The organism is Halobellus sp. GM3, assembly GCF_052545375.1.
The window spans coordinates 1-57,671 of sequence record NZ_JBQWLT010000010.1; the positions used below are offsets into that span (position 1 = coordinate 1).

At 63.1% G+C, this 57,671-nt stretch carries 45 protein-coding genes and 1 tRNA gene; 17 read left to right on the forward strand and 29 right to left on the reverse strand.

Annotated elements, in window-relative coordinates:
* Positions 1-102 precede the first annotated feature (102 nt).
* Both ACT3HL_RS14395 and ACT3HL_RS14400 read right to left on the reverse strand, forming a co-directional pair.
* Complete coding sequence (locus ACT3HL_RS14395) at positions 103-681, reverse strand: DUF7090 family protein (protein WP_445087470.1); 579 nt, start codon at positions 679-681, stop codon at positions 103-105.
* A 90-nt stretch (positions 682-771) separates the two neighbouring features.
* Complete coding sequence (locus ACT3HL_RS14400) at positions 772-1,224, reverse strand: DUF2391 family protein (protein ID WP_445087471.1); 453 nt, start codon at positions 1,222-1,224, stop codon at positions 772-774.
* A 215-nt stretch (positions 1,225-1,439) separates the two neighbouring features.
* Here ACT3HL_RS14400 and ACT3HL_RS14405 point away from each other — a divergent pair, with 215 nt between their 5' ends.
* Positions 1,440-2,120, forward strand: a complete 681-nt coding sequence (locus tag ACT3HL_RS14405; protein WP_445087472.1) for a methyltransferase domain-containing protein — start codon at positions 1,440-1,442, stop codon at positions 2,118-2,120.
* A 40-nt stretch (positions 2,121-2,160) separates the two neighbouring features.
* On the opposite strand, the gene ACT3HL_RS14410 is transcribed toward ACT3HL_RS14405, so the two are convergent.
* From ACT3HL_RS14410 to ACT3HL_RS14420, 3 genes are all read right to left on the reverse strand, one after another.
* Positions 2,161-3,429: an ATP-binding cassette domain-containing protein gene (locus tag ACT3HL_RS14410; protein WP_445087582.1), complete on the reverse strand. Its 1,269-nt coding sequence runs from the start codon at positions 3,427-3,429 to the stop codon at positions 2,161-2,163.
* Positions 3,430-3,616: 187 nt separating this feature from the next.
* Entirely contained in the window at positions 3,617-5,482 is a 1,866-nt protein-coding gene (locus ACT3HL_RS14415; protein ID WP_445087473.1) for an ABC transporter permease subunit, read from the reverse strand.
* Between the two features lie 130 nt (positions 5,483-5,612).
* The gene (locus ACT3HL_RS14420) at positions 5,613-6,755 is read right to left on the reverse strand and encodes a thiamine ABC transporter substrate-binding protein (RefSeq protein WP_445087474.1); all 1,143 of its coding nucleotides are present in this window, start codon (positions 6,753-6,755) and stop codon (positions 5,613-5,615) included.
* 131 nt (positions 6,756-6,886) lie between these two features.
* Here ACT3HL_RS14420 and ACT3HL_RS14425 point away from each other — a divergent pair, with 131 nt between their 5' ends.
* Positions 6,887-7,942 (forward strand): AI-2E family transporter, encoded by a 1,056-nt coding sequence (locus ACT3HL_RS14425; RefSeq protein WP_445087475.1) that lies wholly within the window; start codon positions 6,887-6,889, stop codon positions 7,940-7,942.
* Here the strand turns inward: ACT3HL_RS14425 and ACT3HL_RS14430 are convergent.
* The 3 genes from ACT3HL_RS14430 to ACT3HL_RS14440 form a co-directional block, all read right to left on the reverse strand.
* Positions 7,933-10,587, reverse strand: a complete 2,655-nt coding sequence (locus ACT3HL_RS14430) for an ERCC4 domain-containing protein (protein WP_445087476.1) — start codon at positions 10,585-10,587, stop codon at positions 7,933-7,935. The genes ACT3HL_RS14425 and ACT3HL_RS14430 overlap by 10 nt on opposite strands.
* A 66-nt stretch (positions 10,588-10,653) precedes the next feature.
* Complete coding sequence (locus tag ACT3HL_RS14435) at positions 10,654-10,851, reverse strand: hypothetical protein (RefSeq protein ID WP_445087477.1); 198 nt, start codon at positions 10,849-10,851, stop codon at positions 10,654-10,656.
* Between the two features lie 109 nt (positions 10,852-10,960).
* Positions 10,961-11,203: a ferredoxin gene (locus ACT3HL_RS14440; protein WP_445087478.1), complete on the reverse strand. Its 243-nt coding sequence runs from the start codon at positions 11,201-11,203 to the stop codon at positions 10,961-10,963.
* Positions 11,204-11,448: 245 nt separating this feature from the next.
* On the opposite strand from ACT3HL_RS14440, the gene ACT3HL_RS14445 reads away from it, so the two are divergent.
* Positions 11,449-14,085 carry an ATP-dependent DNA helicase gene (locus tag ACT3HL_RS14445; RefSeq protein WP_445087479.1) on the forward strand — a complete coding sequence of 879 codons (2,637 nt, stop codon included), beginning with the start codon at positions 11,449-11,451 and terminating at the stop codon, positions 14,083-14,085.
* Positions 14,082-14,576, forward strand: coding sequence for a KEOPS complex subunit Cgi121 (cgi121, locus tag ACT3HL_RS14450; RefSeq protein ID WP_445087480.1), 495 nt, complete (start codon positions 14,082-14,084; stop codon positions 14,574-14,576). The genes ACT3HL_RS14445 and cgi121 overlap by 4 nt, the downstream gene beginning before the upstream one ends.
* Positions 14,577-14,659: 83 nt before the next feature.
* Here the strand turns inward: cgi121 and ACT3HL_RS14455 are convergent.
* The 7 genes from ACT3HL_RS14455 to ACT3HL_RS14485 all read right to left on the reverse strand — a co-directional run bounded on the left by ACT3HL_RS14455 (position 14,660) and on the right by ACT3HL_RS14485 (position 26,837).
* Positions 14,660-14,732, reverse strand: a tRNA-Gln gene (locus ACT3HL_RS14455).
* Between the two features lie 561 nt (positions 14,733-15,293).
* Positions 15,294-17,588 carry a hydantoinase B/oxoprolinase family protein gene (locus tag ACT3HL_RS14460; RefSeq protein ID WP_445087481.1) on the reverse strand — a complete coding sequence of 765 codons (2,295 nt, stop codon included), beginning with the start codon at positions 17,586-17,588 and terminating at the stop codon, positions 15,294-15,296.
* Positions 17,589-17,590: 2 nt separating this feature from the next.
* On the reverse strand, positions 17,591-19,714 hold the full coding sequence (locus ACT3HL_RS14465; RefSeq protein WP_445087482.1) for a hydantoinase/oxoprolinase family protein: 2,124 nt from the start codon (positions 19,712-19,714) through the stop codon (positions 17,591-17,593).
* A 114-nt stretch (positions 19,715-19,828) separates the two neighbouring features.
* Positions 19,829-21,451 carry an aromatic amino acid lyase gene (locus tag ACT3HL_RS14470; RefSeq protein WP_445087483.1) on the reverse strand — a complete coding sequence of 541 codons (1,623 nt, stop codon included), beginning with the start codon at positions 21,449-21,451 and terminating at the stop codon, positions 19,829-19,831.
* A 91-nt stretch (positions 21,452-21,542) separates the two neighbouring features.
* Positions 21,543-22,304 carry an IclR family transcriptional regulator domain-containing protein gene (locus ACT3HL_RS14475; RefSeq protein ID WP_445087484.1) on the reverse strand — a complete coding sequence of 254 codons (762 nt, stop codon included), beginning with the start codon at positions 22,302-22,304 and terminating at the stop codon, positions 21,543-21,545.
* A 905-nt stretch (positions 22,305-23,209) separates the two neighbouring features.
* Positions 23,210-24,832 (reverse strand): long-chain-fatty-acid--CoA ligase, encoded by a 1,623-nt coding sequence (locus tag ACT3HL_RS14480; RefSeq protein WP_445087485.1) that lies wholly within the window; start codon positions 24,830-24,832, stop codon positions 23,210-23,212.
* A gap of 55 nt (positions 24,833-24,887) precedes the next feature.
* Positions 24,888-26,837, reverse strand: a complete 1,950-nt coding sequence (locus tag ACT3HL_RS14485; protein ID WP_445087486.1) for a 3-hydroxyacyl-CoA dehydrogenase NAD-binding domain-containing protein — start codon at positions 26,835-26,837, stop codon at positions 24,888-24,890.
* 170 nt (positions 26,838-27,007) lie between these two features.
* On the opposite strand from ACT3HL_RS14485, the gene ACT3HL_RS14490 reads away from it, so the two are divergent.
* A complete protein-coding gene (locus ACT3HL_RS14490) occupies positions 27,008-27,886 on the forward strand; it encodes an NAD(P)-binding domain-containing protein (RefSeq protein WP_445087487.1) in 879 nt (292 codons plus the stop codon).
* Between the two features lie 79 nt (positions 27,887-27,965).
* Here ACT3HL_RS14490 and ACT3HL_RS14495 read toward each other — a convergent pair whose 3' ends face one another.
* On the reverse strand, positions 27,966-28,322 hold the full coding sequence (locus tag ACT3HL_RS14495) for an aldehyde dehydrogenase family protein (RefSeq protein WP_445087488.1): 357 nt from the start codon (positions 28,320-28,322) through the stop codon (positions 27,966-27,968).
* A gap of 34 nt (positions 28,323-28,356) precedes the next feature.
* On the opposite strand from ACT3HL_RS14495, the gene ACT3HL_RS14500 reads away from it, so the two are divergent.
* Positions 28,357-29,235 (forward strand): NAD(P)-binding domain-containing protein, encoded by an 879-nt coding sequence (locus ACT3HL_RS14500; protein ID WP_445087489.1) that lies wholly within the window; start codon positions 28,357-28,359, stop codon positions 29,233-29,235.
* A 115-nt stretch (positions 29,236-29,350) separates the two neighbouring features.
* Here the strand turns inward: ACT3HL_RS14500 and ACT3HL_RS14505 are convergent, their stop codons facing one another.
* From ACT3HL_RS14505 to ACT3HL_RS14520, 4 genes are all read right to left on the reverse strand, one after another.
* Complete coding sequence (locus ACT3HL_RS14505) at positions 29,351-30,844, reverse strand: aldehyde dehydrogenase family protein (protein WP_445087490.1); 1,494 nt, start codon at positions 30,842-30,844, stop codon at positions 29,351-29,353.
* Between the two features lie 102 nt (positions 30,845-30,946).
* On the reverse strand, positions 30,947-31,840 hold the full coding sequence (locus ACT3HL_RS14510) for an isocitrate lyase/phosphoenolpyruvate mutase family protein (protein WP_445087491.1): 894 nt from the start codon (positions 31,838-31,840) through the stop codon (positions 30,947-30,949).
* A 181-nt stretch (positions 31,841-32,021) separates the two neighbouring features.
* On the reverse strand, positions 32,022-32,330 hold the full coding sequence (locus ACT3HL_RS14515; protein ID WP_445087492.1) for a DUF4387 family protein: 309 nt from the start codon (positions 32,328-32,330) through the stop codon (positions 32,022-32,024).
* Entirely contained in the window at positions 32,327-33,679 is a 1,353-nt protein-coding gene (locus ACT3HL_RS14520; RefSeq protein ID WP_445087493.1) for an acyclic terpene utilization AtuA family protein, read from the reverse strand. Before ACT3HL_RS14520 ends, ACT3HL_RS14515 begins: the two co-directional genes overlap by 4 nt.
* 132 nt (positions 33,680-33,811) lie before the next feature.
* Here ACT3HL_RS14520 and ACT3HL_RS14525 point away from each other — a divergent pair, with 132 nt between their 5' ends.
* The gene (locus ACT3HL_RS14525; RefSeq protein ID WP_445087494.1) at positions 33,812-34,756 is read left to right on the forward strand and encodes an isocitrate lyase/phosphoenolpyruvate mutase family protein; all 945 of its coding nucleotides are present in this window, start codon (positions 33,812-33,814) and stop codon (positions 34,754-34,756) included.
* Between the two features lie 112 nt (positions 34,757-34,868).
* Entirely contained in the window at positions 34,869-35,273 is a 405-nt protein-coding gene (locus ACT3HL_RS14530) for a hypothetical protein (RefSeq protein ID WP_445087495.1), read from the forward strand.
* A 121-nt stretch (positions 35,274-35,394) separates the two neighbouring features.
* Here ACT3HL_RS14530 and ACT3HL_RS14535 read toward each other — a convergent pair whose 3' ends face one another.
* Together ACT3HL_RS14535 and ACT3HL_RS14540 are read right to left on the reverse strand one after the other, a co-directional pair.
* On the reverse strand, positions 35,395-35,754 hold the full coding sequence (locus ACT3HL_RS14535) for a Rieske 2Fe-2S domain-containing protein (RefSeq protein ID WP_445087496.1): 360 nt from the start codon (positions 35,752-35,754) through the stop codon (positions 35,395-35,397).
* A 2-nt stretch (positions 35,755-35,756) separates the two neighbouring features.
* The gene (locus ACT3HL_RS14540; RefSeq protein ID WP_445087497.1) at positions 35,757-36,887 is read right to left on the reverse strand and encodes an amidohydrolase family protein; all 1,131 of its coding nucleotides are present in this window, start codon (positions 36,885-36,887) and stop codon (positions 35,757-35,759) included.
* Positions 36,888-37,102: 215 nt separating this feature from the next.
* Here ACT3HL_RS14540 and ACT3HL_RS14545 point away from each other — a divergent pair, with 215 nt between their 5' ends.
* Positions 37,103-38,674, forward strand: coding sequence for a sulfatase-like hydrolase/transferase (locus ACT3HL_RS14545; protein WP_445087498.1), 1,572 nt, complete (start codon positions 37,103-37,105; stop codon positions 38,672-38,674).
* Positions 38,675-38,809: 135 nt separating this feature from the next.
* On the opposite strand, the gene ACT3HL_RS14550 is transcribed toward ACT3HL_RS14545, so the two are convergent.
* The 6 genes from ACT3HL_RS14550 to ACT3HL_RS14575 all read right to left on the reverse strand — a co-directional run bounded on the left by ACT3HL_RS14550 (position 38,810) and on the right by ACT3HL_RS14575 (position 45,519).
* A complete protein-coding gene (locus ACT3HL_RS14550) occupies positions 38,810-39,253 on the reverse strand; it encodes a universal stress protein (protein WP_445087499.1) in 444 nt (147 codons plus the stop codon).
* Between the two features lie 91 nt (positions 39,254-39,344).
* The gene (locus ACT3HL_RS14555) at positions 39,345-40,706 is read right to left on the reverse strand and encodes an oligopeptide/dipeptide ABC transporter ATP-binding protein (protein ID WP_445087500.1); all 1,362 of its coding nucleotides are present in this window, start codon (positions 40,704-40,706) and stop codon (positions 39,345-39,347) included.
* The gene (locus ACT3HL_RS14560; protein ID WP_445087501.1) at positions 40,699-41,826 is read right to left on the reverse strand and encodes an oligopeptide/dipeptide ABC transporter ATP-binding protein; all 1,128 of its coding nucleotides are present in this window, start codon (positions 41,824-41,826) and stop codon (positions 40,699-40,701) included. The genes ACT3HL_RS14555 and ACT3HL_RS14560 overlap by 8 nt, the downstream gene beginning before the upstream one ends.
* A gap of 1 nt (position 41,827) precedes the next feature.
* On the reverse strand, positions 41,828-42,814 hold the full coding sequence (locus ACT3HL_RS14565) for an ABC transporter permease subunit (RefSeq protein WP_445087502.1): 987 nt from the start codon (positions 42,812-42,814) through the stop codon (positions 41,828-41,830).
* Positions 42,815-42,819: 5 nt separating this feature from the next.
* Positions 42,820-43,815, reverse strand: coding sequence for an ABC transporter permease subunit (locus tag ACT3HL_RS14570; protein WP_445087503.1), 996 nt, complete (start codon positions 43,813-43,815; stop codon positions 42,820-42,822).
* A gap of 39 nt (positions 43,816-43,854) precedes the next feature.
* On the reverse strand, positions 43,855-45,519 hold the full coding sequence (locus ACT3HL_RS14575; protein WP_445087504.1) for an ABC transporter substrate-binding protein: 1,665 nt from the start codon (positions 45,517-45,519) through the stop codon (positions 43,855-43,857).
* 476 nt (positions 45,520-45,995) lie between these two features.
* Here ACT3HL_RS14575 and ACT3HL_RS14580 point away from each other — a divergent pair, with 476 nt between their 5' ends.
* Both ACT3HL_RS14580 and ACT3HL_RS14585 read left to right on the forward strand, forming a co-directional pair.
* Complete coding sequence (locus ACT3HL_RS14580) at positions 45,996-46,460, forward strand: hypothetical protein (protein WP_445087505.1); 465 nt, start codon at positions 45,996-45,998, stop codon at positions 46,458-46,460.
* Positions 46,460-47,329 (forward strand): metallophosphoesterase, encoded by an 870-nt coding sequence (locus tag ACT3HL_RS14585; RefSeq protein WP_445087506.1) that lies wholly within the window; start codon positions 46,460-46,462, stop codon positions 47,327-47,329. Before ACT3HL_RS14580 ends, ACT3HL_RS14585 begins: the two co-directional genes overlap by 1 nt.
* Here ACT3HL_RS14585 and ACT3HL_RS14590 read toward each other — a convergent pair.
* Positions 47,326-48,456, reverse strand: coding sequence for an aminotransferase class I/II-fold pyridoxal phosphate-dependent enzyme (locus ACT3HL_RS14590; RefSeq protein ID WP_445087507.1), 1,131 nt, complete (start codon positions 48,454-48,456; stop codon positions 47,326-47,328). The two genes, ACT3HL_RS14585 and ACT3HL_RS14590, sit on opposite strands and share 4 nt — an antisense overlap.
* Before the next feature lie 155 nt (positions 48,457-48,611).
* Between ACT3HL_RS14590 and ACT3HL_RS14595 the strand changes: the two genes are divergently transcribed.
* The 6 genes from ACT3HL_RS14595 to ACT3HL_RS14620 all read left to right on the forward strand — a co-directional run bounded on the left by ACT3HL_RS14595 (position 48,612) and on the right by ACT3HL_RS14620 (position 57,200).
* Entirely contained in the window at positions 48,612-49,964 is a 1,353-nt protein-coding gene (locus ACT3HL_RS14595) for an MmgE/PrpD family protein (protein WP_445087508.1), read from the forward strand.
* 667 nt (positions 49,965-50,631) lie between these two features.
* Positions 50,632-51,393 (forward strand): IclR family transcriptional regulator domain-containing protein, encoded by a 762-nt coding sequence (locus ACT3HL_RS14600; protein ID WP_445087509.1) that lies wholly within the window; start codon positions 50,632-50,634, stop codon positions 51,391-51,393.
* 102 nt (positions 51,394-51,495) lie between these two features.
* Entirely contained in the window at positions 51,496-52,770 is a 1,275-nt protein-coding gene (locus ACT3HL_RS14605; protein WP_445087510.1) for an ABC transporter substrate-binding protein, read from the forward strand.
* A 15-nt stretch (positions 52,771-52,785) separates the two neighbouring features.
* A complete protein-coding gene (locus ACT3HL_RS14610) occupies positions 52,786-54,735 on the forward strand; it encodes an ABC transporter permease subunit (protein WP_445087511.1) in 1,950 nt (649 codons plus the stop codon).
* Complete coding sequence (locus ACT3HL_RS14615; protein ID WP_445087512.1) at positions 54,732-56,273, forward strand: ATP-binding cassette domain-containing protein; 1,542 nt, start codon at positions 54,732-54,734, stop codon at positions 56,271-56,273. The genes ACT3HL_RS14610 and ACT3HL_RS14615 overlap by 4 nt, the downstream gene beginning before the upstream one ends.
* 84 nt (positions 56,274-56,357) lie before the next feature.
* Entirely contained in the window at positions 56,358-57,200 is an 843-nt protein-coding gene (locus ACT3HL_RS14620) for an amidohydrolase family protein (protein WP_445087513.1), read from the forward strand.
* Positions 57,201-57,671: the final 471 nt, after the last annotated feature.

Sequence of the window (57,671 nt, forward strand, 5' to 3'; positions counted from 1 at the left end):
CGCAAGGTCAGCGTGTTCTCTCACCCGCAAGGTCAGCGTGTTCTCTCACCCGCAAGGTCAGCGTGTTCTCTCACCCGCAAGGTCAGCGTGTTCTCTCACCCGTCAGAAATCGGCACTGACGCTTCCGTCGGCGTCCAGTTCGACGACGACGTCGAAGAGGTCGCGAAACCGCCGGATCGTCTCCTCGCCGTGGACCTCATTCGAGAGGTGGAACAGACCGACGGCGTCGTGTTCTTCGAGCAGGCCGAGAAGTCGCTCGCTCGCCTCGTACGCCCCGTCGACGTCGGCGTAGTACGCCATCTCGGTCACCGAATCGACGCTGATACGACGCTTTCCGTCGTGTGAGCCGAGGAACGCCGCGGTCTTTGAGACGATCCCGTCGAGGTCGTCGGGTGCCGAGACGTAGTGGACGTGGTCGGTCCCTCGGCGCGAGTAGCCGCGCTCGACCGACAGCGTATCGAGGATGACCGCCCTCGATTCGTCGACGTCGTAGTGCTCGAGTTTCTGTTCGACCTCGCGGGCGGTCGTTCGGGTCGAGATGACGAGGAAGTGGTCGGTGTCCGTCTTCAGGAAGTCGGTGTCGATCCGATCCGTCTCGCCGATGCTCGGGTGCAGGAGGAGAATCCCCGTACCGCCGGGGATACTGTCCGGCACGTTGTCGATGGCGAGGGCGTAATCCATACCCGTAGGTGCAACTGGGTCGACTTAACGGTGCGGGAAGCGAATCGGAGGGGTGGCTCGGTGTCGTTTCGCGCAACTCAAACATTCAACTCAGTACAGCGAGTCCGCGGTCGCCGCGCCGATGACGCTGAACACCGCACCGATGCTGGTCGCTTTGAGCGTTGTTCCGATCAGCCACAGATCGATTGTCGCACCGGCTAGGGCGACCCCTCCGCCCGGCGACTCCAGAAACGTCCCGGGAGCGTCGAACGCGAGTGCGAGGATGAACACCGAGAGATACGAGACCGAGATCAGCGAGATGAACCGCAACGGGACGCCGCCGACTTCGGACTCGCGGTCTGGATCCCGATCGTCGGCCTTGTACAGCGCCCCGTACCCGATGACGAAGACGATCACGGCCGTCAATAGTGCCTGCAGCCACGACATACTCTGTGCGAGCACCCACACCTCCTCGGTGACGACGAACGGCCCGGCGAGCAGGAATCCGCCGACGATCTGCTGTGCGGTGTCCGACAGCGCGAACCGCCGGCGACGTCCGACCATAGATCCACTCGGACGTCGCCCGGGATATATCGTGGCATTCGCGCCGACTCTTCGACGGTCACAGTCACCGACTCTTCGACGCTTACAGCCACCGGCTCTTCGGCGGTCATCCAGACGCCCACTGCTCGGCGGTGGGCCCGACTGTCCTCGCACCGCGGTCTATGCGACCCATTCGAAACCCGACGCTTCTTGTCTCGGACCCCCTATCCACGCGTATGAGCGTCAGAGCCGAGTTCGACGACTGGGCGGCGGACGGCCGCGATAAGGGAATGGAGGAGCGACACTGGCACACGGCGAAACACGCCCTCTCGCGGATGCCGATCGAAGAAGGCGATACGATTCTCGACCTCGGATGCGGTAGCGGCTACGCCGGACGGGCCCTGCGCGAGACGGCGGATGCGGGCCTCGTCTACGGCCTCGACGGCTCGCCGGCGATGGCGCGAAACGCCCGATCGTACACCGACGATCCGGCCGTCGCCTACGTCGTCGGCGACTTCGACGCACTCCCGTTCGCCGACGACAGCGTCGACCACGTCTGGAGTATGGAAGCGTTCTACTACGCCTCGAATCCGGATCACACTATCGAGGAGGTCGCGAGGATCCTTCGCCCCGGCGGAACGTTCTACTGCGCGGTGAACTACTACGAGGAGAACGTCCACTCCCACGAGTGGCAAGAGCGCATCGACGTCCAGATGACGCGGTGGTCGACCGACGAGTACCGAGCGGCGTTCCGTGAGGGTGGCCTCCACGTCGCCGCGCAGGATCTGATCCCCGATCGGGAGATCGAGATACCCCCCGCTGACGCCTTCCCTACCGACGAGTGGGACTCCCGGGAGGCGATGGCCGAGCGCTACCGCACCTACGGGACACTGCTCACGGTCGGCGTCGCGCCCTAATACCTCCTCACTCTATCTCCTCTCCCCAACCCTCCTCACTCTATCTCCCCTCGCTGACATCCCCACTGTCCCTCCGTGACGACGTTACCTCGGCTCCCGTGCGACGCTCGACGCTGACGACGTGCGCATCGTCGGCGTCGAATCCGACTCGAACGCTGTCGGAGAGCGGGTCGACGGATCGAATCCGGAGTTCGCGGTCGTTCCAGCGGAGATACGTCCGGGTCAATTCCCCGAGGAACTCCGATTTCGATACGGTCGCGTCGAACGCGTTTTCGGTTCTCTCCGCTTTTTCGGTCCCCTCTGTGGTTTCGAACCTCTCCGCCCTTTCGTTCGCGCCCGACTCTCCGCCTACCGCCGTCGGCGCCCCCGCCGTACGCCCGTCTCCTCCCCTCGTCTCGGTACTGTCGCGGCAGACTCGCATCTGCTCGGGTCGGACGCAGAAGGTCACGCGATCGCCGGCGGCGACTGACCGATCGGCGCGTATCGCGAATTCGGCGTCACCAACGTCGACTCGGACCACAGGTCCGAACTCACCTGACCCCTTCATTTCGACTGGAGATTCTCCCGGTATGGGGGCTGAATCTTCGGATTCCGCTGCGGACAGTGGGGGGCCACGCTCGGTGACTCGTCCCTCGAAGACGTTGTTATCGCCGACGAACTCTGCGACGAAGCGGGTCGCGGGGCGCCTGTACACATCCCGTGGCGTTCCCACCTGTTCAATCCGTCCGTCGTTCATGACGGCGACGCGGTCCGAGATCGCGAGCGCCTCCTCCTGATCGTGGGTGACATACAGCGTCGTGATTCCGAGCGTCGACTGTATCTCCTTGATCTGCAGCCGAAGCCGTTCTCGGAGCCGCGCGTCGAGCGCGCTCATCGGCTCGTCGAGGAGCAGCAGTTCCGGCCCGGGAGCGAGCGCGCGAGCGAGTGCGACGCGCTGTTTCTGTCCACCGGAAAGCTCGGTGGGATCGCGATCCCCCAACCCCGGCAGGTCGACGAGATCGAGCAGCGACTGTACTCGTTCCTCCCGGCTCGCCCCGTCTGGCGGGTCCGCGAACCGAAGCCCGTACGCGACGTTCTCCGACACCGAGAGGTGCGGGAAGAGCGCGTAGTTCTGGAAGACGACGCCGACCCCCCTCGCTTCGGGTGGAACCCCGCGCATCTCGCGGTCGTCGAACCGGATCTGCCCGGACGTCGGCGGCTCGAACCCGGCGACGAGCCTGAGCGTGGTCGTCTTTCCGCACCCGGAGGGGCCGACGAGTGTGAAGAACTCGCCGTCGTCGACGTCGAGATCGACCCCGCCGGTCTCCATTCGGCCGCCGGTGTCCTCCCCACCGCCGGTCTGTTTTTGCCCGCCAGTCTCGTTCCCACCGCCGGCTGCTCGGTCTTCGCCAGCGCCTCGTCCGCCGAGTGCGACCGTCGCTCCGTACTCCTTTCGGACGTTTTCGAGTGTGAGTCTCATCTGTTTTCTCCGCGGCTTTCGGAGTCTGTCGCCATCGTTAGAATCCCCCTCGTCCGCCGTACCGCCCGCCGAAGCGCTCGATCACCACGAAGCTCAGGCTCGTGACCGCCAGCAGAACACACCCCATCGCGGTCGCCGGGCCGAGCCGCCGGCCCAGATACCGCTCGACGGCGACGGGCATCGTGTAACTGGTCGACCCCTCAGCGAGGACGATCGTCGAGTCGAACTCGCCGATGCTGATTGCGAAGGCGAACGCCGCGCCCGCGATCACGCCGGCGGCGACGAGCGGCAACTCGATATCGACCAGCGCGCGCACGCGACTCGCGCCGAGGCTCCGAGCGGACTCGACCAACCGCGGGTCGAGGTTGCCGAGCAGCGGCGCGACGTTGCGCGTCACGAACGGGTACGCGCCCACTGCGTGTGCGGCGACGATCGCCAGCACGCCGGTCACCTGAACCCGCGTGCCGAACAGCTCGGTCCCGAAGACGAGGCCGCGAAGCAGTCCGAGACCGACGACGATGCCCGAGACGGCGAACGGGGCCATCGCGAGCGCGTCGATCGCGGCGCGCCCGCGGAACCGCCGCGTCGTCAGCACGGCCATCACGACGCCCATCGGCACGGCGACGGAGAGCGTTCCGGCGCCGAAGCGCAGCGAGTTCCAGATCGCGGGGAGCGGCCGCACCTGATACGATTGGCCCGTCTGCTGGCGTTCGAGCAGAAACCGGTAGTGGTCGAGCGTCAGCCCTCCCTGCGGGCCCGTCAGGCTCGTGAGCACCATCGAGGCGATCGGAACCACGAACACCGCGAGGACGACGACGGCGTACCCCGCGATTCCGGCGCGCGCGCCGACCGCCGACGCCGACCACGACGCGGGCCACAGCGACCGCCGCGGCTGTGGTCGCGCGCCCTGTCCCGACGCCCGCTTTCGACCCTCATAGCGGAGATACAGGTACGTCAGCCCCAGCGAGACGACCGTCTCTATAACGGCGAGCGCGGCCGCTTCGGCGTACGCGAGGTTCTGGATCCGCGAGTAGATGAACACCTCCACGGTGGCGAGCTGAAAGCCCCCGAGAGCGAGCACGATCGGGAAGGACGCGAACGTGAAGACGAACGTCAGCGTCGCGCCGATCGCGATCGCCGGGAGCAACTGGGGGAGAACGACGTCGCGGAACGCCCGCGTCGGCGAGGCACCGAGGCTCCGGGCCGTCTCGATCGCGGAGGCGTCGACGCTCTCCCAGGCCGCGGTCGTCACCCGTGCGACGAGCGGCGCGTTGTAGAAGGCGTGGGCGATCACGATCGCCGGGAGCGTGTAGAGTAACTCGACGGCTGGCAGTCCGAGCGCCCGCAACGTCGCATTGAGCGGCCCGTTCTGTCCGAACGTGGCGACGAACCCGATCGCGACCATAATCGACGGCATCACGAACGGCAGGATCGTCAGCGAGCGCAGCGTCTCGCGGCCGGGGAACTCGAAGCGCGCGAGCACCCACGCGCCCGGGAGCCCGAGCGCGACCGACGCGACCGTCGAGAGCAACGCCTGATACGCGGTGAATCCGAAGATATCGATGAGGTAGAACCGCGAGGAGAGCACCGCTACGAGCGGCTCTGCCGTCAGTCGCCCGTCGACGACGACGGCGTCGACGAACACCGTCGCGACCGGGTAATAGAAGACGACGAGGAGGACGAGTGCCGTTACTGCCGCGCCGAGTGCGATCGCGTGCGCCTCCACGCTCGACAGGAACCCGCGAACGCGACGTACGATCGCTGGACCCGGCTCCGAACGCACGGTTTTCAGTAGCCTCGTCGCGGTGTCATCGCCGGCTGGCGACTCGTCGTCCGGTGGACCGTCTCCGCTCGCCGATCCGCCATCGCTCGATATCGGCGGGGATTGGCCGTTTCTCGGCATCGACAGGGCTCCGCCGTTGCGCGGCCTTGACGAGGATCCGCCGTCGCTCGATGTCGACGAGGATTCACCGTCGCTCGGCGTCGACGGGGAGCCGCCGTCCGTGGATGGCGTCTCGTCCGCCGGCGCATCGTCACTTGCTGGCGAACTGCTGTTCCCACGCTCGGGTCCACTCACTCACGTTGTCTCGGAGTTCGTCGTACGTGAAAGTGACTGCTTCCGGGGGTGCTTGGGCGTACTCCGCGAACTCTTCGGGCAGGTCGGCGGTCGTCGTCGCCGGGAACGCGACGTTCCGCTGGGCGATCTCGCCTTGGACGTCGGGTCGAAGCATAAATTCGAGGAACCGGCGAGCAAGTTCTGGCTCGTCGCTCCCCTCGAAAAGCGCCATTCCCTCGGGGTAGGCGTACCCCTGATCGTTCAGGAACCGGATCTGGTGCTTCGCGAGATCCTCGTCGGACCGGTTTGCGTACACTTGATCCGTCGAGTACGAGACGACCATCGGCGCCTCCTCCTCCTCGTAGGCGGTGTACGACGACGACCAGTCCGCGAGTACGCGGACGTCGTTCTCCTGTAACGCCTCCCAGTAGTCGAGGTACTCGTCCGGACCCTTCTCTTTGATCGTGTGCAGCAGAAACGACTTCCCGGTCGCGCTGCCCGTCGGGTTCTGCGTGAGGAGGTCGCCCTCGTAGGCCGGATCGAGGAGCCCATCGAACGTCTCGGGCGCGACGAACGCCCCGTCGTCGCCCATCGTCTCGTTGTACACGATGCTGACGTAGCTCGTGTCGTACGGGACGATGCGCCCCTGCGGATCGAAGTTCAGCCCGCCTTTCACGTCGTCCCGTCCGGATACGTCCTCGACGGCGGTGAACAGTCCCTCGTCCAACTGCTCGTCGACCCGAATGAGCATATCCACGTTGAGGCCGACGTAGACGTCCGCCTCGATGTCGGCGCCCTGCATCGCGCGCTCGATGTAGTAGTTGATCTCGCTGTCGGGCGTCTCGAACCGGAGCGTCGCGTCGAACTCCGACTCGAAGGCCTCCTTGATCCACGGTCCGGGGCTCGTCGAGGGCGCGTCGACGAACGGGCCGTACGTCGAAACGACCAGTTCGGCGGGCTCGGAGCCGCTGTCGCCGGCGGTCGTGCCGGTCTCCGTCCCGCTGTCTCCCGCGCTATCGCCGCTCGTTTCCGTGTCTGTCGCTCCGTCGCCGCCGAGGCAGCCGGCGAGGCCGACGACGCCGCTTGCACCGGCCGCGCGAACGAAGGTTCGTCGTTTCATTACTAGGTGATCACACTCGGTGATATTTAGGTGTGATGGACTCGGGTCGCCGCCGTCGACGTTCGCGCCTGGGTCCGTTCGTTCGTTCGGATCGGAGAAACGCTCTTACCGTTTCGCTGTGAGATCCGGCCGTGTCGAACCATCGACGGTACGTCTTCGGCGGGCTGTTCGCGCTCGCCGGGGCGCTTTCGGCGGTCCTGCTGGCGTCGGTGCTCGGGACAGTGTTCTTCGCCGTCACGGTCGCGTACCTGCTATGGCCGGTTCGACAGACGCTCGTCGCTCGCGGCCAGTCACGACGGATCGCGAGCGCCGGCGTGACGTTCGGGGCGTTTCTGATGACGCTTCTCGTCTTCGTCCCGCTCGTCGTCGTCGTCTACCTCCGGTTCGATTCGTTCGTCGCGCTGATCGGACTGCTGCCGGACGAGATCGAACTCGGCGCGTTCGGGTTCCAGTACGCGGTGACGCTGCAATCGCTCACCGAGGCCATTATCCACCTCGTCGAGCGCACCGCCCGGCGCGCTGCCACGGCCGCGCCGGTCATCCTCGTGAAGGTAACGCTGTTCGTGTTTCTCATCTACTCGCTGTTGTTTTACGGAGAGCAAGCGCAGCGGTCGGCCATTGCACTCGTTCCCCACGGCTACCGGGACGCCGCGAGGGCGTTGAACCGGCGCGCTCGAGAGACTCTCTTCGCCATCTACGTCTTACAGGCGGCGACCGCAGTCGGGACGTTCTTCTTCGCACTTCCCGTGTTCTACGCCCTCGGCTACGACGCGGCAGTCACGCTAGCGACCGTCTCGGCCGTCCTCCAGTTCGTCCCTATCGTCGGTCCGAGCGTGCTGCTCGCCGGACTCGCGGCGTATCACGTCGCGGTCGGCGAACTGATCCGGGCCGCGCTCGTCTTCCTCCTCGGCGGGTTCGTCATCGCGCTGCTCCCGGACGTACTCATCCGACCGCGACTCGCCCGCCAGACGGCCGACATTCCGGGGAGCCTCTACTTCGTCGGGTTCTTCGGCGGCGTGCTCACGCTCGGCTCGATCGGCGTCGTCGCCGGACCGCTCGCAGTCGGGCTGTTCGTCGAGTCGGCGGCGCTGCTCTCGACGGAACTGAACGCCGTCAGCCAGGACGCCGACGCGGCCGACGGCGATGCACACACCACCGTCGAGGACGGCGACGACGGTCACTCGTAGTCGCTGCCGACGACCTCGCGGATCCGCTCGGCCGTCACCTCACCGATCCCGCTCACCTCGCGGAGGTCGTCCTCGCGCGCGGTCATCACGGCTTCGACGGTTCCGAACTCCCGAAGCAGCGACTGGGCGGTGACGGGGCCGATGTCCGCGATCGAGGAGACGACGTACTCCTGCTGTTCGGCAAGCGTCTTCGCGCTCTTCTCGCCGTGGACGCTCACGGTCCGGTCGCGCTCGGTCTGCTCGCGCTCGGCGATCGTCAGCAGCAACTCGGCGGTGTCCGACTCGTCCCGCGTCTGTAGGACGCTCACGTCGAAATCGACGGCGAGCGACGCGAGCGCGCCGCGGATCGCCCCCGGGTGGACGTTCCGCTCCTCGTAGAGGCCGTCGCCCTCGACGATCAGCACCGGCCGGGCGTACGCCCTGGCGAGGTCGCCGATCTGCTCGAATATCGAGCGGTCGCCGTCCAGCAGGGTGTCGAGAAAGTCCGGAACCGACTTCCGCTCGACGGCGACGCGATCCGAGAGCACGTAGTCGCCGACTGCCAGCGTCTCCAGCCGCGTCCGGACGCCCTCGCGCTTCGAGAGGTCCTTCGCGATGGCGGCATCGAGTTCGCGCTGGTCGACGACGATCTCGGTCTCCTCGCCGTCGTCGCCGGCGGTCGCGATGACGCCCGAACCGGGGTCGGTAGCGTCCCCATCGCCGTTTTCACCGGTTCCTTCGATTTCGCTGTTCCCGCTACTTCCGTTGGTTCCGTCGCTTCCGTTGCTTCCGTTGGTTCCGTCGCTTCCGTCGCTTCCGTCGCTTTCGCCGGTTCCCTCGTCGTCATCGCTCGCCCGCTCGAGTTCCTCGTCGGTGGGTCCGAAGTCAGCGAGTCCCGCCTGCCCGGTCGACTGCGCGGATGCCGAGGAGCCGTCGCCGGCGGACTCCCGGCACTCGTCGCCGGCGGACGTTCGGCCGCGTTCGCCTTCGGCGACGGTTTCGTCGCCGCTAGCGGCTTTCCCGGTATCGGCGCTTCCGTCCCCGGAGCCGCCGGCGACGTCGCTCTCCCCGCCCCCGTCGTACGCCCCCAGCCCGCGCTGCGGCGCGTCCAGTTCGGACTCGATGTCGCCGGCGAGGCTCTTCAGCTCCCGCAGCTCCGATTCCATCTCCTTCTCGCGGCGGCGCGAGATCCAGAAGAACGCCTCGTCGCGGGTGTCCTCGGCGAGAAGCACGACGACGCGACCGTCGGCCTGTCGGCCGGTCCGCCCCTTCCGCTGAATCGAGCGGATGGCGGTCGGCACCGGCTCGAAGAAGAGCACCAGATCGACTTCCGGCACGTCCAGTCCCTCCTCGGCGACCGACGTCGAGACGAGGACCTCGAACTCACCGGCGCGGAACGCGTCGAGCGCCTCCTGCTGTTCTTTCTGGGTCATCCCCTCGGAGCTCTCCTTGTCGCCCTGCCCGACGAACTTCCGAACCTCAAAGGAGGTCGATAGGAACTCCGTCAGCGCCTCCGCGGTGTCCCGCGACTCCGTGAAGACGATCACGCGCTCGCCGCCCTCGATGCCGAGCGTCTGCGCCAGCAGGATCCGCGCCCGGGAGAACTTCGGGTGGGTGCCGTCGAAAGACTCGGCGAGGCGCATCGCCTCTCGAACCTTGGGCTCGGCGACGAGCCGCTGGCTCGCCTTCGACGCGCCCGACGAGCGCGCGGCGTTGCGCTGCCGCTCGAAGTACCGCCGGACTGACTCCACCGACTGCGTCTCGACGAGTTCGACCGCTCGGCGGAGCTTCATCACCTCCGCGTGCGTCGACATCCCCTTGTAGCCCTCCGATTTGTCGGCGTTCATCAGCTCTTGGAGCTTCCCGCGCATCCGATTCAGCTGCTTCTGTGAGACGTCTGGCTGGGTCGTGTTCGTCACGCCCAGCGACTTCAGCTTCTGCAGGCGGTCTTTGATCACCTCGTTGAGCGAGTCGCGGATCCGCAGGATGTCCTCCGGGAGGTCGATCCGCTCCCACTCGACCGACGTGTCGTGCGTGTACTCGTCGACGTCGGCGTCCTCCTCGGTCATCACCTCGACCTCGCTGATCCCGAGGTTCTGACACACCTCGACGATCGCCTCCCGGTCGCCGCCGGGCGAGGCGCTCATCCCGGTGACGAGCGGGTTCTCGGCGTCCGCGTGGTATCGCTCGGCGATGTAGACGTACGCGTAGTCGCCGCTGGCGCGGTGGCACTCGTCGAAGGTGAGATGGGTGACGTCGGAGAGCGAGACCCGACTCCCGACGAGGTCGTTCTCGACGACTTGGGGCGTCGCGACGACGATCCGCGCGTCCTCCCACGCCTCGGCTCTGTCCTCCGGCCGTATCTCCCCGGTGAACACGACGATCTCCTCGTCGGGAATCGAGAGCGCCTCCCGATAGAAGTCGGCGTGCTGCTGGACGAGCGGCTTCGTCGGCGCGAGAAAGAGCACCTTCCCGCCCACTTCGTTGAGCCTGTCAGCGGTCACGAGCAGGCTCACGGTCGTCTTTCCGAGGCCGGTGGGGAGACACACGAGCGTGTGCGACTCCCGCGCCGATCCCGCGAGGCGGATCTGGTAGATCCGTCGCTCGATGAACGCCGGGTTCAGCAGTGGGTGATCCACGTACGCGGGGTCGTCGGTGGCCGCCATCACGTCCGATTGGGCGTCACCGCTGTTAAGCGTTCGGCGACTTCGGTGAAAGTGAAATTCGGTCGGTTACCCGTCTCGTCGGGCGTTCGACCCGAATTCGTACTGGACGTGATCGCGGGTGTCTGATCCGAATTCGGACCAGACGCGCTCGCGGGCGTCCGACCGCGACTCCCCGTTGTCGACCTCCTCGATGGACTCAGGCAGCGACGCCCCGACGAGATCTGCCCATTCCGAGAGATTTTGCCCCCGGTTTCGGTGGCTCATACACTTCCCTCGGATACAAAAATATCCTCGGACGTATATAATGATTGTGCCGACGCCTCGGGTCGCATAGCTGTGCCGCCATCTCGGAGTTCGCTGTGAGCTCGCTCCCTCAGACCACCTGCTCGCTGTCGTCGTCGTACAGTTCGATCGCGTCTACGGGGCAGCTACGGGCGGCGAACTCCGCGTCGAGCTCCTCGCCGTCCGGGACTTCGAGCTCGAATACCTCGTCTTCGACCGCTGTCGCCCCGCTGAGGTCGGCTTTTCCGTCGTCGAGGTTCTTCTCGAAGGCGTCCCACTCCTCGACGCACTGGAACATCCCGATGCAGGTGTCGCGGTCGTAACGGATCTTCATACGCGTCGTTCGATGAGGGGGGACATATTGCTGGCGACGTCCACGTCCTGCCGGCGCCCACGTACTACTGCCGGCGACGTCCACGTCCTGCCGGCGACGTCTACGCATTGTTAACGGCTCCTCTATCGCCGCCGGCGTCGCAGCGCTGTGCGGTGACACCGTTGGTGGTTCGTCGTCGCACTGGGGGCTGGCCGTCGCACCCGGACACCGACGGTTTAAACGGGAGGACGGCGTACTCCGCGTCGATGCAACCGGAGGAGGTACCCGAACTCCCGGAAGGGGTCGCCTCGCGCCTGCGCGAGGAGGGGATCGAAGCGCTGTATCCCCCGCAGGCGGCGGCAGTCGAGGCGGGCGTCACCCGCGGCCAGAGCGTTGTCGCCTCGGTCCCGACCGCCTCGGGAAAGACGCTCGTCGCGGAACTAGCGATGCTTTCGAGCGTCGCGCGCGGCGCCTCCGGGCCGCGTTCGGCTGGTGCGGAGGGCCCCCACGACGCGCCCGTCGATGCGCCACGCGGGAAGGCGCTCTACATCGTCCCGCTTCGGGCGCTCGCCTCCGAGAAGAAGGCCGAGTTCGAGCGCTGGGAGGCGTACGGCTTCGACGTCGGCGTCTCGACGGGAAACTACGACTCCGACGGCGAGTGGCTCGGCTCCCGCGACATCATCGTTGCGACCTCCGAGAAGGTCGACTCCCTGATCAGAAACGGCGCGAAGTGGATCGGTGACCTGACCTGCGTCGTCTCCGACGAGGTCCATCTCGTCGACGACGCCCACCGCGGGCCGACGCTGGAAGTCACGCTCGGGAAGCTGCGGACACTCAACCCCGAGCTACAGGTCGTCGCGCTGTCTGCGACCGTCGGCAACGCCGACGTCGTCGCCGAGTGGCTCGACGCGGAACTCGTCGAGTCCGACTGGCGACCCATCGACCTCCGGACGGGCGTCCACTACGGCAACGCGATCACGTTCGACGACGGGAGCCAGCGCGAGGTCCCGGTCGAATCCGGCGGCCGGCCGACCGCCGCGCTCGTCGACGACGCGCTCGCGGGAGAGAGTAATGGAGATTCCGGCGAAGACGTTGAGGGCGGCGCCGATCAGGGATCTTCGCTCGTCTTCGTGAACTCCCGACGGAACGCCGAGGCGTCCGCAAAGCGCCTGCGCGAGGTGACCGCTTCCCACCTCGACGACGAGGAGCGTGGGCGACTCGCCGGCCTCGCCGCGGAGATTCGGGACGTCTCCGACGCCGAAGCGAGCGACACACTGGCGGACTGCGTCGCGAAGGGCGCCGCCTTTCACCACGCCGGGCTCGCCGCTGAACACCGCTCGATGGTCGAGGAGGCGTTCCGGGACCGACTCGTCAAGTGCGTGTCCGCGACCCCGACGCTCGCCGCCGGGGTCAACACGCCGAGCCGTCGCGTGATCGTCCGCGACTGGCGGCGCTACGACGGCGAGTTCGGCGGGATGAAGCCGCTCGACGTGCTCGAAGTCCACCAGATGATGGGCCGCGCCGGCCGACCGGGGCTCGACCCGTACGGCGAAGCCGTGCTCCTGGCGAAGAACGCCGACACGCGAGATGAACTGTTCGAGCGGTACATCTGGGCGGATCCGGAGCCGGTCCACTCGAAGCTGGCCGCGGAGCCGGCGCTCCGGACCCACGTCCTCGCCACCGTCGCCTCCGGGTTCGCCCACACCCGCGGTGAGCTCCTCGACTTCCTCGATCAGACGCTGTATGCGACCCAGACCGGGGAGTCGGGGCGGCTGGCGGCGGTCACTGACGACGTCCTCGCGTACCTCGAACGCAACGGCTTCCTCGAGCGCGAGGACGACGCGCTCACCGCGACGAGCGTCGGTCACACCGTCTCGCGGCTCTACCTCGACCCGATGACGGCCGCCGAGATCATCGACGGCCTCGAGTGGGCCGCAGACAACCGCGCGGAGATGGTCCGCGCGCTCGCGGGCGGCGGCGGAGGGCAGTCGGTCGCCCGTGCTAACGCTCCCGGCGAGGCCGACGGCGACGCCGCGACGGCCGGGTTCCAGCGGGCCAGCGAGTTGGCGTCGCCGACGGGCGCCGCCGAAGGCGGATCGGCCGACATCGAGGAGGAGAACGGCTCCGATCTCCCGGACGGTCCCGACGACCCCGAAGACGCCGGTCTCCCGGACGACGTCACCTACCCCACGGCGCTCGGGCTCTTCCATCTCGTCTCGCGGACGCCGGATATGTATCAGCTCTATCTCAAATCCGGCGATCGGGAGGAGTACACAGAGCGGTGTTACGAACGCGAACCGGAACTGCTCGGACGGACGCCCTCGGAGTACGAGGACGTCCGGTTCGAGGAGTGGCTGTCGGCGCTGAAGACCGCGAGGCTGCTCGAAGACTGGGCGAACGAGGTCGACGAGAGTCGGATCACCGAGCGCTACGGCGTCGGGCCGGGGGACATCCGCGGGAAAGTCGAGACCGCCGAGTGGCTGCTCGGCGCGGCCGAACAGCTCGCGGGCGAACTCGGTCTCCCGGTCGTTCCGGTCCGCGAGGCGAAAAAGCGGATCGAGTACGGCGTCCGCGACGAACTGCTCGATCTCGCCGGCGTCCGCGGTGTCGGACGAAAGCGCGCCCGGCGGCTCTTCGAGGCCGGCATCGAGACCAGGGCCGACCTCCGCGACGCAGACAAGCCCGTGATCCTCCGCGCGCTCCGCGGCCGACGCAAGACCGCCGAGAGCATCCTCGAAAACGTCGGCCGGAGTGATCCGTCGATGGGCGGCGTCGGGGCGGCCGACGGCGACTCCGACGCCGACTCGAGCGACTGGGGCGGCTCGAACGCAGCGGACCGCTCACGCGACGACGGCTCCCGAACCGACCCCGAAGAGCAGGCCAGTCTGGGTGATTTCGGATGAGGCTCCTCGAGGGCACCGCCGAGGTAGACGACGTGGACGCGTTCGTCTCGCTCCTCGACGAGATCGCGACGTCGACCGGCGCCACGATCCAGGCGTTCGACGCGCGGTACGTCGTGAGCGAGCGCCACCTCGAACGCGCGGTCGAACTGGCCGATAGGGCCATCGAACGCGGGGACAGTATCGCCCGCGATCGTGCAGTCGAAATACTCCTCTACGCCGCCGGTCGACGGCAGATCACCGACGCGCTCGAACTCGGAGTCTCACCGGGAGAAAACCGCGTCGTCATCCTCGTCGACGGCGGCGATGAATCGGCCGCCGCCGAGGCCGTCGGTAACCGCGCCCTCAACGACGCTGAGGCGGTTCTCGGCGACTACGACCCCGAGCGGGTCCGGGAGTACTTCGGGATCTCTGAGGCCGAACTCGGCGTCGTTGACGGCGACCTCGAAACCCTCGTCCTCGAACGGGCCGCGCTGCTCGTCGTCGAGAAGTGACCCCTTCGTTTCCGGTGGAGATGGAGCGGAACGCGGTCGCTCGATCCGAAACGAGCGTCACGGGAAAATCCGGACCGCGGGAATAGTCCCACCAGGATTCGAACCTGGGTCGAAGCCCCCAGAAGGCTTCAGGATTGGCCACTACCCCATGGGACTGCACTCTCCGACGCCGCTCGTCGGCTTCGTGCCCGTTCGTAGCCCGCGACTCCATATGAGTGTTGCGAAGCTCAGCCGTCGGACTCGTTCGGCGCAGGGTCGGACTTGCTCGACACACCGTCGGCGGTAGCGTCGACGCCCGTTTCCGCGCCGCCATTCGGCGCCGCGCGATCGAGAGCTGACGAGGCTACCGCTCTTGGTGCAGCACGTAACGCTTTGACTCTACTACTATATATCCAAAATAATATATTTTATTAAGGTATATAAGTTCTGCTGATGGGGTGCCGTTCAACTATTGGATCATAGGGCAATTTAAAGCCTGAAACGGGGAACCGAATCACGTATCGAGCAGTGAGTCCAGACCTGATTAGTTGTCGCCTCGAAACCAAAGAACTCAAAAATACAACGAGTAATCCGGTAACGTCACATATTCATGCGCATTCTGTGTTCACGAACCGCAGCACGCACCGGAACCAGAAAATAGCGTCAGAAACATACTCTGGAATATAATACGGTGAAATCACCGAATTTCAAACTATTCTGGTCACCGATCTCGTAGCGTCACCGGTTCAATCGGAGGTGGGGATAATACTCCGCTCCCTCCTTGGCGATTTCCGTGGCGATCCGGGTCGCACACGTCGGACAGTAGAAGTCTCGGAACTCCATCTCGTCGTCGACGAGGACGTGTGGATCGATCCACAGCGGCCCGAGATCCTCGATGTCGCGCGTTCGGAGAGCGAGTTCGTGCTTGACGTTCTCGTCGACGAACCCGAGGTCGTGACCGCACTTCGAACACTCGAAGCGGTCGTCCTCCACTCGGAGATAATCGCCGATGTGGTACTGGTCCGACTCGCGGATCTCCTCGATCGGGGTCGATCCGGCGGCGTGGTCCGCGGTATCGACCGCGGCCGTGGACGCTTCGAGTCGGTCGTCCCGTATCTCTCTGCGGCGCGCTTCGGTCGCCGCTTCGTCGACTGAGTCACCGTCCAGTACGACCCCGTAGATGTCGTTTGCGACTTCGTCGGAGATCCGTTCGCTCCGGACGTCCTCGGCGACCTTGTCCGGATCCCTGTCGATCGGATCGCCGTATCCGGCGCGACTCTGCCAGGTGAACTCGAACAGATCGCCCTCCATCAGGGGCATCCCTTCGCCCTTCCCCTCGGGGTGCTCGGTTTCGCCCTCGACCGCGGAGAACCGATCGGGGAGTTCCTGCTGTTCGAACTGGGCGTGGACGTCCGTCCCCCGTTTCACGCGGGTCTGTAGGCGGGCCGGCGGCCCGCCGCCCATCAGTCCGTGTGTGCTGGGGATCGCCTCGTTGTTCCAGCCCGCGATGTTGACGTCACCCTTGTGCTGGATGAGTCCGAGCTTTCCGCCGTTTCCGCCGCGCTGAGTCCCAACGCCGGCGCTGTCGGGTTGCTCTCCCCGATACATAAACAGTATTGGACGGTCGAGTTCGGTCACCTCGACGTTCGGTGCCTTGGCTTCCGGATGGGACTCGCCGCCGTTTGCGAACTTCCCGTCTCGGTGCGGGAGCGCCGCGCCCGCACTTATCACGCCGTCGAGCAGCGGTCCCACGAAGAAGTCCTCTCGCTGGTTGACTCCAGCGAGCATCGCCATCCCGCCGCTCGACATGATCGAGGAGACCGCTTTCCGCCTGAGATCCTCGTTCTCCGAGGAAAGCAGCATTCTGGAGATGACGGCCGCCGCCATCCCGTGTGCCGGGTGCGCGGCGTACATCCCGGAGGTCGAAACCGGCTCACCGTACTCCGGCGACGTCAGCGTCCCGATCTCCGGTTCGAACTCGAGGTGGTTCGCGATGCCGCCGACCGCGCCCATCTGCTCGGGGATCATCAGATAGTTGAAGGCGCTCATAATGCTTCCGCGCCATCCGGCGAGCGGGAGATTGATCACGCCCTCGCTGGGATGGGTCCCCTCGTTGTCGAAGCGCAGGGTGTCCCCCTCCTTTGTCATCCGCAGCCGCATCTCGTAGGTACCGCGATCGCCGGTCTCCGAAACCTCCTGATAGGCGCGCTCCTCCCACGTCCCGTCGGGGATGTCCGCCAGCACGTCGCTGAAGGCCTGGTCGCTCGATTCCGTGATCCGGTGCATCACTGCTTTGACCGTCTCCGGCCCGTATTCGTCCACCAGTTCGAGGATCTGCTCTCGCGTGTGGTTGTTCCCCGCGATCTGTGCGCGGAGGTTGAGTCCGATATCGACGGGCGTCCGCGAGTGGCGCCGGTAGGACTCCTCGATGTCGCGTTGGATCTCTCCTTCGGCCACGATCTTCACCGGGGGGATCGGCACCGGGTCCTGAAAGATGTCCTCCGCGTGCTGGACGAAGCTCCCCGGTGCCGCGCCGCCGACGTCGTTCTGGTGAGCGATGTTCGAGACCCAACAGAACAGTTGCCCGTCGTAGAAGACCGGGGCGGTAACGGCGACGTCCTGTTGGTGCGGTGCGGAGATCCACGGGTCGTTCGTGAGGAACATGTCGCCCGGATTGATGCCGGGGTTCTCCGACCGGTTCTCGAGAGTCCACTTGACGTTCAGATCCATCACGCCCGAGAAGTACTGCACGTACTGGCCGAAGTACACGAAGTCGCCATCGGCGTCTTGGATGCTCGTCTGGAAGTCCCGCGTTTCCAGCGTAACCGGCGACACAGAGAGGTTCTCTATCGTTTCGCCGTGCTGCTGGTTGATGTTCCAAATCCGGTGTTGGAGCACCCGGTAGGTGACCGGATCGACCTCGTCGGCGGTTTCGGTGTGGAGGTCGATGGAGTCTGCGATGTCCAGCTCCTCGCCGGGGAGGTACGGCTTGTCGATTCCGTTGAGTTCGTCGTGGTCTGATTCTGCTGCCATAGTCAGTTGCCTCCGTTGGTGATGATGAAGTCGCCGTATTCGTTCTTCGCGATCTGCTGTTCGGCTCGGACGACCACGGATGTGTTCGGCATCTCGATGACCGTCGGGCCGACAATTTCGTTGCCCGGTAGCATCTCACGTCCGTCGTAGATCTGCGTTGCCGCCATCGCTCCGCGGTCCGGCCAGTAGATCTCTCGTGGCTCTAGACTCGCGGCCGATGGGATCGAGTCCGTCGTTCGGCTCTCGGCCTGTCGGTCGTACTTCCGCACGGTCCCGACCGGTTCGACGCGCAGCGAGACGAGTTCGATTTTCGCCTCCGGAGAGACTGCGGTTGCACTGTATCGCTGGCTGTACTGCGATTTGAACCGGTCGATGACCCCATCGGATCCCTGCCGTTCGAACAGACCGTTAGGGATGGCCACCTCCAAGTCGTGGTACTGCCCCTCGAATCGCATCAGGCCGTAGCAATCGAAGTCGATATCCTCGCTCGCGACGCCCTCGCTTTCGAGAATCTCCCGCCCGCGGCTCTTGAGCTCGGAGAGGCGCGCTTCGATGTGGTCGTCGTCGAACGGCTCGATCGCGGTGAGCTGTTCTTCGAGTTCGTATCGGAGGTCCGAGTTCAAGATCCCGTACGACGAGAGGACGGGAGAGATCTCACCGGGGACGACGATGGATTTCGTATCGAGCTGGCGAGCGTACGACGAGGCGTGGATCGGCCCGGCGCCGCCGTAGCTGATCACGTGATAGTCGCGCGGGTCGTACCCGCGGCCGATGACCTCCTGTTCGATGAGATTCGCCATCTTCGCGTTCGCGATCTGGAAGATGGCGCTCGCCATCTCCACCGGCGACTTCCCAACCTCCTCGCCCAGTTCGCCGATCGCCTCCTGTGCCCGATCGTACGCCGGTTTCATGGATTCGGTCCCGAAGGACGTCTCCGGTGAGATGTACCCCAGAAGCAGGTTGGCGTCCGTTACGGTCGCTTCCGTCCCCCCACGCCCATAGCAGACCGGTCCCGGATTCGAGCCGGCGCTTTCGGGACCGACGTTGATCTCGCCCCGAGAGACGGTCGCGATCGACCCGCCGCCCGCTCCGATGGATTTGATGTCGAGCTTCGGGATGTCGTAGAAGTGCTTGCCGAGCGTGGTTGTGTCCTGAACCAACGGGCGACCGTCGTTGATGACTCCAAGCTCGAAGCTCGTTCCCCCCATATCCGTCGCGAGAACGTTCGGAATGTCCTCGAGATCGGCCATCCGCTGGCTCGCTTTGAGACCGCCGACCGGACCCGATCCGATGAGCATAATCGGGCTGTGTACCGCCTGCGGGACGGGGAGCGACCCCCCGTTACAGCCCATCAAGAGAAACGTCCCATCGAATCCGTGCCGCTCCCGCAGCTCCGATTCGACGTCTTCGAGGTACTGATCGATGAGCGGTCCGACGATGCTGTTGATCGTCGTTGCGGTCGTCCGCTCGTATTCGCCGATCGACGGGGCGACTTCGCTCGAGAGACTCACGAAGACGTCCTCGCCCGCGACGTCTTCTATGATCTCGCGGGTTTGTACCTCGTGGCCGTCGTTTTTGAACGCCCACAGGTACGACACGGCGATTCCGTCGACGTCGTGCTCTCTCACCAGCTCGGTGACGGCGTCGCGGACAGCGTCTGTGTTCAACGAGACGACGACGTCTCCGCCGCTGTCGACTCGTTCGGGGACGCCGTATATGAGCGATTCAGGGATGAGCGGATCCGGCTTCTGGATCTCCGCGACTTTGAGGATGTTTTCCGGGGGCTCGCCGATGGTTCGACCGCGCCCGCGCATCATCCGGAGGCTGTCTTCGTGACCCTTCGTCGTCAGGAGACCCACTTTCGCTCCGGCGTCTTCGACGATCGCGTTCGTCGCGATCGTTGTCCCGTGCGTAATCCGCGTGAGTTTCTCGAATATCTCGTTCGGGTCCTCTCCCGCTCTTTCGGCGGCTGTTTGAATGCTGTTAAAGAACCCGCTCTTGAAACGGTCTTCGGGAGTACTCGGTGATTTGCCGATATACACGGACCCGTCCTCGGCGACCAGCGAGCAGTCCGTGAACGTCCCACCGATGTCTATACCTGCGGCATATCGATTATTCGCAGCCATTCTACTCTATATGATTTTTTGATAATTATAATATTTTTGGTGGAAGCGGTAGGTCAACCCCTCCACGCCAACGAAGAACGCGCCGCCCCAGCGTCGGCACCGCGACCGCGGCGGTTACTCCGACCCGGCCGCGAGTTCCGCTTCGATATCGGCCAGGAGCGTCCCGTCGCGAAGCAGTTCGACAACCGCCTCGATGTCGGCGTCTTGCGCGCGGTCTTCATCGAGCGGCGGGATCTCCTCGCGGACGCGGTCGTACACCGCTTTCGTGCGGCCAAGCTGATCGGGCCCACGCAGATCTGCGGCCTGACACAGCGCCAAGAGGTGGATGGCCGCAACCTTCTCGACGAGGTCGACGACGTCACGCGTCTGCCGAGCGGCGGTCGCACCCATCGACACTTTGTCCTGATTGTGCGCCTCAGTCGACCGGGAGAACGCTGTCATCGGCATCCCCATATTCAGCGCTTCCGCCGTCAGCGACGAGCAGACGATCTGCATTCCCTTGAACCCGTGGTTGAGTCCCTCCTCGGGATGTCCCTCGGGGAGCTCGGGAATGAGGTTGGGCGTCAGGCCGTGGTTGAACTTCTCGTCGACGACGAGCTCGAGCTGTCGATCCAAGAGGTCAGCGATGCTTGCGACGGCGTTCTTCAGGCTGTCCATCGCCAGGGCGACGTGCCCGCCGGCGAAATTCCCGCCGCTGAACACCTGTCGGGAGTCGACGTCGAAAAGCGGGTTGTCGTTCGAGGAGTTGACCTCGGTTTCCAGCCACTCCTCTGTCCACTCGAGCGTGTCCCAGAGCACCCCAGAGAAGTGCGGAGCGCATCGGAGCGAGTACTTGTCTTGGATGTTCACCGATAGCTCGCGGAAGTCCTCGTCCTCGATCGTCCCGGCCTTGTCGACGACCTCGTCGTACGAGTTCGCGAGGTCGCTCCCCTCGAGCAGCCACCGGACGTTCGCCGCCGATTGCACCTGTCCGTCGTGTGGTTTTGCCTCGTCGTGGATGAAAGAGTCAAACGGCGTGGCGATCCCGTTGAGCACTTCCGTCGCCATCGCGGTACAGACGTCGGACAACAGCGCGAGCCGGCGTGCGTCGACGGTCGCCAGCGCTCCGACACCGGTCATATACGCGGTTCCGTTGACGAGCGCGAGGCCCTCTTTCGCCTCGAAGTTGAGCGGGTCGAGGCCTTCGGCTTCGAGTGCGTCCTCCGTCGGAACGATCTCGCCGTCGTAGTAGACTTCTCGGTCGCCGAGCAGAGCCGCAGCCACATAGGAGAGCGGTGCGAGGTCGCCGCTCGCCCCGACGGACCCCTCCTGAGGAATCACGGGGACGATTCCGCAGTTGAGCATTTCGATGAGCCGTTCGACGAGCTCGACGCGGATGGCTGAGTGTCCCCGGACGAGGTTGTTCGCGCGGATCAGCGTCACCGCACGGGCGGCCTCTCGGGGGAGCGTATCACCGACCGCCGCACCGAGCATCCTGATCTGTCGTTCCTGCAACTCGGCCGCCTTGTCGGGGGAAATCTGCCGATGCACCGAATCGCCGAACCCGGTCGTGATCCCGTAGAGCGGGACGCCTTGGTCGATTAGTTCGTTACGGAGGTCGATGCTTGCTTCCATCCCGTCGTAGATACCGAGGCCATCAGGGATAGCGGTAGACTCGTTTTCTCTGGCGACAGCGGCGATCTCTTCGAGGGTGAGGCTCTCACCGTCGACCGCGATATTGTCAGTTGATGAACTCATAGTCGATGTGTTCTCTCCGGTTTGGATCACTCAATCAACAATTATAAACCCTTTGGATCTTCCGATATCGGGGAGGGAGAGTCGTCGGGCTTCACGAGCCGTATCGATACTTAATCGCTATCGTATCCGCGCTTTCACGAAGCTGTTGTAACATCTCTTGTCGGTACGCTCGATCCGTCATACGGCCGGTCGGGCTGGCAATCGAGAGGACGCCCTCCAGCCGCTTTTCGACGGTGATCGGCACGGAGATGACGCCCATTCCCTCGACTTGCTCGTCCCAGTCGTACGCGTACTCCCGCTCTCGAATTTGTGCGAGTTCCGCCTCGAGTTGTTCCTTGTCGGTGATCGTCTCGTCGGTTACGGGCTCGAGACCGTGTTCCTCGAGTATCTGATCGCGCCGTTCGGGGTCCATATACGCTAAGAAGATCTTTCCGGACGCGTGCGTGTACAGCGGTATCGGCTGGCCGGGATACGTACCCAAGTCTAGCCCCCCCTCCGCCGATGCTTGATGCAGAATGAACGACTTTCCCCCCTGTTCGGTCAGCAGGACGACGAGTTCTTCAGTCCGCTGTGACAGTTCTTTTATCTCCGGCTTCGAAACCTGAAAGAGCCGGTTCCGATGTTTTAGCTGTGACCCGATCGTGAGGAAGCGATAGCTGAGTTCGTACTGGCCGCCGTGGTTGATAACGTACCCCGACTCCTCCAGCGATCGGAGGTAGAGGTGGGCGGTACTCTTCGGCAGATCCATTCGGTCAGCGATCTCCGACGGCCCCGCTTTCTGCACCTTCTGGAGGACCTGAACCACCTCAAACATGCGTTGAACCGATTTCATCGGGGGCGTTTTGTCGGTCACGATAGAGTGATTAGTACGCCATCATAATAATCGTTTGGTTATATTGGACGGCGTATTACTCGTACTGATACCGGACGGGGGATCGAAACGCCGAACATACTCCGCGTGTCGACATAACGCGAGCCGTAGGGGTGATCCATCGTGATGAATCCCTCGATGGGATAGCTCACACGCATCTGGAGGCATTTCGGACCCGCTGAACCACCGTGAGGCGGTGACGAGCCGATCCTGCGTATTGATGCCACGTATCATCTCGCCCTGTGTAACGGGATTTTGTCCAGCATTGATAGACACAGCCTTCCTATCTGCCCTTATAAAAATTAAATAATCAACATTTCTGCGAAAGTAAATAAATTAGTGTTGATACTTTTGGCCGATCGGCCGATCACAGTATGCTCACGCACCTGTCCGTTTCTGGCGCGAGAGACGGCTAAGTCGGCGGACGTGAGTGTATTGAGTACACATACCACAGCCGACACAGGTGGTCGTCACGCTCGGGGAGGATTCAGTGTTGCATAATACACTAATGAACGGTAGCTCCCTTCCATCACAGGCGTACATATGTTATTAACCGAGTGGCAATGGTGTGTCCAGTATCACTGAACGATTTCGGGGCAGAAGTTCTGGAATAATATCCATAGATTGTGGCGAATCGGGGGGTACCGCTACTATGCCGAGTCGTTCAAACTCCACGCCAGCCGTCGAACGGACGATCGTGTCCGCATAGATTCCTGCCGCCCCGTTCGGCGGGCGACTCTGTCGCTGGCGGGATCGCCCGCCCCCTTTTCTCACCGCTTGGAATTAGCGGAGTAATTGTTACTCAACAGCACAAGGGGACGTGATCGCATACTGGTTGTTCTCATTATGTACCGACGACCGGCGGTACGAGAGGAGAACGGTCGGCCTCAGTCCTCCTCGAGGGGGAGTTCGCCGTGCGTATCGACGAATTCGGTTCTGAGGGTCTTCTTATCGTACTTTCCGGTGCTCGTCCTCGGGATCTCCTCGGAGAAAATGAACTGGTCCGGAAGCCACCACTTGGGGAACTCCTCGAGTAGGTGCTGGCGCAGATCCGCCTCGTCGACGTCGCCGGTCGTGGTAACGTATGCAACGGGGCGTTCCTGCCAGCGTTCGTGCGAGACGCTCACGACGGTCGCTTCCGTGACCGCCTCGTGCGCCACCAACTCGTTCTCGAGTTCGACCGACGAAATCCACTCGCCGCCGCTTTTGATGATGTCGTCGACGCGATCGACCACGTCTAAATAGCCGTACTCATCGATCGTCCCGATATCCCCCGTTTTGAACCACCCGTCGTCGGTGAACGACTCCTCGGTCGCCTCCGGCCGGTTGTAGTACTCGCCGATCACCCACGGTGATCGGGCTTCGATCTCCCCCGGCGTTTCTCCGTCGTGCGGCACCGACTCGCCGTTGTCGTCCCGGAGTCTGATCTCCGCGCCCGGAATGGGGATCCCCGCCTTCGTCCGCAGCTCGTACTGCGTTTCTTTCGGGAGTTCTTTGACCTCCTCCGTGACGAGCGTATTCACTAAGTGCGGTGACGCCTCGGTCATCCCGTAGCCCTGAATAATCGGCGCGTCGAACTCCGTCTCGAAGCGCTGCATAATCGCTGGTGGCGGAGAGCTCCCCCCCGTGAGGATCCGGTCTAGCGTGCTGATGTCCGCCTCGGGGTTCTCATCGATGTAATTAGCCATATCCGTCCAGATCGTCGGCACGGCCGCGGCCACTGTCACGTCGTGTTCGCGGATCATCTCCTCGATGGCTTCCAGCCCCGTGTGTTTGCCCGGCAGCACGAATCCCGATCCATAGAAGGTCCCGCTGTACGGGATACACCACCCGTTGACGTGGAACATCGGCACCACCGGCAGGATGACGTCGGATTCACAGACCCCGAAGGAGTCCTTCGCGCCGTAGTTCATGCTCAACAGGAACAGCCCCCGGTGAGAGTAGGCGGCACCCTTCGGAAGGCCGGTCGTCCCCGATGTGTAACAGATTCCACACTCGGTCTCCTCGTCGAGGTCTGGCCACGCGTACTCGGTGCTGTATCCCTCGATGAACGACTCATAGTCCGTGACCGGCTGCAGATCCACCTCGGGAACGCTGTCGTCGAGTATCACGTACTTCTCGACGGTTTGGAGGTCGGACGCGATAGACTCGATGGTCTCGACGAACGCGGGGTCGACGAACAGCAGTCGGTCTTCGGCCTCGTTGATGATCTCGATCAGGTGTGATTCGGGCAGTCGATGATTCGTCATATGAATCGAACGACCGCTGCAGGAGGGTCCGTAGTACAGTTCGTAGTGTCGATAATGGTTCCGGGCCATCACCGACACACGGTCCCCCCGTTCGAGACCGTAGTCGTCGAGCGCGTGGGCGAGTCGACAGATCCGTTCGTAGGCGTCCTCGTACGTGTAAGTGTGGTAACTCCCGTCCTCGAGTTTTGTGGTGATCGTCTTGTGAGCGAACTTTTCGACGGCGCGGTTCAGCGTTTTTGTCAGCGTGAGTTCGTAATCCATCATGGCATTACCTGCGGTATGTGGCACGTCCAAGTATAGTCTGTCGCTCGTCCGGTTACAGCTCGTCGAACTGCGCGTCGCGATCTTCTTGGAACGCTTCGATCCCCTCGGTCACCTCGTCGGTCGTCAATAGCAGGCTGAAGGCCTGCTTTTCGATCGCCAGCCCGGATTCGAGATCGACGTCCGCTCCCCGATCGATCACGGACTTCCCCACCTTGAGCGCGGTCTGCGGGCCGCTGACGAAATCAGCGACGTAGCGTTCGACCGCCTCGTCGATCTCGTCACCCGGGACACACTGGTGGACGAGATTCCACTCGTCGGCTTGGGAAGCGCTGACGCGTTTCGCTCGTAGGACGAGTTCCTTGGTGAGTGGTTCACCGATCGTCCGGCGCAGTCGCTGCGTCCCGCCCCCGCCGGGAATCAGTCCGAGGTCCATCTCGGGGAGCCCGACCGTCGAACCGTCGGTGGCGATGCGGAAGTCACACGCCAACGAGAGTTCGAGACCCGCGCCGAGACAGTGGCCGTCGATCTTGGCGATCGTCGGACGGTCGAACTCGGACACGGCAGTCATCGTTTCGTCGATATCCATCATCTCGATGGGATCGGCGGTCGTGAAGCTGTTCACGTCGGCTCCGGCGCTGAACGCGTCGCCGGCGCCTTCGAAGACGACACACCGGATCGCCGATGGGTCTGCGGTTTCGAGCAGCGTCCGGACCTCCTCGAACATATCGTCGTTGAAGGCGTTGAGACGTTCCGCGCGGTCGAGCGTCACCCTGAGGACACCGCGGTCGTCGATCTCGGAGTCCACGTAAAAGAACGGTCGGCCGTCAGTGTAGTCGTAGAACCCCCGCCCGGCGTCTTCGCCGGTGTCGCCGTCGGAGACGAGTTCGCGCAGGTACGCCGCGGGCTCGTACCGATCCGCACCCGTCCGCTCATAGAGCGACTCGACCGTCTCGAGGACGGACTCGAGACCGATCTTGTCCCCTCGCCGGCAGACGCCCTCGGGGAACCGCCCGCCGAGCCGCGCGCCGATGTCGATATCCCTCGGCGTCGCAACGCCGTCGCCGACGAGCCGCGCCGCCTCGTTGATCATCCGCGCTTCGATCCGCAGCGTGTCGACGCCCTCGGCGTCCGAGGAGTCGTATGTGACGCCCTCTCCGTCCTCGTAGTCGTAGAATCCGTGTCCGGATTTCCGCCCCAGCTGGTCGGCGTCGTACCGCTCCCTGATCGAGTTCGGGATCGGCTGATCCCACTGTTCGCGCGTGTGCACGAGAACGTCCAGTCCGCCGAAATCGTTGAGTTCGCACGGCCCCATCGGGTACCCGCGTTCGTACACCATCGCCGCGTCGACCGACTCGACCGTGGCCGAGCCATCGTCGATCATCCAACCGGCCTCCTCCATAAACGGCGTGATGACGTTGTTCACGACGAACTCCGGGACGTCCTTGCGGACGTAGATCGGCGTCTTATCGAGCGACTCGACGAACTGGTACGCTGCCTCGGCGACCGACTCCGCGGTCTCCTCGCCGTAGACGACCTCCGCGAGATCCATCTTCACCGGTGGGTTGAAAAAGTGAATCCCGCAGGCGCGACTGGGGTCGTCCAGCTCGGCGGCGATGTCCGTCACTCGCAGGCTCGAGGTGTTCGTCGCGATGATCGTTTCCGCCGGCGCGTGTCTCTCGACGCTACCGAATATGTCCTGCTTGAGGTCCAAGTTCTCCGGTGCGGCCTCGAGTACCAGATCGGCGTCCGACACCGCAGCCTCGAGGTCGGTGGTCGTTGAGATGCGATCGAGCACGGTGTCAGCGGCGTCGTCGATCTGACCTTTCTCGGCCAGTTTCTCGACGCTCCATTCGATTTGCTCGTACCCGTTTTCGACGTACTCTTCCTCGATATCGCGGAGCACGACGTCGTACCCCGCGATGGCGGAAACCTCTGCGATACCGTGGCCCATACTACCGGCTCCGAGAACAGTGACTGTGGAAATACGTGCGTCGCTATCCATCGCGGTTGGGAACGATGAGAGCATAGATAATAAAAGTACGTGTCACACCGGTTCACTGACACGTGGCGAGCGGAAACCGGCCTCCTTGGAGAACGAGACAATACAATCACAGAGACATTCCCTCACCATCAATGCGGTAATTTTAAATAAGATAGGAGACATTAGCCGATATGACATCAGTAGGATATATTGGGCTCGGAACGATGGGCAAACCGATGGCGGAGAACCTCGTTGCAGACGGGTACGAGGTCACCGTGTTCGACCTCCGCGCTGAGGCCGTGGAAGCGCTCGAATCCCAAGGGGCGGACGGGACCGCAGACGCGTCGAGCGTCGCCGAACGCGCGGAGATCATCTTCCTGTCGCTGCCGTCTCCACCCGTAATCGAGGACGTGGTTGCGGAGTTGAAGCCCGCGTTGAGTTCCGGAGACGTCATCGTCGATCTGTCGACGTCCGTCCCAGCGGTCACCGAAGAGATCGCCGACGAGCTCGCTGAACTCGGCGTCGACGTGCTGGGTGCGCCGGTGACCGGCGGCCGACCGGGGGCGACCGACGGAACGCTCACCGTGATGGTCGGCGGCGAGGAGTCCGTTCTCGACCGGTGTCAGCCGATTATGGAGTCGTTCGCCAACGACATCATACACATCGGCGAGTCGCCGGGCGACGGCGACGCCGTGAAGCTCCTTCGGAACTACATCGGGTTCGCTCAGGACGTCGCCGCGTCCGAGGCCGTGTTGCTCGGACAGAAGTCCGGCCTCGACCCGGAACCGCTGCTCGACGTGCTCGATTCGGCGGACGCCCTCGGCGAGCCCACGTCGACGTTCCTCCCGAAGAAGATCGAAGGCGAGTACGACCTCGGATTCGGCCTCGGCCTGATGGAAAAGGACCTCAAACTCCTCGCGCAGTACAGCGAGGACAACGACGCGCCGTTAATGTTGGGGAACGCCGTCAGGCAGATCGTCGGATACGGGACCTCAGACCTCGGCAAGGACGCCGACAACGGGAAACTGCACCAGTACCTCAAAGAGATGATCCACCGCGAGGACGCCTGACCGGCTTCCCTTACCGAACCGTCCGGGCGACTCCGCCCGCGGGAACGAGTGATCGCCCGAAATCCCGCCTATCTAACGTTTACACGTCTTCGCGCACTCGACCGCGCGACCGCGTGCGATCGGATGCGCAATCCGGTGCCAACGCTACGGTAGCATTCCACATTCTAGACGACTTCGTCTGTCGGTACTCGTCGGGGCCTTCTTTCGCCTGTTCGCGTCCGACGCCGCTGTCTTTGAACCCGCCGAAGGGCGTCGGCCACCCGGCGATGCGATACTCGTTCACCCAGACCGTCCCCGCCTCGATTCGCTTCGGGCACGCGGAAAATCTGTCGCATGTCCTCCGACTAACGCCGGCGGCCACGCGGAACCGCGTCTCGTTGGCCTTCCGGACGACCTCCTCCTCGTCCGAAGACGGCGTCACACACGTCACCGACACAATTTTTAAATATCATAATTACTCCTCATATGGTGTGACACGAGTAGGATATATCGGGCTCGGAACGATGGGCAGACCAATGGCAGAGAACCTCCTCGCGGACGGGTACGACCCCACCGTCTTCGATCTCCGCGACGAGGCCGTGGAAGCGCTCGAATCCCAAGGGGCGAACGGGGCTGCCGACGTTGGGGAGGTCGCCGAAAACGCTGCGATCATCTTCCTCTCGCTGCCATCCCCGCCCGTAGTCGAGGACGTGGTAGCGGAGTTGAAACCCGCGCTCACTCCCGGAAGCGTCGTCGTCGACCTCTCGACGTCGATGCCGAGCGTCACTGAAGGGATCGCCGACGAGCTCGCTGAGGGCGGCGTGGACGTGCTTGGTGCGCCGGTGACCGGCGGACGACCGGGGGCGACCGACGGAACGCTGACAGTGATGGTCGGCGGCGAGGAGTCCGCTCTCGACCAGTGCCGTCCGGTTATGGAATCGTTCGCCAACGACATCATACACATCGGCGAGTCGCCGGGCGACGGCGACGCCGTGAAGCTCCTTCGGAACTACATCGCGTTCGTTCAGTACATCGCGGCGTCCGAGGCCGTGTTGCTCGGACAGAAGTCCGGTCTCGATCCGGAACCGCTACTCGATGTGCTCGATTCGGCGGACGCCCTCGGCGAGCCCACGTCGATATTCCTCCCGAAGAAGATCGAAGGCGAGTACGACCTCGGATTCGGCCTCGGCCTGATGGAGAAAGATCTCAAACTCCTCACGCAGTACGGCGAGGACAACGACGCGCCGCTGATGTTGGGGAACGCCGTCAGGCAGATCGTCGGATACGGGACCTCAGACCTCGGCAAGGACGCCGACAACGGGAAACTGCACCAGTACCTCAAAGAGATGATCCACCGCGAGGACGCCTGATATTCCGTTCGGTGTCGTATCGCTCGCAGTTGTGCGGATTCTCGCGCGACCGGATCTGAAACCAGTTACAAACGCCCCGACGGGGAGACGCTCCGACGTCACGCGCCGGACGGATTTAGAACTCGATCTTGAACGGGTCGTCGACCTCGCCCGTCTTGTCGATCCATATCGACTTCGTCTGTCGGTACTCGTCGAGGCCTTCTTTCGCCTGTTCGCGTCCGACGCCGCTGTCTTTGAACCCGCCGAAGGGCGTCGGCCACCCGGCGATGCGATACTCGTTCACCCAGATCGTCCCCGCCTCGATCGCTTCGGTCACGCGGAAGATCTGCCGCATGTCCTCCGACCAGACGCCGGCGGCCAAGCCGAACCGCGTCTCGTTGGCTTTTTCGACGACCTCCTCCTCGTCCGAAAACGGCATCACACACGTCACCGGCCCGAAGATCTCCTCTTGGGCGACGCGCATATCGTTCTCGACGTCCGTCAGAATCGTCGGCTGCATGAAGCACTCGCCCGGCGTGTCTGCCGGGCGTTCGCCGCCGTACGCGACGGTGGCTCCGTCTTCGACGGCGGTGTCGATGTGCTCTTTGACCGACTCCCAGTGTTCTCGGTACGCCAGCGGTCCCATCTCGGTCTGGGGATCGAGGGGATCGCCCAGCGACACGTCGGACGCCCGGGAAACGAGCGTTTCGACGACCTCGTCGTACAGGCTCTCGTGCACGAAGACGCGTGAGCCGGCCACGCACGTCTGCCCCGAGGCGGCGAAGACGCCCTTCATGACCCCGTTGACGGCGTTGTCGACGTCCGCGCTCGGGAAGATGATGTTGGGGCTTTTGCCGCCGAGTTCCAGCGTCACGGAGTTGATGTTTCGACCGGCCGCCTCACCGACTCTCCGGCCGACTTCCGTTCCGCCGGTGAAAGAGAGGTGATCGACCCCCTCGTGGTCGGAGACCTCCGCGCCGGCCTTCCCCGCGCCCGTGACGACGTTGTACACTCCGTCCGGCAGGTCGCTCTCCTCGGAGAGGAGCGACGCGACGCGCAGCGCGCTGATCGGCGTCTGCTCGCTCGGCTTGTGAACGAACGTGTTTCCGGCGGCGATCGCACACACGAGCTTCGTCATCCCGAGAAGCACCGGCGAGTTCCACGGCGTGATTCCGCCAACCACTCCGTAGGGCTCGTGGACGACGTAGTTGAACACCCCGTCGTCTTTGGTGTCCAGCGGAATCACCTCGCCGCGATCCGCGTCGACGAGGCTCGCGTAGTGGCGGAGCATCTCGGCGACGGCGAACATCTGCGGTTTCATCTCGCGGATGAGCTTGCCGTTCTGTCGGGTCTCAAGCTCCGCCAGTTCGTCGGCGTGCTCTTCGAACACCGTCGCCATCGATTGCAGGACGTCGCGTCGTTCGGTCCGGTTCTGCCCCTTCCACTCCGGTAACGCCTCGCGCGCGGCGTCGACCGCCCGATCGACGTCCTCGGCCGTCCCCTCCGGTACCGACCCCCACGTCTCGCCCGTGTACGGATAGGACACCGCGATCCGCTCGTCACCGGTCGACTCGACAAACTCGCCATCGATAAAGTGACTATACTCGTGGTCTCCGCTCTCAAACGCCATACCAGAAGAGTGTTGTTAGTCTATTATAAGTGTTGTGCGCTTTCGATATCGATCGGATCGCGCCCGTCGTGCGACGGTCGGTGCGACTCCGACCGCACTCGGTCATTCCCGCTCTAATTCCTCGTCTTCGATCTCCAGAAACTCGCCCAGACCGATGAGCGTGTCGACCTGTTCGAGGAGGTCGGCGCTTTCGTCGGTGCCAAGCGTCAGTTCACCGTCCGCTCGAAGCGACCCGTAGAGGTCGGTAAGCGCGTCTGTGACAGTCAGCATCGCTGACAGCGGATAGAACACCATAGCGTACCCCATCTCCCCGAGCGTCTCGGGGCCGATGTCCTGGTTCTGCTGGTGCATCTCGACCAGCGGGTACGCGAGTGGGATCTCCGCGTGTTCGGCGGCGTACTCGATCTCCTCGGTCGTATCGGCGAATACCATCCCGACCTCCGCGCCGGCGTCGCCATACGCGTTGATTCGTTCGACGGCCTCTTCGACGGTCTGTCCGTCCTCGGTTCGGAGGTTCCCGCGTCCCGCGTCGGTGCGGGCCATCACCACGACGTCGTCCCGGCAGTCTTCGCGCGCTCGAACGGCCGCACGCAGTTTCTGTTGCATCCGTTCGACGCCGACGATCGCGTGATGGTTGTCGTGATAATGGATCCGTTTGGGGTACACCTGATCTTCGATGTGAATGCCACCGAGACCCGTTTGAGCGAACTCTTGGACCGTGCGGTAGGTGTGCGCAGCGTTTCCGAACCCCGCGCCCGCGTCCGCGATGAGGGGCGCGTCGACGTTGTGCGCGATCTCCCGTGACCGGCCACACATCTCCGTCAGCGTGACCATCGGCTCTGTCGCTCCGGTGGACGCCCCCGCGTTGTTTCCGCTGAGGTACACCGCCTCGAAGCCCTGCGACTCCGCGATACGTGCAGACAGCACATCGAACACACTCGGGACGACGAGTGGTTCGTCGGCCTTCAGTAGCTCTCTAAGTTGTTCGGCTCTCATCACTCGGTTTCGATGTTCCAATCTACTCTCTTATAAGTTTCCCTGTCGGCGGCCTCGAGACGGCCCTCGTCGACCGACAGTCGTCCGGAACTCGAAATGAGCGGCCTCGTCTTGTCGCGGCGATCGGATAGCGCAATCCGGTGCCAACCGCTACGATGGGACACCGGTACAACAGCCCGTATCAGAGACGAATAGCGAGCAGCGGAGTGTACTGCTGCATTCCGTAGACGTCCGTGTCTCTGCGGTCCCCAGCCGGGATCGACCGGGGGAGTGATATCTTGATCGCGGAGACCTCATCGACGGCGTATACGCTGACGGGCACATCCGCTTCGAGTCCGTACACGTCGGCGATCACTGCCGGCGTCAGGACGTCTCTGTCGACGACGTCACGATACGCTTCGTCCGTCTCGAAGAAGACATCCAGCGTGATCGTGAAGGGGCCGGCGTTCTTGCTCCGGACGATACTGGCGACCTCTGCGAGCGTCGTCATTCGACCACCTCGTATTCGATGTTCGCGAGCTCGCGGGAGCTCAACCCCTCGAGGAAGTTGTAGACCGAGAACTCATAGACCGGGCCGACGTCGGTGACCGCCGGCGAGTAGGGTATCGCGAGGTTTCCCGAGGTCGCTAGCTTCCCCTCGAAATTGAGGTGGCGGAGGACGTTGTTGACCGTGCCACAGACGTTGCCGGCGCGCTCGCGGGTCTCTGCGGTGACGTCGACGACGAGGCCGACTTCGGGCGGGACGGTCTCGGGTGTCGGTTCGGGGAAAAGCGGGACACCGTCGATGCCGTACCGCCTGAACGTTAGCGTCCACGACGTCCCGTCGGCGAGCGCCGTGACTTTCTTTCGGGTCCGATCGAGAATCTCATCGAGGCGGGCGAGGATCTCTGGCCCGCGAATCCCACAGAGCATAATCGAACGGTACCCGACGCGCTCGACGCCCTCGAGGAGGTGGTTCACGACCGGCGTTTCCCGGTACTCGGTGCCCTCGATTCGGACACGGCTGTCGCTGACCTGCGTGAAGTCGGCCGTCGAGACGTCAGCGGTTCCGGTGGGCGTCTGGATCGTGTACGGATCCGCCTTCTCATAGAGCGTGTGGGCGGCGACGGACTCCGTCGAGCAGCGTCCGGTCGGTTCCGGCGGTTCGACCTCGGCGTACCCGTCGCCCAGCACCCCGAGGATGCTGTCCGCCTCGCTGTCCCAGTCTGCGGCCATCGGCCCGCACTCCAAAATCTTCCCCAAGTGAACCGCCAACCCCGGGTCAAACCCGTGATACGCCCCGACGGCAGCGTACGGGGCGACATCGACCGATCGACCGCCGAGGATCAGGTCGGTACCGCGGTCGAGCGCTTCGACGTACGGCTCCGCCCCCAGCTGAGCCACGATCCGCTCCGTCCGGTCGACGTCGTCGGTCGACAGCGATTCGCCGACGGGCGCTGGATCGACTCGTCCGTCTTCTACGTACCGCTTCAACTGCTCGCCCGCGATGTCGGCGTAGATTTTTGCGATGTCGATACCGGACTCCAGTCGGCCCGCCACCTCCCTCGCGATGGTTGCGACCGGATCGAGATGCGCCCGTGACCCGGCAATTCCACACGTGCTGATGATCAACGGCACGTCGTGGCGCTCCCGAGCGGCGAGGATGACCTCGAAGTCGTGTCTGAGGAGGTTTTCCGGCCCCCACTCTCCGTCTCCCAAGTAGTTCGGACCGGGGTCGATCGACCCCCCGTCCACGATGATGTAGTCGATGTCATACCGGCTGAGCGCCCGCTCGACGCTTTCTTCCGCCATTCCGTGGCCGAACGCGCCCGCAGGCGTGTAAATGGTTAGTTCTTCCACATTGAACAGTGACACCACACGGCAAATTAATACATCGCATCTGCGGACCGCGGAGCGGTCGGAGCGGCTGATCTACTCGCCCTTGCGTGTCAGTCACAGTCTTTATTTTGCACTGTCTCGAACGGAGTGACGATGAGTGCCAGACAGCGGTTTCGCGACATTCTGACCAACGGGGAAGTAACGACGGCGCCGATCGTCCACGACGCGTTCACCGCGAAGATCGCCGAGGAGGTCGACGGCTTCGAGATGCTCGGGTTGAGCGGATACGGCATCTCGCTGAGCAGTCTGGGGCTCCCCGACGCGGGGTACATTACGATGGACGAGATGGTCGAAAACGCCCGGAACATCGCCAATTCGGTGTCGCTCCCGGTGCTTGCCGACGGCGATACCGGCTTTGGAAACGCGCTGAACGCCCGTCGAACGGCCAGAGAGCTCATACAGAACACGCCCGTCGCCGGCGTGTTCATCGAGGATCAGGTGGCGCCGAAGCGGTGCGGTCACGTCGCCGGCAAACAGATCGTCTCCGAAGAGGAGGCGGTCAAGAAGCTCCAAGCGATGATCGACGTCCGGGACGAACTGGACCCCGACTTCGTCGTGATGGCCCGCACCGACGCGCGAGGCGCTGTGAACGGCAGCCTCGAGTTGGCGATCGAACGGGCGAACGCCTACCGGGATGCCGGCGTCGACGGGATCTTCGTCGAGGGGCCGACCGACGAGGGGGAGGTCCGCGAGATCGGACGGTCGGTTGACGCGCCGCTTATGTACAATCAGATCGGCGTGTCGCCGTACATCGACGAGGAGACGCTCGGGGAGTACGGGTTCAGCATCTCGGCCGTGCTCGCGACGATGTTCCCGACCGCGGTTCACGTCTACGACCACCTCCAAGGCCTGAGCGAGGACGGTATCGCACACGAAGCGGCGTTTCAAGAGCGGATCGAAGATCACCCGGCGGCGGACTTCCACACCCTCGCGGGCTTCGATCGCGTCCGCGAACTCGAAGCGGAGTTCCTCCCCGAGACGGCGCAGGACCGGTACGCCGACTCCGTCGGTCACGTTCCGGGAGAGTCCGACGAATAGGTGCCCGCCGGTCGTTACCGTGCCCCCCGCGGGCACCGGTACGTTGGCGAGAGGACGGATCGCCTCTCAGCGGTGCAGTAGATTTAATTCGTTTTCGACCGAAGCACCGAGTATGACAGACCATATCTCTGTGCCCCGAAGTGCGGACCTCCCCGCCGGATACGACGAGGAAGACCCCTACGCGGACACGGACCTCGACGAACTGCCCGACTGGTGGCAGGAGAACGCCGAGCACTTCCGGGCGTACGGGATGCGCCCGTACCGTCCGCCCCGTTTCACCGACGGTGAGCTGACAACCGAGGTCGTCGACGAGATCGAATCGGAGACCGGAGCGACCGTCGAGTTCCGGGCGGTGAACCCGTCGCCCCAATCGGACTGGGAGATCGTCGTCGACGGCGACGTCGTCGAGCGGATCAGCCGAACCCGCACGGGCGAAGGGTACTCCCAGTACGAGCGCCCCGCCGACGAGGTTCGAAAGCTGATCCTGTCGCATCTCGATGCCGACGGCGAGTGGTAAGCGCCCGGCCGTCGTGGGAACGCTTGTGGATCGGACGGCCCGACCCGGTCGACGCGGAGGGACTCGAAGAAAGTCGTGATCGCTCTCTCGGGTAGCCGATCGAGAGGGACGCCAGTCCGTATCAGAACTCGACGTAGACCGTACCGTCCTCGACGGCGGTGTCGTATACCGGGACCTGATACTTGTCCGAGTCCACGTGATCGCCCGTCTCGATGTCGAACTTCCACGCGTGCCACGGGCACGTGACGTACTTCTGTTCGCTGTCGTACCCCCACGACCACCCGTCGTCTTTCGGGAGCGTCCGCCCGTTTATCTGCCCCTCACAGAGCGGGCCGGCCTGATGGGGACAGAAGTTCAAGACGGCGTGGTACTCCCCGTCGTGGTTGAAGACCGCGATCTCCCGTCCGGAAACCTCCTTGATCACCCGCGATCCCTCCTCTGCTACGTCTCCCACCGCACACACTTCGTGTCGCGTCGTCATTGTTAGCTAATGTCCCAGATATCCATCGCCGTCTCGCCCATCATCCCGCGGACAACCGAGTTGTCGAACTCGGAGTAGATTCGGTTGAACAGTTCCTCCGGCGGGTCGAAGTCCGGGTGCGGGAAATCAGACGCGTACAGGATGTTTTCCGGACCGGCCATTTCGATGGCCATCGCGAGGTGTTTCGGGCTTTTGACGGTGTGGCCCAGCGGCTGCGTCGTGAAGTAGAACTGGTCGTCGATATACTCGCTGGGGAGCTTTTGGACGTAGGGCAGTTCGTGATCGAGTTCCAGGTAGTGGTCGTCCATACGCCACTTCCAGTAGCCGATCCACCCGACGCCGGACTCTTGGAAGACGAACGTCAGGTCGGGATACCGCTCCGGCACTCCCTGATACATCATCGACTGAAGCTGCCACATCTGCGTGAACGGGTGGATCATCGTGTGATCCTCCGAGTACGTCTCGTGCCAGATCCGGGCGAGCGGGAAGATGTGCGACGTGTTCACGCTGGCGCCGTGGAGACAGATCGGGAGGTCGTGTTCCTGGGCGGCCTCGTAGATCGGATCGTACCGGTAGTGACCGAGCGGCGGAACCGCGCCCGTCGACGGGATCTGAACCCCCGCGATGGCGTCGTGATCGGCGACGCGGTGAATCTCCTCGGCGGCGCGCTCCGGGTGGTGGTGGGCGACGGTCATATTCGCCCGGAACCGATCGCTCGGTTCGGTCTCGAACTTGTCGATGAGCCAAGAGTTGTACGCGTTCGCGATCGCGACCGCGAAGCGGGTGTTGTTGACTGTCGGGAGCGCCGCGCCGATCCCCGGGTCCATAATCGCGTAATCGATGCCGAGTTCCTCCATCCGTTCGGCCTTCGGCGCGAGGTTGTTGAAGATCTCTTTGCCGGGTACCTCGCTCTGGAGATACGCGGGCATCGAATGCGTGACCGACAGGATGTCCTGTTCGGGGTTGTCGGTCTTCTCGATGATCTCTTTGTACGCCTCGTTCTCGTCGGAAAAGTACGGCAGGAGGTCGTCTAACGACTCCCCGAAGTGCGAATCGCAACAGACGACTGTCACGTCTTCGAGCGAGAGCGTCCCGCCGGAATCTCCTCCAGCCTGTGTCTCTAATGTCGACATAGTACGCCTTCAGTTATTTGTGCAACCTCATACCATATATACATTTTGGCAAAGATGTTCGACAGCGTCGTCGTCGGATCGTCCCGTGACCGCCGTTGCACGGGCCGGCAAATCAGAACCCCTCGCTTCCCGTCTGTTCCGCCCTCGATCGTATCGTCTCTCTGACCACGTACCCGACCCAAATTCTTTTGAGCTGATACCCTGTGGTCGTTGGTATGGCTCGTTCGCTATCGGCCGATCAACCGAACGTCCTCCTGTTGATCTCTGACCAGCACAACCCGCGGTTCCGAGGCGGCTACTCGGCGACCGACCACGGCGAACCGGTCTCGACGCCGACGCTCGATCGGCTCGCCGCCGAGTCGACGGAGTTCGAATGGGCGTACTGCGGGATGCCGCTGTGTACGCCCTCGCGACTGTGTCTGCTCACGAGTCGACACGCGGCGGACGCCGGCGCTTGGGGCAACGAGGACATGTTGCCAGCGGACGCCGAAACGCTGCCGGAGACGTTTTCCTCGGGGGGATATGAGACCTGCTTGGTCGGCAAAATGCATCTCGGCGGCACGCGCCAGTTCGGCGGATTCGACCACCGCCCGTACGGCGACCTCACGGGACGGGCAGGTCACCAGTACGAACCCCCGAATCCGCAACAGGAGATCAGCCCGCGGGCCACCGAGCTGCTGACCGAGGCGGGCGTGACGAACATCCCCGAGAGCCTCCTCCAAGAACAGAACGTCCTTCGGGAGTCGGTCTCGTTCCTCAGAGAGTACCGGAACCGTAACCCCGAGTCGCCGTGGTTCCTCTGTGCGTCGTTCAACCGCCCCCACTGGCCCCGGACCGCGCCGAAGCGGTTCGTCGACGACTACTGGCCCGACGGGGCACCGATGCCGACGGTCACCGAAGCGGACTCCGACACGTCCGATCACCCCCTCACGGTCCACCGTCGGAGCCGGTACGACACCGACAGGCTCGACGAGGAGACCGTCCGGAAAGCCAGAGCCGGGTACATGGCCTGCGTCGCGTACATCGATGAGATCCTGAACGACTTCCTCACGACGCTGGAGCGCGACGGCTTCCTCGAGGACACGATCGTGGTCTACATAAGCGACCACGGGGAGATGGCGGGGGAACACGGCCTCTGGGACAAGAACACGTGGCACGAGGGATCGATCCGCGTTCCGTTTTTCGTCTCCCTCCCCGAGCGGTACGACGCGGACCAACCCGACCGCGTGCGGACGCCAGTGAGCCTCCTTGACCTCTATCCGACGCTCGCTTCGCTGGCCGGTCTCGACCTATCGGACGAGGTGGACGGCACCGACCTCTCCCGCGCGCTCCTGTCCGGTACCGAACCGGACCGAGCGCCCGTCTACGTCGACAACTTCCACCGCTCGAACACGGACGTGCACTTCCGGGTGGTCCGAGACGGCCCCTACAAGTACGTCCGATTCCTCGACGCCGACGACCTGTTCTTCGACCTGTCCGCGTGTCCAACCGAGCGGACGAACCACTTCGACGACGCCGATGGGGCGGCGAGACAGGCGCGCGACGAGTTGCGCGCCCTCGCGGAGGAGTTCTCTTTCGAGGCCGCCGACCGGAAATATCGGCGGGACGTCAGACGGCGGGCCGAACGGCGACTCGCGATTCCCCGAGGGAGGGGGAACGCGTACCTGATGCCCTACGGGTCAGTTATCGACGCCGACGCGTTCCTGTATCATCCCCGCGCGTTCACCGACTCACCGTCGGAAGCGTTCGCCGATTTCCCCGACGACCGACCGTCCGAGTCCGAGTGACAGCGCCGTCGACGTCGCGGTCACGAATCCCCCGTCCGCCTCATAATGATTGTTCTCACTTTTCACCGGTGAGTGTCCACCCCGTGGGCGGCGCTCACCGGTACGAGACGAGAACAATCAGTATCAGTATCAGTATCAGTCGACCAGTTGCGTCACGATGGGGCAGTCCGCGTTCAAGAGGATGCTCTGGGCGATATCGCCGAAGATCGCCTTTCCGGCGGGCGAGCGTCGACGCCCGCTGATCACGAGAAAGCGCGGGTCGACGCGGTCGACCTCCGCGAGAATCTCGTCGGTCACGCTTCCAACGCGCCCGCGCGGCTCCATGTTCTCCGGCTGACCGCCGAGCGTCTCCTCGACGAATTTCATCACGAACCGCTCTGCGCTCTCTTCTTCCTGACTCAGGGAGAAATCGTCGAACTCGGGCATCTTCTGCACCAACTCTCGGTGTCGGTTGTAGTTCTCCTCTGGGACCACGTGGAGCACGATGAGCGTCTCGTTGTATTTCTCTGCGAGATCGTGAGCGGTTTCGAGCACCAGTCGTGACCGTTCCGTCTCATCGATGGCGGCTAGAATGGCCATACCAGCACATCACGGCCCCTCATCAAATAGATGTCCCCCGCTCGGCAGAATTGGGCGGTGTCTCGCCACCGCGGCAGTGGCAGGCCCGCGCTCACTCGCGGTTCGCGGCGTCGGCATCCCCTCTGTGGAGGTGGCACGCCGAGTAGTGCTCTCCCTCGCCGAGCACCGTGTCAACGACGTAGTCCGGCTGGCGGACGGCACAGATGCTGTTGTCCTGAAACGTCCGCAGGAGCAGGTCGCCCGCGGTCTCCCACGACCCCTCCGCGACCCGCTCGATCGCGTCGTCGATGACCTCGCCCGGCTCGCCGGCGGGGAGTCCCATCGGGAAGTACTCCTCGAGCACCCCCTCGCGGCTCTCGTAGGTGAACTCGCGGCGCTTCACCGCCCGAATGAACGAGAGCAGCGCGTCCCACCGGTCAGACCTGATGTCGTAGGACTCCAGTCGCGCGTCCCGAACCGCCTCGGACAGTTCTTGGGGGGCGACGTCTCCGACCCCCGGCTGGAGTAGCTCGCGGCACCGAGTCCGGAAGCGGCAACCCGACGGCGGATCGATCGGGCTCGGTACGTCTCCCTCGTGGTTCACTCGGACCCCCCGGCTCCGCGGATCCGGGGACGGAACTGAGGCCAACAGGGTCTGCGTGTAGGGGTGCTGTGGGTTCTCGAACAGCTCCTCTTTCTCGGCCTGCTCGACGATCTTCCCCAGATACATCACCGCGACGGTGTCCGCGATGTACCGAACCACGCTCAGGTTGTGCGAGATGAACAGATAGGAGATATCGAACGCGTCTTGCAGTTCGAGCATCGTATTCAGCACCTGCGCTTGGATCGAGACGTCGAGCGCGGATACCGGCTCGTCGCAGACGATGAGTTCCGGATCCGTCGCGAGCGCCCGTGCGAGGTTGATCCGTTGGCGCTGTCCCCCCGAGAACTCGTGGGGGTATCGGTTGTAGTAGGACGGATCGAGGCCGACCATCGACAGCAGCTCTCTCGTCCGCTCCGGACGAGTCTCCTTCGTGCGGACCCCGTGGGCTTTCATGGGCTCCTCGATGCTCTCTCCGATCGTCATTCGCGGATCGAGCGAGGACTGAGGGTCCTGTGAAATCAGCTGCACGTCCTTTCGGAGCGAGCGCATTTCGCTGTTTGACAACGCCGCGAGGTCCTGCCCTCGAAACCGGACCGCCCCGGAGGTCGGATCTTCGAGCCTGAGCACTGTCCGCGCCAGCGTGGACTTCCCACAGCCCGACTCGCCGACGAGTGCGAACGTCTCGCCCTCGCCGATCGTGAAGCTGACGTCGTCGACGGCTTTGACGTCCGGGCTCCCGAAGAAGCCGGAGAGAAATCCGGTGTCCGACTGGAAGTACTTCGCGAGGCCCTCCACTTCGAGCAGCGGTTCGGTCGACTCTCCGAGCCGCTCAGCCGGCGTCTCGGCCGACGGCGTGGGCGATTCAGCCATCCGCGCCCCCCGTTTGCTGCTCGACGGACGGAGCGGACGCGCCTCCGCTCGACGCGATCGTCTCACCCGACGGGGCAAGCGGCTCGCTCTCCTCGTATCGTTCCGCGCTGTGCTTCAGACACGCAGCCACGTGATCGGAGTGATCCATCTCGACGGGGTCGGGCGATGTCCGTCGACAGATCTCTTTCGCGTCCGGACAGCGCGTGTGGAACCGACAACCGGACGGCGGATTGACCGCGGACGGCATCACGCCGGCGATCGGTTCGATCTCCTCGACTGTCTGGTCGGGCCGCGGAATCGAGTTCAGCAGCGCTTGCGTGTACGGGTGGCTGGTCTCGTAGAAAATCTCGTCCACCGGTCCCTGTTCGACGATCTCGCCGAGGTACATCACGTTCACCCTGTCGCAGATCTCCGAGACGACGCCCATGTCGTGGGTGACCCAGATGAAACTCGTATTGATCTCCGTTTGGATATCGCGTACGAGGTCGAGAATCTGCGCCTCGACTGTGACGTCCAGGGCCGTGGTCGGTTCATCGGCGATGATGAGGTCCGGTTGACACCCCAAGGCCATCGCAATCAGCACTCGCTGACGCATTCCGCCGGAGAACTCGTGTGGGTAATCGTCGAATCGGTCTTCCGGCTCCGGAATGCCGACCTTCCGCAACATAGAGACGGCCTCGGACCGGGCCGCTTCGCCCGTCAAATCCCGATTCAAACTGATGAACTCCTGAATCTGACTCCCGACGGTGTAGACCGGATTGAGGCTGTCAGTCGGGTTCTGGAAGATCACGGCGACCTTCGAGCCCCGGACGTCGCGTCGCATCTCGGCCTCGGTCAGCATGTCGCTGTCTTCGACCCGCCCGTCCGGGCCGTAGTCGTATCCGGCGAGCAATTGGTCTCTGAGGCGTATCTCCCCGCCGGTCATCTTCCCGCCTCCCTCGAGGAGGCGTAAGATGCTCATCACGGTGACGCTCTTGCCGGCACCGGACTCCCCGACGAGGCCGACAATCTCGCCCTCGCGGACGTCGAAGGACACCCCGCCGACGGCGTTCACCGTCCCGTAATCGGTTTCGAATTGTACGTGAAGATCCTCTACTGACAGTATTGTGTTCTCGCTCATATCAATCGTTTCGCGGATCGGTCGCATCTTGCAGCCCGTCGCCCAAGAGATTGAACCCCATAATTGTCACCAGTATCGATAGTCCGGGCCAGATACTCAACCACGGATTGACGTAGATGTTTTGCTGGGCCATGTACAGCATCTGTCCCCAGTCAGGCGTCGGCGGCTGCACCCCGTATCCGAGGAAGGAGAGTCCGGCCACGATGAGAATAACGACACCGATCCGGAGCGTGATGTAGACGAGCACTGGCGCGAAGCTGTTCGGAATGACGTGCCGGAGAATGATCGTTCGCTCTTTCACCCCCGACGCCTTCGCGGCCTCGATGTAGCTCAGTTCGCGGATGCTCAGCACGCGGCTGCGAATGACGCGAGCGAACACCGGAATCGAGACGATTCCCACCCCGGTCATCGTGAACCAGATGTTCGGGTTCCGCCTCGAGACGAACACGGTGAAGACGATCACTAACACGACCGCCGGGATCGCGTAGATCGTCTCGACAGCCCGCATCGTCACGTCGTCGACCCATCCGCCGAAGTAGCCGCCGACGGTGCCGGCCGCGATGCCGCCGACCGCGCCGATTGCCGTGGCGACGATCCCCGCGGTGATGGAGATGCGCGACCCGTAGAGCAGCCGGCTGAGGTAGTCCCGGCCCTGATCGTCCGTTCCCAGCGGGTGTTCCCACGTTCCGCCCTCGACGAACGCCGGCGGGCGGTGCGTTTCCATCTCTCCGGGAGCTGGCAACCGCTCTGGGTTCTGCAGCACCGGAAGCGCTTCTCCGATCGCGTAGTTTTCTAGCATCCCGCCCGTGATCGTAGAGAGGTGAGCGTCGATACTGGAGAACGCGGCGACGGCCACGACGACCGCGATGATGTACATTCCGATCCGTGCGGAGAAGTCCCGCTTGACTTTCCGAAGCACCTCTCGGCCGCCGACTTTCCGTGTCTCCGGTGCCGTCTCTTCGTCCGTCTGTTGGTCTATTGTGCTCATCGGTCTCACCGCTCTCCGTACGTCACGCGCGGGTCGATGTACGCGTAGGCGATGTCAGTAATCACGACCCCGATGAGAAAGATGACGGCCAACACGAGGGTGACACTCATCACCACTTGGTAGTCCTGTACCTGAATCGAACTCAGGAGGAGCCTTCCCATCCCGTTGATGTTGAAGACCTCCTCGATGACGACCGAACCGCCGAGCGCCGTCGAGAGGTTGAGGCCGACGATCGTAATCACCGGGAGCTGCGCCGGTCGGAACGCGTGCCGCCGAAGGATCGTCTGTTCCGGCACGCCGTAGGCTCGGGCGGTTTGCACGTACTCCTCTCGGAGGCTTTCGAGCATTGACGTCCGCTCGATACGCATCAATACCGCCATCTGGAGGGTCCCGAGGGCGATCATCGGCAACAGTAAGTGACGGGCAGTCTGCACGTACAGCTCGAGTTGCGAGCCGTAGCCGTAGTGGGAGGGGGGCCGCCACGGATACACTAGATTGCCGCTGGGGAGCCAGCCGAGGACGACCGAAAAGAGGATGATCATCATAATCCCGATCCAAAATCCGGGGGTCGACACCCCGATCAGCGCGAGAATCCGAGACGCGTGATCGGGCAGGTCGTTGTGGAACTTCGCGGCCACGACGCCGAGCGGGATCGACGTCGTCAGTGCGAGGAGATACGCCGACAGGACCAAAAGCAGCGTCGGACCGACCCGTTCGATCATCAGCGACGAGACCGGCTGTTCGTAGTAGATACTGTAACCCAAGTCACCGACGAGGAGCCCCGAGACGTACGAGAGATACCGCTCGTGCAGGGGCTGATCAAGCCCGTACCGCGCCTCCAGGTTGTTGATCAACTCCTGTGTGATTTCTTGACCCTGCAGCTGCGCCAGAATCGGGTTACCGGGAAGCGAATTCACCAAGACGAAGATGATCAGCGATATCGCTATCAGTACGGGAATCGTCTGCAATAGCCGTTTCAGTGTGTACCGTAGTAACGTCATAGACACCTATTGTAGTTGTTCTTGGCGGTGCAGCTGTCGTTAGCCCTGAAGGGAGGCGTTGTTCCGGGGCGAGTACGCCCGGAGCATCTCCATCGGCAACCCGATCGGCGGGTAGTCTTGGACGACGGTCCGTTTTCCGATGTGGGCGTTCGCCACCGCAACCGGGTGTGAAATCGTCTGCTCGAGGATCTCTCGAATGATGGAATCGTAGAGTTCACTGCGCCGCTCTCTGTCGACTGTTCGCCGTGCCTCTTCGATCCGCGAGTGGAAGTCCTCGTCTTGGTAGTAGTTCCCCTGGGTGATTCCCGCCTGCTCCTCGTAGAACAGGTTCCAGATGAAGTCGTCCGGATCGAGGATCGAATTCCCGTACCCGAGACCGAACATCGCGACGTCCTCGGCGTCCCCGCTGAATACCACGTCCGCGAACCGTCCCGACCCGTACTGCTGTACCTGCGGGTTGATGTCGACACCGTATTCGCTGAGGGCCTGCAGCCGTCCGGCGAGCATCTCGTTGAAGCGCGGATAATAGCCGCGGTTCAGTGAGACGAGTTGCGGCTCCCACCCGTCGGGGACGTTGCCGTCGAGTAGCTCCGCCGCCCGTTCGGGGTCATACCCCGGCTTCAGCTCCGCGTACTCCTCCACCGGTAGCTCCCAGTTCTCCAGAATCGTGTCCGTGAGCGGCGAGACGAGCCGTTGCCCCTCGCCGTTCAGGACGTTGTTGATGAACTCCTCGGTCGAAAACGCGTAGGCAATCCCCTTTCTGACGTCGGGGTTCGCGGTCGGGCCGTCCCGACAGTTGAATTCGATGTACAGCGGCGCGAACCCGTTTGTCGAGTCGTTCGTACAGTCCTCGTTCGATTCGATTGTGTTCCAGTCGGCCGGCGGAAGGCGGGTCGTCGCGTGGATGTCGCCCGCCAGCAGCTGTGAGAGCCTCGCGGAGTTGTCCGGGATCGGCATCCACCGGATCGAGGGGATGTTGGGCTGGGGATCGTCCCAGTAGTCGTCCCACCGCTCTAAGTCGATGTAGTCGCCCTCGACGTGGTCGACGTACCGGTACGGTCCCGAGCCCACCGGGTTGTTGTAGAACCCCTCGGGGTCCTCTTCGCGAACTGATTTCGGGACGATGTGTGTCATCAGCCGCTCTCTGAACGGCGCGACGACCTGTTTCAGATCGAGCTGGACCGTCGTGTCGTCGACGACCGCGCTCGATTCCGTGTCCAAGTAACTGATCTCACCACTCGTTGGCGCCTCCTCTTCGATCCGGCCCACGAACGAGTACAGGACGTCTTCGGCCGTCACCGGGTCGCCGTTCTGGAAACGCGCTTGGTCTGTGATCTCGATGATGTACCGCTGCCCGGAACGTTCCACCTCCGGTTCGGCGGTCGCGACTTTCGGCTGGATCTGGTAGTTCTCGTCGTACTCATACAGCATATCGTAGATGTGGTGGTTGATCCGGGTCGAGAGCGACCGGAGCGCGATGAAGGGATCGTAGTCGTGTCGCGGCTCGTCCTCCAGACCGACCCGAAGCTGGGTCTGGGACTCCCCGTCGGACCCGGAATCCCCGGAACCGTCCTCTCCCGTCGACCCTGACCCGTCGTCCCCGTTCCCGCTGCACCCGGCGAGCAGGACCGCCGACGTGACTGCACCGGTTCGGAGGAGTCGACGTCGTGAGTATACGGACTCGTGGCTGTTATGCGAACGCATACCTACACGCAGAGAGACCATCCGTAATAAAAATTGGGTATTGACGAGACGACCGATTATGACCCGGCGAATGTCCTATCACCCTTTTCGTGCGTGCCTGCTTGGACCCAGCAGCGACCCGACCCCACAGTTCCTCCCGAATCTTTATAATGTGTGATGTTACCACACCATACGTATGCCTGACGAAGATAGCGACAGCGACGACGGGGGACTATTCGAGGTGCCCAGACGCACTGCGCTGTACGGACTCGGCGGACTGGCCGCCGGGATGGGTATCGGTGCTGGCGTCACCCAGACCAGCAGCGCTCAGCGGGCGACTGATGGGACACCACCAGATACCGCTGAGGACTCGGGCGGCCGCTCCTCCGTCTCGACCCGTCTCGCGGAGACCCCCCCCCGGCGACAAGTTCGGAAAAGTTGGAATCGGACCGTACGCCCACTCGCTTCAGATGAGCGGGACCCGTCGGCCCGCGTGGATGATCCAGCCGTTCAACGAACGGACTGAGGTCTCAGGGAACGAATATGAAGATGTTGGGTCGAACATCGGATATGGGACGATTCCGTTCCCTCCGGGACACGTTCCGGTCTTACGTGTGGTCAGTCACTTCGAGGGAGACGACGAGACGACGACGAGTCTCCGGGTTTCGATCGCCAATATTCCGGGGAGAACTACTGAGTCCGGCGATTTCGTTCCGCTCGACAGAGATCAAGACCCGCGTCAAACCATCGTCGAACTCACCGGCCAAGGCACGACGCAGGTGTACGAGGAAGCCTACCTGACCGAGTTTGAAGACGTCGTCGCCGGTGGTGCCGGGGGAGGAACCAACGGCACCGAGTACCCCATCAATACGTTCATCATCGAAGCGAAGACTGGGAGTGTATCGGGGTCGTCTTTCGTTACCGATGCGACCACTGTTTCGCTCGAACTGGAGGCCCTGTAATGGTCCGCATTGGATGGCTCTCTGACAGTCACGTCGACCCCTTCTCTTCACCCGACGTCGACCGGACTGATCTGCCCGGAGCAGGCGAACGACTCACTCAGGACATCCGTTCCCTGTTTGAGACCTACGGGATCAGCGATCTGTACTTTAACGGTGACGCAGTCTTCCAGAGCGACTCCTTCTGGAGCGGGAACTACGCCCACTCGACACCGGAGTACTATGACCGGTTCTGGGAACTAGTCGATGCCAGTGGTCACGGCGACAACGTCGTTGCCGCACCCGGGAACCACGATACCCCGCTTCAGTACTTCGTGGAGTCGGACGACCGCGCCCGTCTCCGGTACAAGAAGGAGTACGACGGTGTAACCGTATTTATGATGAATACCGCCGGCACTGGCTGGGTGAGCGGCTCGGCGGATATGGGGTACGGATGGACGAACGGATACGTCCCGTATAAGGACCTCAGGTGGCTGGATCGCGAACTGGAGAAGGCAGGGGATAACGCTAAAGTGGTCTACTTCCACCACCACGCGACGCTTACGCCCGGTGATCCGCTGGCGAGTTCACAGACGGAGACACAGGAACTAACAAACCTCTACTGGGTCTGTCGGAACCACAGCACGGTTCACGACATTCTCTCGTCGTACGACAAGGTCGTCTGTCCGCAGGGGCACACCGCGCAGGCGGCGGCAGAGGGGTCATCGAACGTCGATGGAGTGGAATATCTCTACAAGAAGCACTACTATCACGTCTACACGGGTGAGGTCACCACCTACGCCTTCCTCGACGTCGGTGCGGACGGCGTGACAGTCACAACTGTCGATCACAACTCCGGCGAGGAGAACACGATTCTCGAAAAGCAGTTCTAACGAGAGCCGTGGACGGTCTGGGTCACGTCCCGGACAATCTCCATCGCGTCTTGCAGCTCCTCGGTCCCCGCCGCGTACGACAGCCGCGCGTAGCCAGCGCCGTTTTCGCCGAAGACGTCGCCGGGGACGACGATCAGACCGTGCTCCAGCATCGCATCACACCACCCGGACGGAACCTCGGGCATCACGTAGAAGGATCCTTCGGGAACCGTAACGTCCAGCCCGGCGTCTTCGAGTCCGTCCACGACGAGATCACGCCGCTTCTCGAACGTGTCGACCATCTCCGTCACCGGATCTTGCGGGCCTGCGAGTGCCGCCTCCGCGGCGTACTGTGCCGGCGCCGACGCGCAGGCCTGAATCGACTGGTGGATCTTGAGCATCTCGTCGATCCGCCGCGTGGATCCGAGTACCCATCCGAGCCGCCACCCCGTCATCGAGTACGTCTTCGAGGTCGCGCTCACGACGACGACGTTGTCGGATTCGGCGAATTCCAGCGGGGAGTAGTGCGCTCCTTGGTAGACGATGCGCTCGTACACCTCGTCTGAGACGCACAGAACGTCGTGCTCGTCTGCGATACGGGCGAACGCGCGCATATCCGCCTCACTCTGGACCGCCCCGGTCGGATTCGCCGGGCTGTTCACGATAAATGCCGCTGTCTCGTCCGTGAGGGCCGCTTCAACGGCTGCGGGATCGAGCGTGAGATCGTCCCGGAGTCCGACGGGCTTCGGCGTCCCGCCGGCGACTCTGGTCAGCATATCGTAGGAGACGAACCCCGGATCGGGGAAGATGACTTCCTCCCCGGCGCTCACGTGGGCTTCGAGTGCCAGATGCAGCGCCTCGGAGCCACCGGCGGTGGCGATGATGTCGTCCGGATCGACCGCGAGGCCGTAGTCGCGGTCGTACTTCGCGGCGATGGCGTCCCGGAGCGAGTGCGTCCCCTTGTTCGGCGTGTACGCGTCGGCGTTGCCGTTCCGTATCGCTTCGAGCGCCCGACGCCGGGCGTGCTCGGGCGTCGGAAAGTCCGGCTGACCGAGACCGAGGTTGATCGCGTCGTCAGCGGCCGAATCGAACACCTTTCGAATGCCTGACGGCGAAACGCTCTGAATCCTCTCGGAGAACGAGGCCATACACCCACGGCGAAGGCGAGTGTATTAGAAGTTATTATCGTAGCGCCTGTGAGACGAGGGAGGAATGTCGCGAGACGCGTGACGATCGTACGACCGAACGGACGCGACACACACGTCAGAGAAACACTTTTTCCGCCGCAACGACTCGTGGCAGTATGGACCGAGACGGTTCGACAGCCGAGACGTTGGCCACATTCGTCGGCGAATTGACCTACAGCGATCTCCCGTCGGAGGCCCCGCCGATCGTACAACAGTGCGTCTTAGACACCGTCGGTGTGACCATTGCCGGACTCGACGAGGGAGCGGGACGGGTCACCTGCGAGGTCGACCGTCGTCTCTCGGCGCAACCGTCCGGCGTGCCGATACCCGGGACCGACCACCGCACGTCGCCGACAAACGCGGGCCTGATTCTCGGGACGGCGGCCCACGGCCTCGACTACGACGACGTGGGGCCGAGTATGACGGGCCACCCGAGCGCGACGCTGGTCCCGCCGCTTCTCGCCGTCGCGAGCGACGTCGATTCCGTCACCGGCCGCGAAGCGATCACCGCGTTTGTCGCCGGGTACGAAGTCGAGTGTTACCTCGACAGCGCCCTCACGCCGGCACACGTACAGAACGGATGGCACCCGACAGCGATCTTGGGTCCGTTCGGCGCAGCCACGGTCGCGGCGGTGCTGTTGGATCTCGACGTGACCGCGATCCGTAACGCGCTGAACATCTGCGTCTCGCTCTCGTCCGGGTCCAGCGCTAACGTCGGCAGTATGACGAAGCCCCTCCACGCCGGGCACGCCGTTCGATCCGGAATCACGGCCGCCTACCTCGCGGACGGCGGATTTACGGCCTCCGAGGAGGCCTTCGACCACGAGGAGGGGTTCTTCGAGTTGTTCTCCGGTTCGGACGCGGTCGGGGAGGCCACGCATCGCCTCGGAGACACGTGGGGAATTATCGAGGACGGCGGCATCTTCAAAAAGTACCCGTCGTGCTACTACACGCACGCGGGCATCGAACTGATGGAAGAGCTGAAAGCCGAGCACGATCTCACTGCGGACTCGATCGACCGGATAGAGGCGGTCGTCTCGGAAGGCGCAAAGCTCGAAAATCCCGCTCCCGCGACGGGACTGGAAGCGAAGTTCTCCAACCACTACACGATCGCCTGTGCGCTCCTGTATGACTCGATTGGCCTCGACCTCTTTCGCGACGAGGCGCTGCCGAACGAGCGGACTCGCGAAGTCGGTGAACGCATAACTGTTTCAGTCGACCCCGATCTCGAGTACACGTCTTTCACTACCGAGCTTCGGGTCACGACCACCGACGGTGCCGAACTTCGCCGCCGGAAGGAGACCCCACCGGGATACCCCGGGAACCGTGTCTCTCGGGACGAACTCCACGATAAGTTCAGCGACTGCGTGCAAACGAGACTACGCAGAGACCAAGCCGAGGCGTTGCTGGAGACGATTGAGGGGCTCGACGAGATGGACGACATCGGACGGATCCTCACAGTCTCATAGCACAAGTTGTCACCACCTCGGCGGATCAATTCCGCAAGACCGTCCTACTGTCTCTTTCCGTCCAGTGATAGTGAACGCTCTGGCCGCAGTCCGACAGAGCGTGAGAGCGAAGTACGATCCCCGCTGGGCGGACTGTAGGCTCGAGGCGTCTCAAATCGGATCGAGCATAGCGTTTCTCGACCGTTCGCCGCCGCCTCAGTGCGTCGCTTACGCGCGAACTCTTCAGTGCCGGATGGCCACTTTTGCCTGTCACACGTGTACATACAACGTGGCACCACTCGTGCGAGCGAACCGGGGGTGACAACGGTACTGCCCCCGCTGCGTCAGTCCGGCGGCGATCCCCAGACGACGTATTTTATCATCTGGTAATACTGAACAATGCCGGTTACCGATGTAGGTAACGGGCGTACACTTGTTATCTAACAGGATACCGAAAATTCTCCCGAAATGAATAGACATACAGTGAGCGTACCGAATTATTTTTCATAATATATTCACAAAAACGGGGAGGGACTCGTTCAATACTGCTGGACGATCCCCGTGAGAAGTCGGGTGCGCGACCGAGAAGGGGAGCGAGTGTCGTCGGGTTCACACGTCATCGCCCATTCGGTCGTGCGACCGCTCTCTCCCCAAAGAGGTTTTATATGTGCTTTTCTTGACTACGCCTATGACAACGGGGACACCCCCGATGATGTCCGTTCAGCGTGCGTTCAAGGTCATCGAAGTGCTCTTGCAACGACGGGCTATCGGACCGTCTGAGCTGTCCGATCGACTCGACCTCCCGAAGAGCACTGCTCATCTCTATCTCCGATCGCTCGAGGAGGCAGGGTACCTCGTCAACGACGGCGGGAGTTACGAGCTCAGTTACCAGTTTCTGACGATCGGCTCGCAGCTGAAGTTCCACAACCGGCTCTTTCAGGTCGCAAAGAGGGACATCTCCGATCTCACGAGAGAAACCGAAGAGCTGGTGACACTCATCGTAGAACAGGGTGGACGCTCGTTCATCCTGCATCAGGAGATGGGAGACAAGGGGCTCGAGTTGGGAACGTATCCGGGTCAATCACTGCCGTTACACACGCACGCATCTGGTAAAGTCTTCCTCGCGTATATGGACACCGAGCGGAAGGACGCGATACTCGACGAGCACGGCTTACATCCGGTGACGGAAGAGACCATCACGGACCGTGGGACGCTCGAGGCCGAAATCGACCGAATACGGGAGGCGAAGTACGCGTACGACTGGAACGAGCAGGTCCGGGGGATGGGGGTCATCTCCGTCCCACTCGTCGTCGCTACCGAACTGAAAGGGGTCCTCGCGATCGCGTGTCCCACCGGCCGCATCACGAACAAAAACTACCGACAGGAGCTGTTGCAGCACCTGCGTAGCACGGTAGATACGATCACGATAAAGTATCAGTACGGAACGTGACCGAGCGCACGATGACGCCTGAGATCCACTCGTCGGTGAGATCGGCGAAAATGACAAACCACCTACACAAAATTTATAATTATCGAATATTCTCTTGGTAGTATGCGTCGCAGAGAGGTTATCAAGACAGGCGTATGTGCAACTGGACTCCTCGGTTTAGCCGGCTGCAGCGGCGGTGGCACCGGAACCGAGGGCGAATCGACGAGTCAGTCGAGAACGACCACCGGCGGTTCCGCCGGTAGCCAGACGTCGTCGGCCGGCGGTGATGCCATCAAGATCGGGACGCTCCACGCGCTCGCACCCCCCGTCATCGACGCTGCGAAGCAGGAACAACGCGGTGTGAAGCTAGCGGTGAACCGGATCAACGAAGCGGGAGGAATCGACGGGCAGCAGGTGGAGGTCATCCACGAAAACACGAACGCGAATCCGAAAACCGCATTGGAGAAAGCGCAGCGACTGATCGAGAACGAGAACGTCGACCTCCTGTACGGAGCCAATCTCTCTCCGAGCGCGCTGCGGATCGCTCCCTACACCAACGAGGAGAACACTCCGTATCTCACGCCGGTTTCCTCGACGGCGTTGGCCGGCGAAGCGTGCCAACAGTCGACGTTCCCAACGAACATCGACCCGACCACCCGGAGTAAAGCGATCGTGCCAACGATGCTGGAACGCTCCGGTTCGCAAGGGTGGATACACATCCTGGACTTCGCGTGGGGGCACGACGTCCGAGACGGCGTCCAAGCCGCGCTGGCCGATCGAGACGCAGAGGTGCTGGACGTCACGACGTCGGCGCTTGACGCGACTGACTTCTCGAACGTCGTCAGTCAGATATCGTCTGCGGACCCGGACTGGGCGTACCTCGGCGTTGCCGGTGGTGCCCTCGTCGGGTTCCTCAAACAGGCACAACAGTTTGGGCTCGCAGAGCAAGTCGATCTCTACGGCCCTGCGTCGAGTCAGCCAACCCGCCAGGGAGCGGGGGGCGCGATAGAGGGGTACGTTTCGCAGGCTCGCTTCACCCCGTTCTACGATTCCGCAGAGAACGACCAGTTCGTAAGTAGCTTCGCCGCCGAGTACGACTCGTTGCCCAACGACTACGCGAAAGACGCGTGGGAGGCGTTGCACCTGTACAAGGCAGCGGTAGAGGAGGCCGGTACGACGTCGTTCGGCGATGTCACCGCGGCGCTCGAGTCTGTTCAGGTCGTGGGACCGATGGGTGAGGTGTCGTTCAGGGAGTGTGATCACTCCTGTCAGCGGCCGGTCCACGTCGCTGAAATGGTTGCATCCGAGGAATACGGGTATCCGTGCGGCGATATCATCACCACGCTCGACAGCGAGTCGAAGATGGTTCCGTGTGAGGAGTCGGGCTGCTCGCGATAGCTTGAGCCGGAGCCAATGTCATTTAGTAACCTCTTCGTCGTGCAGTTGCTTAACGGGGTCGCGCTGGGGCTCCTCTACGTGCTCGTGGCCTCCGGGCTCTCCGTCATCTTCGGCGTCTCGGGCATCCTCAACTTCGCCCACGGAAGCCTCTATATGCTCGGTGCGTACCTCGGTGTGGTCGTGATGGGCGCCACCGGGAACTTCTGGCTGGCGCTTCTCCTCGCCCCGCTTCTGGTCGGGGCCGCCAGCGGCGTCATCGAGCGGCTGACGCTCCACCACCTCTATGACCGACCGGTGGCGTATCAGCTGCTTCTCACGTTCGGCCTCTCGCTCATGATCATCGAAGGGACTGGCGCCGTCTTCGGGAGTCAACGAGCGTTTCCGACGCCCGAAGCGCTCGCCGGTCCGATCCAGTTCGGCGGCATCTTCTATCCCAAGTACCGGCTGTTCGTCATCGGCGCGAGCATCCTCGTTTCGATCGGCATCTGGGCGTTTTTCCGCTACACTGATTTCGGCTTGGTCGTTCGTGCCGGGTCGCAGAACCGCGAGATGGTCAAGAGCTTGGGTATCGATGTTTCGCGGTATTTCACGCTCGTGTTCGTCCTCGGATCCGTCCTCGCGGCGGTCGCCGGCGTGCTCGCCGCGCCACTGTTCGCCGTGAATACGAACATGGGCAACGAGATACTGCTGGTTTCATTTATCGTTGTCATCCTGGGCGGACTGGGAAGTTTCCGCGGCTCCGTGATCGCGGGCCTGTTGATCGGCGTGACGACGACCTTGGGTGAGACGTACGTCCCGCAGCTCACCGGATTCTACATCTACGGGATCCTCCTCGGAACCCTCCTTCTCCGTCCGCAAGGCCTGTTCGGTCAGTACGACCTCGCGAAGGTGGCCTCGAAGGCCTCGAAGATCAGCTATCAGCGACGAATCGACCCGGTTCCGATCCGTGACCGCCGCGCGCTCGCGGCTGTCGCCGTGATGGCTCTCATTCCGATCATCGCGGTCGGCGTCGGTTCAGCGTACTACGTCGGCGTCCTCAGTATTATGCTCGTGTGGGGGCTCATCGCCCTGAGCCTCGATCTCGCCCTCGGGCGACTCGGCCTCCTCTCGTTCGGTCACGCCGCGTTCTTCGGTCTCGGCGCCTACGCCACCGGTCTGCTCTTTCTCAATGCCACGAACTCGCTGCTCGTCGCCCTCCTCGTTGCGGTCCCGCTCACCGTGGCCGTCGCGTGGCTTGTCGGGGCGGTCTCTATCCGATTCGCCGGCGTCTTCTTCGCGATGGTCACCTTGGCGATCACACAGCTGTTCTACCAACTCTCGGTGACGTGGACGGACTTGACCGGCGGATCCGATGGCCTCACTGCGCTCCCGTCACCGACGCTCCTCGGAGTCACTGTCGACAGTACGGTCGTGTTCTACTACATCACGCTCGCATCTGTCGTCGTCACGTACGGACTCGTCGTTCGGATGTTGGACTCGCCGTTCGGCCGAGTGATAGAGGCCATCCGTGAAGGGGAACGCCGGACCTCGTTCCTCGGCTATGACACGTCGGTGTACAAGCGACGGACGCTCGCGCTGTCGGGTGGCGTCGCCGGCGTCGCCGGCGTGCTCTACGCCGGATCACAGAGCGTCGTGACGCCCAACGTCCTCCACTGGACGATTTCCGGCGACGCGCTGTTCAGTGTCATTCTCGGCGGGATGGGAACCCTGTTTGGGCCGCTGATCGGCGGCGGTATCTACGCGGGAATGCAACTGCTGCTCTCGTCGTACATCGACAGTTGGCGCTTCGTTCTCGGGCTCTTACTCGTTCTGACTGTGATGTTCGCTCCGCGCGGCCTCGTGAGCGTCTACTCGAAACTCGCCGGATTCGTCGGGCCTCGATTCGGTCGCCCCGACGGGTCGGCCGGGGAGGGCGGACCGAGTGTTCCGGAAGCGAGCGCGAACGCCTCGGAGGAAAACCGATGACGGTGCTCCGAACGGAGAACCTGACACAACGGTTCGGTGAGCTGACCGCCCTCGACGGCGTCGACCTGTCGGTCGAATCCGGGACCGTCCACTCCGTGATCGGACCGAACGGGGCCGGAAAGTCGACGCTGTTCAACGTCATCACCGGGCTGTACGAGCCGACCGACGGGAACGTCTACTTCCGGGGAGACGACATCACGGGCGACCCGCCGTTCCAGATCGCGAGGCGCGGTATCGCCCGTTCGTTCCAAGACTCGGACGTCTATCTCGGTCTCACGGTCGCCGAAAACGTCCACGTTGCCCTACAGTCGAAATACGACCACCGACGGTCGTTTCGCGCTCCCGAAGACGCTGACTCGGAGATCCGAGAGCGCGTTCGAGCGGTCCTTCGGGAGGTCGGTCTCGCCGACCGGACACAAGAGATGGCGAAGAACCTCAGCCACGGGAACCGGCGCCGACTCGAGATCGCGATCAGCGTCGTGACCGACCCCGAGTTACTGCTCTTGGACGAACCGACCGCGGGAATGGGGCGGCAGGAGAGCACGAACACCGCCGACATCATCCAGCGGCTGGCAGCCGATCGGGAGATCACGATCGTGATGATCGAGCACGACATCGAGCTCGTGATGGATGCTTCCGATACCATCTCCGTCCTCCAGAACGGCCGTCTCATCGCGCGGGGCGACCCGAAAGCGGTGAAGCGGAACGAGGACGTCCAGCGGGCCTACCTCGGCACAGACAGGGAGGGTACCGGAGCCATGGACCGCCTCGAGGGCGACGAGTCGGAACCACCGATAGACCGCTCGCAGTCGGACGCCGAGACCCTGATCGAGTTGGCTGACGTCTGCGCCTCGTACGGGGCTATCGACGTCCTACGGGACGTCTCCTTGGATATCGCCCCCGGCCAAACGGTCTCGCTGATCGGGCGCAACGGAGCGGGCAAGACCACGACCCTCCGCACGATCGCGGGCGTCCTCTCTCCGACCGCTGGCACTGTGACACTCCGAGGCCGGGAGGTCGGTTCGGTCCCCGAATTCGAGCGCAGCCGACGGGGGATCTCGTACGTGCCCGAAGACCGGCAAATCTTCCCCGAGCTCACGGTGGCCGAGAACCTGCGTATGGGTGAACTCGGCGGGTCCGAACACCGGTTTTCGGTCGCAGAGGTGTACGATCTGTTTCCCCGCCTCGAGGAGCGTTCCGATCACCTCGGCAAGCAACTCAGCGGGGGCGAACAGCAGATGCTCGCGATCGCTCGCGCGCTCGTTGGTCGGACCGACCTGTTGCTGTTAGACGAACCGACCGAGGGCCTCGCCCCCCAGATCGTCGAGGAAGTGCTGCGGATCATCGAGGACATCAAACGGGAGGGGGTCACGGTGCTTATGGTCGAACAGAACGTCACCGCGGCGATGTCGGTCGCAGACCATCACTACATAATCGATCAGGGGGAGATCGTCTTCGAGGGGGGAACCGCCGAACTCCGTACCCGCCCCGACGTCCTCAATCGGTACGTGGGTGTCGGAGAGGCGATCGAGGAGTGACGGCGCGCTCGACGGTGGAGACCGCGGCGGGAGTGGTCTCCCGGAGTGAAACGTTTATGTGTCCCGTCTTCGCTCTCTGAAGCGATGCCAGAGATCATCGACACACACGTCCACCCGGCCAATGACCTGTTTTTCGACCAAGGCGGGGAGTCACTGCAGCACGCGCTCGAGTACTTCGGGAAGGACCTCTCTCCGGAACCCATCGAGGAGACCGAAGAGAAGTTCCGGGAGTGGGGGATCGACAAGGCGGTGCTCTTCGCACTCGACAGCCGAACCAATACGGGGACGCCGCCGATTCCGAACGACTGGGTCGCGGACGTACGCGACGACTCCGACCTCTTCCTCGGATACGCGAGCGTCGACCCACACCAGGGTCGGAAAGCCTGCGAGGAGGCGGTCAGAGCCGTCGAAGATCTGGACCTCGACGGGTTCAAATTCCAGCAGGCCGTCCAAGGGTTCACGCCGAGTGACGGACGCTTCGACGAACTGTGGGACACCCTCGAGCAACTGGGAAAGCCGGTGCTCTTCCACGGGGGGCACACCGGTATCGGCGCCGGGAGTCCCGGCGGTGACGGGCTCAAGCTCAGACACACGCGACCGATCCACGTCGATGACGTCGCGGCGCGCCACCCGGAGCTCACGATCATCATCGCCCACCCGGCGTGGCCGTTCCACCAGGAGCAACTGTCGATCGTTACGCACAAGAAAAACGTCTATATGGATCTCTCGGGATGGCGGCCGAAGTACATCCCCGACGAGGTGATCCACTACGCGAAGTCGCGGATCACGGACAAGGTGCTGTTCGGGTCGGACTATCCGATGGTCACACCGAAGACGTGGCTCGAGGACTTCGAGGAGATGGACTTCGACGATGAGACCCGAGAGAAGATCCTCTATGAAAACGCCGCCCGATTGTTCGAGCTCTGACCCCCACGCACGAAAAATATTTGTAAAAATATAACTCTACGATTCATTTATAATATAGACATTTCAAATTCGGAGATTTATCCCCGAATAACTACATTTGACAGCTATCCTCAGCCAGCATCGATCCGGGATACATGCCTCAGAAACGGTACACGGTTCACAACAAATCAGAGATTAGGGGTGCTAAAAGCCAGAACTTATTGAATTATTCGTACTCTCCTAGTGACTGATCCTCTCATACAGGAGCTCGCCGGACTGTGGCCCCATAATTAGACCGTAATACATCATACCCCTTCGGTGATCTCATATTCCCATCTCTCCTCACTTATCAAAAAATATGTTATATATAAAAATTTAATTTTCCCCACACTGTAGAACGCTCGGTTAGTATCGGTTGGCCCGCGCGGTTCTCTGACTGGGTGTCAGCGGTCACAGAGGACCATTATCTGTCCCTTGTACTCGTTCCCCAGA

What these genes read in the sequence shown, in the direction of transcription:
- ACT3HL_RS14395 (WP_445087470.1), bottom strand. Translation starts at nt 681, where the DNA reads ATGGATTACGCCCTCGCCATCGACAACGTGCCGGACAGTATCCCCGGC.
- ACT3HL_RS14400 (WP_445087471.1), bottom strand. Translation starts at nt 1,224, where the DNA reads ATGGTCGGACGTCGCCGGCGGTTCGCGCTGTCGGACACCGCACAGCAG.
- ACT3HL_RS14405 (WP_445087472.1), top strand. Translation starts at nt 1,440, where the DNA reads ATGAGCGTCAGAGCCGAGTTCGACGACTGGGCGGCGGACGGCCGCGAT.
- ACT3HL_RS14410 (WP_445087582.1), bottom strand. Translation starts at nt 3,429, where the DNA reads ATGGAGACCGGCGGGGTCGATCTCGACGTCGACGACGGCGAGTTCTTC.
- ACT3HL_RS14415 (WP_445087473.1), bottom strand. Translation starts at nt 5,482, where the DNA reads ATGCCGAGAAACGGCCAATCCCCGCCGATATCGAGCGATGGCGGATCG.
- ACT3HL_RS14420 (WP_445087474.1), bottom strand. Translation starts at nt 6,755, where the DNA reads ATGAAACGACGAACCTTCGTTCGCGCGGCCGGTGCAAGCGGCGTCGTC.
- ACT3HL_RS14430 (WP_445087476.1), bottom strand. Translation starts at nt 10,587, where the DNA reads ATGGCGGCCACCGACGACCCCGCGTACGTGGATCACCCACTGCTGAAC.
- ACT3HL_RS14435 (WP_445087477.1), bottom strand. Translation starts at nt 10,851, where the DNA reads ATGAGCCACCGAAACCGGGGGCAAAATCTCTCGGAATGGGCAGATCTC.
- ACT3HL_RS14440 (WP_445087478.1), bottom strand. Translation starts at nt 11,203, where the DNA reads ATGAAGATCCGTTACGACCGCGACACCTGCATCGGGATGTTCCAGTGC.
- ACT3HL_RS14445 (WP_445087479.1), top strand. Translation starts at nt 11,449, where the DNA reads ATGCAACCGGAGGAGGTACCCGAACTCCCGGAAGGGGTCGCCTCGCGC.
- cgi121 (WP_445087480.1), top strand. Translation starts at nt 14,082, where the DNA reads ATGAGGCTCCTCGAGGGCACCGCCGAGGTAGACGACGTGGACGCGTTC.
- ACT3HL_RS14460 (WP_445087481.1), bottom strand. Translation starts at nt 17,588, where the DNA reads ATGGCAGCAGAATCAGACCACGACGAACTCAACGGAATCGACAAGCCG.
- ACT3HL_RS14465 (WP_445087482.1), bottom strand. Translation starts at nt 19,714, where the DNA reads ATGGCTGCGAATAATCGATATGCCGCAGGTATAGACATCGGTGGGACG.
- ACT3HL_RS14470 (WP_445087483.1), bottom strand. Translation starts at nt 21,451, where the DNA reads ATGAGTTCATCAACTGACAATATCGCGGTCGACGGTGAGAGCCTCACC.
- ACT3HL_RS14480 (WP_445087485.1), bottom strand. Translation starts at nt 24,832, where the DNA reads ATGGATTACGAACTCACGCTGACAAAAACGCTGAACCGCGCCGTCGAA.
- ACT3HL_RS14485 (WP_445087486.1), bottom strand. Translation starts at nt 26,837, where the DNA reads ATGGATAGCGACGCACGTATTTCCACAGTCACTGTTCTCGGAGCCGGT.
- ACT3HL_RS14490 (WP_445087487.1), top strand. Translation starts at nt 27,008, where the DNA reads ATGACATCAGTAGGATATATTGGGCTCGGAACGATGGGCAAACCGATG.
- ACT3HL_RS14505 (WP_445087490.1), bottom strand. Translation starts at nt 30,844, where the DNA reads ATGGCGTTTGAGAGCGGAGACCACGAGTATAGTCACTTTATCGATGGC.
- ACT3HL_RS14510 (WP_445087491.1), bottom strand. Translation starts at nt 31,840, where the DNA reads ATGAGAGCCGAACAACTTAGAGAGCTACTGAAGGCCGACGAACCACTC.
- ACT3HL_RS14515 (WP_445087492.1), bottom strand. Translation starts at nt 32,330, where the DNA reads ATGACGACGCTCGCAGAGGTCGCCAGTATCGTCCGGAGCAAGAACGCC.
- ACT3HL_RS14525 (WP_445087494.1), top strand. Translation starts at nt 33,812, where the DNA reads ATGAGTGCCAGACAGCGGTTTCGCGACATTCTGACCAACGGGGAAGTA.
- ACT3HL_RS14530 (WP_445087495.1), top strand. Translation starts at nt 34,869, where the DNA reads ATGACAGACCATATCTCTGTGCCCCGAAGTGCGGACCTCCCCGCCGGA.
- ACT3HL_RS14535 (WP_445087496.1), bottom strand. Translation starts at nt 35,754, where the DNA reads ATGACGACGCGACACGAAGTGTGTGCGGTGGGAGACGTAGCAGAGGAG.
- ACT3HL_RS14540 (WP_445087497.1), bottom strand. Translation starts at nt 36,887, where the DNA reads ATGTCGACATTAGAGACACAGGCTGGAGGAGATTCCGGCGGGACGCTC.
- ACT3HL_RS14545 (WP_445087498.1), top strand. Translation starts at nt 37,103, where the DNA reads ATGGCTCGTTCGCTATCGGCCGATCAACCGAACGTCCTCCTGTTGATC.
- ACT3HL_RS14550 (WP_445087499.1), bottom strand. Translation starts at nt 39,253, where the DNA reads ATGGCCATTCTAGCCGCCATCGATGAGACGGAACGGTCACGACTGGTG.
- ACT3HL_RS14555 (WP_445087500.1), bottom strand. Translation starts at nt 40,706, where the DNA reads ATGGCTGAATCGCCCACGCCGTCGGCCGAGACGCCGGCTGAGCGGCTC.
- ACT3HL_RS14560 (WP_445087501.1), bottom strand. Translation starts at nt 41,826, where the DNA reads ATGAGCGAGAACACAATACTGTCAGTAGAGGATCTTCACGTACAATTC.
- ACT3HL_RS14565 (WP_445087502.1), bottom strand. Translation starts at nt 42,814, where the DNA reads ATGAGCACAATAGACCAACAGACGGACGAAGAGACGGCACCGGAGACA.
- ACT3HL_RS14570 (WP_445087503.1), bottom strand. Translation starts at nt 43,815, where the DNA reads ATGACGTTACTACGGTACACACTGAAACGGCTATTGCAGACGATTCCC.
- ACT3HL_RS14575 (WP_445087504.1), bottom strand. Translation starts at nt 45,519, where the DNA reads ATGCGTTCGCATAACAGCCACGAGTCCGTATACTCACGACGTCGACTC.
- ACT3HL_RS14580 (WP_445087505.1), top strand. Translation starts at nt 45,996, where the DNA reads ATGATCCAGCCGTTCAACGAACGGACTGAGGTCTCAGGGAACGAATAT.
- ACT3HL_RS14585 (WP_445087506.1), top strand. Translation starts at nt 46,460, where the DNA reads ATGGTCCGCATTGGATGGCTCTCTGACAGTCACGTCGACCCCTTCTCT.
- ACT3HL_RS14590 (WP_445087507.1), bottom strand. Translation starts at nt 48,456, where the DNA reads ATGGCCTCGTTCTCCGAGAGGATTCAGAGCGTTTCGCCGTCAGGCATT.
- ACT3HL_RS14595 (WP_445087508.1), top strand. Translation starts at nt 48,612, where the DNA reads ATGGACCGAGACGGTTCGACAGCCGAGACGTTGGCCACATTCGTCGGC.
- ACT3HL_RS14600 (WP_445087509.1), top strand. Translation starts at nt 50,632, where the DNA reads ATGACAACGGGGACACCCCCGATGATGTCCGTTCAGCGTGCGTTCAAG.
- ACT3HL_RS14605 (WP_445087510.1), top strand. Translation starts at nt 51,496, where the DNA reads ATGCGTCGCAGAGAGGTTATCAAGACAGGCGTATGTGCAACTGGACTC.
- ACT3HL_RS14610 (WP_445087511.1), top strand. Translation starts at nt 52,786, where the DNA reads ATGTCATTTAGTAACCTCTTCGTCGTGCAGTTGCTTAACGGGGTCGCG.
- ACT3HL_RS14615 (WP_445087512.1), top strand. Translation starts at nt 54,732, where the DNA reads ATGACGGTGCTCCGAACGGAGAACCTGACACAACGGTTCGGTGAGCTG.
- ACT3HL_RS14620 (WP_445087513.1), top strand. Translation starts at nt 56,358, where the DNA reads ATGCCAGAGATCATCGACACACACGTCCACCCGGCCAATGACCTGTTT.